Origin of the sequence: Cellulosimicrobium sp. KWT-B (assembly GCF_002127155.1) — a bacterium.
In the GTDB taxonomy this organism is placed as follows: Bacteria; Actinomycetota; Actinomycetes; order Actinomycetales; family Cellulomonadaceae; genus Cellulosimicrobium; species Cellulosimicrobium funkei.
On the sequence record NZ_NEDO01000007.1, the window covers coordinates 113,430 to 170,482 of the forward strand.

Below are 57,053 nucleotides of genomic sequence, written 5' to 3' on the forward strand. Positions count from 1 at the left end.
GACGCCACGGAGGCGGCGACGAGACGGTTCCTCTTCACTGGGTGCTTCCTCTCGGTGATTCTTGGTGGTGGCGGCGATGCCCCCACCGGAGGTGTGGCAGGAGTCCTGCGTAATCGAGCGTGTGCAGGGGTGCTGCTGTGTTATTGCGTTCCTGGGGGTGCTGCACTGGGGGTCCCAGGAGGTCGTGAGGGGCGGGTCGTGGCCCGCGCCCCGGTCGGGCAGGGCGGGTCAGGCGGAGCGTCGTCGGCTCACGAGACCCCCAGCTGTCCGGAGAGGACGAGGACGGCGGCCCCAGCGAGGACGACGTCTTCGTCGAGCGTGGCCATCCGCACCTGCAGCCCGCTGCCGATGACCGGCATGGTGCGGGAGCGGATGGTCTCGAACGCCGACTCGCGCAAGGGGCCGTCGAGCAGGTCCGCAGGACCGCTCACGAGCACCTCCGCGAGGTTGAGCGCACTGACGACAGGGGCCAGGGCGATGCCCAGCGTCCTGCCCACCGACGCCAGCACGGCGTCGGAAGCCTCGGTGTCGAGCCCGTCCACCGCGCGGCGCAGCGCCGGCACGGACAGGACGGTCTCCAGGCAGCCGCGGCGCCCGCAGGCGCACGGCTCGCCGTCCTCGACCACGGTCACGTGGCCGAGCTCGCCGGCGGCGTCGGCGTGCCCGTGCACGCGTGCGCCGTCGACCATGATGCCGGCGCCCACGCCCTCGCCCACCGTGAGGACGAGCAGGCCGTCCCCGGCCGCTCCCCCGAACGTGAACTCGCCGAGCGCGGCGATGTTGGCGTCGTTGGCGACGTGGACCGCGAGCCCGAGCCGCTCCGTGAGCTGGGCCGCGAGCGGGACGTCGTACCAGCGGCGGTTCGGCGCCTCGATGACGCGACCCTCGGCGTCGACGACGCCGGGCGACCCGATCCCCACGCCGATGACCGGCTGGGTCGCGGACGCGATGAGGCCGCGGCAGAAGCGCATGAGGAGGTCGACGAGCTCGGTGCCGGTGCGTCCGTCCACCGCGAGGCTCTGCCGGACGACGAAGTCGCCCGTGAGCGTGACGACGGCGCCGCGCAGGACCTCGTCGTCGGTGAGGTCGACGGAGACGATCTGGTACGCGCTCGTGCGCATGCCGACGAGGATCGCGGGCTTGCCCACGCGCTGCCCCGGGCGGACGCCGAGCTCCTCGACCAGGCCTTCGGCGATGAGCACGGAGACGAGGTCGGAGATGGTCACGCGGGTGAGGGAGGTGGCGCGCGCGAGGTCGGCGCGCGACGTGGGCCCCTCGTGGAACAGGTGCTGCAGCACGAGCGACCGGTTGTGGGCCCGAGCGTGCTCGGGGAGCACCTTGGAGGTCGGCCTGAGCCCTGAGCTCAGTCGCCTCCTCGGTGCGCCGGTGCCGGTGACTGCCGTTGTCATGTTTGTTAGTAGACTGCCTTTACTAAGTGGCTGTCAACTCTCTCCCGGCTTCGTGACCGAAATGTAGCCGAGGAGGCCGCGACCCGGGACCTTGGTCCCACGGCCCCCGCGCGTCACGACGTCGCGGCGATCCAGCCCCGCGCGCCGGCGTGCTCGACGGAGCGGGACGCGACCAGCACGGCGTCCTCCAGCGCCGCGCGCCACGACGACCCGCGCGCCACTGCCGCGGCGAACGCGCCATGGACCACGTCGCCCGCGCCCAGGGTGTCGACCACGCGGCCCGGCAGCGGGACCACGACCTCGTACCTCTCCCCCGCGTCGAGCACCTCGACGGGCCGCGGACCGCGGGTCCGCGCGACGAACCGGGGGCCCAGCGCGGCGACGGCGTCGAGCACGTCGTCCGTCGCGACGCCGGGCGGCCGGAAGTCCGCCGACACGACGACGGCGTCGCACAGCCCGATCATCGCGGGCGCGTCGGGCTTCCAGGAGCCCCCGTCCAGCACGACGGCGCACCCGCGCTCCCGCGCGCGGCGCGCGACCCGGAGCGCGAGCCCCGGGTGGTGGCCGTCGAGCAGCAGCACGTCCCCGGGGCCGAGCTCGTCCAGCAGGTCCGTCGTGCGACCCGGCGCGACGAGCCGCGCGTCGGCGAGGTCGCCGAAGCCGGAGGCGTTGGTGCTCACGACCGCGCGCTCCCCGGTCGCGCGCGTGACCAGCACCGTCGAGACCGCGGGCTGGGCCGGCCCGGCAACCCCGACCGCGCCGTCCACCGCGTCGACGAGCGCGACGCCGGCGGACTCGAGCTCGGACCGCACGACCGCGGCGAGGGGCCCGTGGCCCACGGCGGTGACGAGGGTCGTCGGGACGCCGCGCGCGACGGCGGTGGCCGCGGCGTTCGCGGCCGGGCCGCCGAACGTCGCGGCGAGGGACCGCGCGACGACCTTCTCGTCGGGTCCGGGCAGGGCGTCGACGACCTGGACGACGTCGAGGGTCACGAGTCCGCAGCACACGAGCACGCGCCCATCCTCCCGCGGGGACCGGCGCGTCCGCACGGCGCCGGGCGACGGTCGGATCACGGACAGTTCACAAGACGGTCACGATGTGGGTGCGGCTGTCCGGTTCGCGCGGTTGGCCCCCTACCCTCGCAGCATGCGGACCACTCGCCCTCTCGCCGTCGTCGCCGCGCTGGTGCTCGGCGGCGCGCTCCTGGCCGGCTGCTCCGCGACGCCGGGCGCCGGCGACGCCGCCCTCGACTCCGGCGCGGGGTCCGAGGCGGCGGTGGTCGACGGCACCGACGCCTCGTCCGGCGCCCCGGCCGGGATCACGACCGGCGACGAGGACGCCGTGGTCGAGGCAGACCGCGAGATCGTCACGACCGGCTCGGTGACCGTCGTCGCGAAGGACCCGTCGGCGGCCGCCGAGCAGGTCGCCGAGCTCGCGGAGAGCGCGGGCGGGCGGGTCGAGAGCCGGCGGCAGTCCGAGCCCGAGGGCGACGCGCGGCCCACGGCCGAGCTGACCGTGCGCGTGCCGGCGGCCCAGACGACCGCGACCGTGGACGCGCTCGGTCAGGTCGGCGAGGTGCGCGACCTCGCGATCGAGGCGGTCGACGTGACCGGCGCCGCGCGCGACCTCGACGCCCGCGTCGCGGCGCTCACCACGTCGGTCGAGCGTCTGCGGACGCTCATGGGCGACGCCGCGACGACCGCGGACCTGCTCGCCGCCGAGCAGGAGCTCACGACGCGCCAGGCAGAGCTCGAGTCGCTCCAGTCGCAGCGCGCCGCGCTCACGGACCAGGTCTCGATGTCGACTCTGCACGTCACGGTCGTGCAGGTGGTACCGGCCGAGCAGCTCGCTCCCGGCGGCTTCCTCGGCGGGCTGCAGAACGGCTGGAACGCTCTGCTGACCACGCTCAACGGCCTGGTCGTCGTCCTCGGCGCGCTGCTCCCGTGGCTGGTCGTCGCCGGTCTCGTGCTGCTCGTCGTGCGCTGGGTGCTGCGCCGGGTGCGCCGTCGTGCGCAGGACGGCGGCGCTCCCCCCGCCGACGACGGCGGCACGGGGCCGGACGACGACCCGCGGGCGCCGTCGTCGGGACGGGCTCCGCTCGTCGGGGCGTCCGCCCGTGACTGAGGCCGTCACCCCCGAGGGCACCGGTCGCGTCGCGCGCATGTGGGCCGACGACGAGGGCACGGCCCGGCTCGCCGGTCACCTCGTGACGCGCGTGTGCACGCACTGGGACACCGTCGGGCCGCAGACGTTCCCCCGGCACGTCAACCCGGAGCCGCGCGTGCAGTGGCGAGCCCACCTCGACGGCACGGACGGCGACGAGGACCTGTACAGCGACGATCCCGGCGCGCCCCCGCTCCCCCGTGACGACGACGCCCGGCTCGAGGTGCGGGGGCGGCGGCTGCGGCTCGAGTGGCTCGAGGGCGACGAGGCGGTGACGGCCTGGGAGCGCCACGGCTGGTGACGCGAACGAGCGCCGGTACGACGACGGCCCGCACCCCGAGAGGGGTGCGGGCCGTCGCCGCAGGGGTGGAGGTGCGGGGAATCGAACCCCGGTCCGGTGACGCCGATCGAGGACTTCTCCGGGCGCAGTCTGCTGTCGTTTTTCTCGGCCCCCGCACTCACGCAGACAAGATGCGGACGGGCTCAGTCACCTGAAAGTCCCCGCAGCCCCGGTGACGAGGACTGCGAGCAGTGGCTCTCTAGATGACGCCAGGATCCGAGTCGAGAGCTAGCTCGGGCTGACGGACTTCGGGGCTCGCTCAGGCGGCGAGGGCGAAGTCGGTGCGCTTGTTATCGGCACCTGTGTTTTGCAGACATCGTTTACGAGATAAGCCTGCATCCTCGGCCCGCTTCTCCTCGAAGCACGACCACCGTCGAAACCGATCACCCCCTGTGCAGTTGTCAAGCACTGCGCGGCGCCCGGGCGGACCCGGACCTCGTGCAGCAGGTCCAGCCTACGCGATCAACGCCGTGCCCCGCACGGATATTTCCGCGCGGCCGGGTACCGGCGGTCGTGCGCCGCCGGTACCCGCGTCGCGGCTACTTCTTCCGGCTCAGCGAGTCGACGAGCAGCCCGCCGGCGATCCCGAGGAGGAACACGTCCTTCGCGAGCCCGGTCCCCTGCTCGGTGGGTCGCACCCCGTCCTCGCGCGTCATGCCCGGCGTCTTGAGGTACATGCCGACGAGACCGGCCGAGAAGACGCCGAGCCCGACGGCGACGAGACCGGTCGGGACGAAGGGCGCCACGAGAGCCGCGCCGAGCGCGATCTCGGCGGTCGACAGGGTCTTGGTGAACTGCTTCGGCTCGACGTCCCCGAGGAACGAGTACGTGCCGGCGGCCATCCCGTGCAGTCCCTGCGCGGTCTCCTCGTCGGCACCGCGCTTGCTCAGGCCGGAGTTGAGGATGTACGCCCCCGCCGCGAGGCGCGGGATGTACTGGCGGAGCTTGACCATGGGGCCTCCTGGTTCGCGGTCGTCGTCTCGCCCTCGACCGTACGTCGAGGGCGACGGCGTCACCAGCGGGTGGGGCCGACGTCAGGCACGGGACCGCGTGCGGGACGCCCCGCGCGGCGTCAGCGCAGCTCGCGCTGCCGCATGGCGCGCTGCGCCTCGCGGTTGTCCTGCTTCTCGCGGAGCGCCTGGCGCTTGTCGTACTCCTTCTTGCCGCGCGCGAGCGCGATCTCGACCTTGGCGCGGCCGTCGAGGAAGTACAGCGCGAGGGGCACGATCGTGTGCCCCTTCTCGCGCGTCTTGGACTCCAGGCGCAGGATCTCCTCCTTGTGCAGGAGCAGCTTGCGCTTGCGGCGCGGGGCGTGGTTGTTCCACGTGCCCTCGGTGTACTCGGGGATGTGGACGTTCTCGAGCCAGGCCTCGCCGCGGTCGACCGCGACGTAGCCGTCGACGAGCGACGCCCTGCCCATCCGCAGCGCCTTGACCTCGGTCCCGGACAGGACGATCCCCGCCTCGTACACGTCCTCGATCACGTAGTCGTGGCGTGCCTTGCGGTTGCTGGCGACGACCTTGCGGCCGCTGTCCTTCGCCATCCGTGTCCTACCGTCCTTCTCTGCTGTCGGTGCTGTCGCCCGGGTGCTCGTCCGGGGCACCGTCCGCGCGCCGGCCCCGAGCCGTGCGGGCGCCCCAGCGTACGGGTGCCCGACGGCGCCCGGTACCGATTATCCCCCGGGTGCGGTCGCGCGGGTGCCGGGGCGGGTCGGGCGCGACGCCCGGAGCGCGACCCGGCCCGGTCAGCGCAGCACGGACATCGGGTCGATCGTCGACCCGTTGACGTACACCTCGAAGTGCAGGTGGCACGCCCCCGAGAGGCCGGTGTTGCCCGAGTAGCCGATGACGTCGCCCTTGTTGACGGTCCGGCCGGACGACACCGCGAAGCGCGTGAGGTGGTTGTAGCTCGTCATGAGGTTCTTGCCGCCCACCGTGCCGTGGTTGACGAGCACCTGGTTGCCGAAGCCGTTGCGCCACTGGGCGTGGACGACCGTCCCGGGCCCGGCCGCCATGATCGGCGTGCCGCAGTAGGCGCGCAGGTCCGTCCCCGCGTGCAGGCGGTAGTAGCCGAGGATGGGGTGCAGGCGCATCCCGTAGCTCGAGGTCACGTAGGGCACCGCCGTCGGGTACGACAGGAAGCTCGAGATGCTGCCGCGGTCGCCGCCGGAGGACGAACCGCCACCTCCGCCGCCGCCCCCGCCGGAGGACGACCCGCCACCGCCACCGCCACCGCCGCCGGACTGCTGGCTCTGCTGCTGGCGTCGCGCCTCCTCCTCGGCGGCCTTGCGGTCACGCTCGGCCTGCTCCGCGATGATGCCCTTGATCTCGCTCTGCAGGGACTGCTGCGCGGCCTCGTTCTCGGCGACCTTGGCCTCGGCCGCGGACTTGCGCTCCTCGATCGTCGCCTTCTTGGCCTGCTGGTCGACGATGAGCTGCTCGACCTCGGCCTTGCGGTCGGCCGCGGCCGTGCGCGCCGCCTCGGCGGCGACGAGGTTCTCGTCCGCCTGCTGCTTGAGGTCGGTGACCGTCTCGCGCACCGCCTGGAGGCGCGCCTCGCGGTTGCGCGACACCGACTCGGCCTCGAGCAGCTCCTGGAGCGAGCGGGACTGGCTGCGCGCCGCCGTCGAGGAGACCGCGTACTCCGCGATGAACTCCTCGGTGCTCTGCGCACCCGTGACGATGCCGAGGCTCGAGACGTCGCCCTGGCCGCGGTACGCCTGGCGCGCCATCTCGGCGATGCTCGACTTGGCGTCTGCCACCTCGGTCGCACCGCGCTCGATCTCGGCGCTGATCGCGGCCTCCTGGCCCAGCGCGTCCTCGAGCCGCTGCGCGAGCAGCTCCGCCTCGCGCTGCGTCCGCTCGACCTCGGCCTGGGCCGCGTCGAGCTCGGCCTGCGCGACGGGCAGCCGCGCCTCGATAGCCTGGAGGTCGACGACGGCCTGCGCGAGCGCCGCGTCCGTGTCCTCGAGCTCGGACTGCAGCTGCTCGCGGTTGCCGAGGATCTCGGACTGGCGACGCTCCGCCGCGGCACGGCGGTCGTCGATGTCGTCGGCGGACGCCGAGGCGACACCGCCCACGAGGAGCAGGGTCGTGGCGATCAGAGCCGCTGTCGCGCGGCGGAGGTCCCGGGTCATCTCACACCCTCGTGTGGCGGTTGAGCGTGACGACCGAGGACACGGCCGCCAGCAGGAAAGCGATCCCGACGAGCACGGGTGCGATGCGCAGCACGTCCGCCTCGTCGACGTAGGCCACCCACGTCACGGACTGGGACAGCCAGTCCGTGACGAGGTACTTCACGCCGACCCAGAGCCCGCCGACCGCCAGGACCGCGCCGAGCACGGCGGCGATCGCGCCCTCGAGGAGGAACGGGAGCTGGATGAACAGGTTCGACGCCCCGACCAGCCGCATGATGCCCGTCTCGCGCCGTCGGCTCAGCGCGGAGAGGCGGATCGTCGTCGTGATGAGCAGCACGGCCGCGAGCAGCATGACCGCCGCGAGACCGGCCGCGAGCAGGGACGCTCGGTTGAGCGCGAGGAACAGCGAGTCGAAGATGCGGCGCTGGTCCTCGACCACCTCGACGCCCGGCCGCCCCGTCACGACGTCGTTGACGACCTCGTAGTTCTCCGGGTTGGTGAGCTTGAGGCGGAAGGACGCCTGCATGTCGTCGACCGTGAGCTGCGTGCCCAGGTACCCGTCGGGGTAGCGCTCGGTGAACGCCGCGAACGCGTCGTCCTTGGACTCGAAGTAGACCGTCTGGATCTCGTCGCCGAGCTCGGTGTCGAACAGGTCCTCGATCGCCGCGATCTGGTCGGGCGTGGCCTCGCCGGCCGCGCACGTGGGCGACGGCGACCCGGCCGGGCAGAGGAAGACGGACACCTCGACCTTGTCGTACCAGTCGTCCTTGAGCTTGCCGATCTGCGCCTGGAGCAGCAGCGACGACCCGACGAACGTGAGCGAGACGAAGGTGACGAGCACGACGGAGACGGCCATGGACACGTTGCGCCGCAGGCCCTGGCCGAGCTCCGCGAGGATGAACTGGAGTCGCACGCCGCTCACTCCCCCGCCGTCGCGTCGACGTGGCGACGCGTCGAGCGTCGCCGGGGCAGCGGTGGCCGGCCCGACGCGTCGACCGCGGGCGTCGCGCCGGTGGCCGGCGTCCGGTCCGGCGCCTCGGCCGGGTCCTGCGCCGAGGACGGCGCCGGGTCGGGCGCCGCGGACGGGCGTGCGGTCCGGCGCACGACGGCGGTCGGCACCGACTCGGGCGCCGGTCCGGTCGCCGGGTCGGGGATGACCTGGCCGCGCGCGCCGTACGAGCCGTGCGCCTGGTCGCGCACGAGCGTGCCGGTGTCGAGCTCGACGACGCGGCGGCGCATCTGGTTGACGATCTCCTCGTCGTGCGTCGCCATGACGACGGTCGTGCCGGTGCGGTTGATGCGGTCGAGCAGGCGCATGATCCCGAGGGACGTCGTGGGGTCGAGGTTCCCGGTCGGCTCGTCGGCGAGCAGGATCGGCGGGCGGTTGACCATGGCGCGCGCGATGGCGACGCGCTGCTGCTCACCGCCGGAGAGCTCGTGCGGGCGACGCTTCTCCTTGCCCGCGAGGCCCACCATCTCGAGCGTCTCGGGCACCGTGATCGCGATGGTGTGACGCGGCTTGCCGATCACCTGGAGCGCGAACGCGACGTTCTCGAACACGGTCTTGTTGGGCAGCAGGCGGAAGTCCTGGAAGACCACCCCGATCTGGCGGCGCAGCTTCGGGACGTTCCAGCTCGACATCGACCCGAGGTCGCGGCCCGCGACGAAGACCTTGCCCTTCGTCGGGCGCTCCTCGCGCAGTACGAGGTGCAGGCACGTCGACTTGCCGGAGCCGGACGCACCGACGAGGAAGACGAACTCGCCGCGCCGGACCTCCAACGACACGTCGTCGACGGCCGGCCTCGCGCCGCGCGCGTAGACCTTGGTGACGTTCTCGAAGCGGATCACAGCGGCACGTTCCTCGGGTCGGGGGTCGATCCGTGGACGAACGGGGTTCGTCGCACGATCCCGAGGGTAGGCATGCGTCTGCGGCCCGGCGGGGCGGACACGCCGCGCCCGGGTGCATCGATCCGTTGCTCGGATCAATCGGCCCGGGGCGGCCGCGGAGGGTCAGGCCTCCTTCTGCACCCCGCGGCGCCAGCGGATCCCGGCCTCGATGAAGTCGTCGATGTCGCCGTCGAACACCGCCGAGGGGTTGCCCACCTCGTGCTCGGTGCGCAGGTCCTTGACCATCTGGTACGGCTGCAGCACGTAGGAGCGCATCTGGTCGCCCCAGCTCGCCTTGATGTCGCCCGCGAGCTCCTTCTTCTTCGCGTTCTCCTCCTCCTGGCGCACGAGCAGCAGGCGGGACTGGAGCACGCGGAGAGCCGCGGCGCGGTTCTGGATCTGCGACTTCTCGTTCTGCATCGAGACGACGATGCCCGTCGGGATGTGCGTCATGCGCACCGCGGAGTCCGTCGTGTTGACCGACTGCCCGCCCGGGCCCGAGGACCGGAACACGTCGACCTTGATCTCCGACTCCGGGATCTCGATCGAGTCCGTCTGCTCGATGAGCGGGATCACCTCGACCGCCGCGAACGACGTCTGGCGGCGGCCCTGGTTGTCGAACGGCGAGATGCGCACGAGGCGGTGGGTGCCCGCCTCGACCGACAGGTGGCCGAACGCGTACGGCGCCTTCACCTCGAAGGTCGCGGACTTGAGCCCCGCCTCCTCGGCGTACGACGTGTCGAGGACCGTCGTCGGGTAGCCGTGGCGCTCCGCCCAGCGCAGGTACATGCGCAGCAGCATCTCCGCGAAGTCTGCCGCGTCCACGCCACCGGCGCCCGCGCGGATCGTCACGACGGCCTCGCGCGCGTCGTACTCGCCCGCGAGCAGGGTGCGGACCTCGAGCTGGTCGAGGTCCTTGCGGATGGCGGCGACCTCGTTCTCGGCCTCGACGAGGGTGTCCTCGTCCTCCATCTCCTGGCCCATCTCGACCAGGGTCTCGACGTCGGCGATGCGCTGCCCGAGCTTCTTCACCCGGTCCAGCTCCGACTGCGCGGCGGAGAGCGCCGACGTCACCTTCTGCGCCGCGTCGGGGTCGTCCCACAGGTCGGGCGCCGACGCCTTCTCCGAGAGGTTCGCGATCGTCGCGCGCAGCTCCTCCGGGTCGCTCACGCTCTCGATGGACTCGAGCGTGCTCCGCAGCGCCTTGATCTCGGACGGGAAGTCGATGGTGGCCACGAGGTTCAAGGTTACGCGACCCCGCGCGCGGTCGGCGCCGTCGCGCGAGGCCACGGCGAGGGATTGGCGCGGGCTCTCCTCGCGGGGTCCCGCGCGGGCCGCCGCGGGGGGGGTTCGGCGCGGGGGGGTTCGGCGCGGGGGGTTCGGCGCGCCGCCGGGCGAGGGCCGCCCGACGGCGCGTCGCCGTCAGTCCTTCGCGCCGCTCTGCGCGGCGGAGCCGCCCGTGGTCGACGGCGCCGGCTCGGCGGTCGTCGCCTGCTGGCGGCCCTCGTCGCGCGCCTTCGCGAGCATCGCCTCGAGGCGCTGGCGACGGCGTCGGCGGTCGTCCCGGACGCCCACGATCACGACCACGACGATCGCGAGGAGCAGGAGCTGCGGCCACGGGACCGCCCACGTGGTGACGGTGACCGTGACGGGGTCGACCGGCGCGTCGACCTGGTCGTCGCCGACGACCGTCGGCGTCACGGTGATCGTCGTGCTGACCGGTCCGAGCGGCCAGACGTCGGCGAACGCGACCTTGCTCCGCAGGGACCCGCCCGGCAGGACCTCCCCGAGCGGCTCCGCCGTCGCCTCGTCCGTCACGGCGCCGAAGAGGGCGGAGGTCGCGACCTGGCCCTCGGCGCCGAGGCGCACGTTGCCGTCGTTGGCGACGTCGTAGGAGACGCTGAGGTCGCCCGCGGCGAACGGGTTCCACGACGGCGCGTAGGAGGCCTTGACGTCCTCGACGGCGAGCGCGGGCTGGATCTCGCCGGTGACGCGCGTCGTGACGCGGAACCCGACACGGCTCTCGACGCCGACGCTCGTACCGCCCTCGCCGCCGCCCGTGCTCGTGACCGACGCGGCGATGCCCGCCGGGTGGTCGCCCGGGGTCGCGTTCTCGGGGACCGTGATCGTGTACGGGACGACCACCGTCTCCTTCGGTCCCACCTCGACGCTCTCCTGGACCGTGAACCACGTCCCCGCGTCGGTGGACTCCTGGTCCGACGAGAGCATGTTGAAGCGCCCGTTGGCGGTGAGGTAGCCGTCCGCCGCCTTGAGCGCGAACGTGGCCGGCACGTCGCTGAAGTTCGAGACGGCGATGTGCTCCTCGACCGTCGTGCCCGGGTCGGCGACGAGGTCGACGCCGCGACGCCCGTCGGGACCGTTCGCGTCCGCGGGCTTGGCGCCCCACGTGATGCGGTCCTCGGTGTCGAGGGGCAGCGCCGTCGGCAGAGCGCTCACGACGTCGGCCTGCGCGCTCGTGGCGGCGGTCGTCGCGGACGCGGCGACCGCGAGCGGGGTCGCGGGCAGGAGGCCGAGGGCGAGGGCGGTCGCGGCGAGGACGAGACGACGCCCGCGACGGCGGGACGGGGACCCGGTGCGGGCGGGGTGCGTTGGTGCGGGGATCACGCAGGGGCTTCTCTCCGTACGACGACGGGTCGCCCGCCCGGCACGACCGTGGTCGTGCGGGACGGTGCGACCCGTCGTGTGACTACTCGGTCGGTGCCCGGTCGGAACCGGTCACCGGGACGTCGGGACGGCTCAGTCCTCGAACAGGGACAGCGTGATGGTCGAGTTGTACGCGCCCGGCGCGACGTCCTCACCCGTGCGCAGCGTGAGGTTCGCGCCGGCGGTCCAGGAACCCTCGGGGTTGACCTCGGCCGAGTCGAACGTCGAGACCAGGAGCTCCTGGTCGACGAGACCCGGGCCGTCCTCGAGGGAGGGCTCGACCGGCTCGCCCTCGGAGACCAGGCCGGTGTCGCCACCGTCGACGAGGGTCGGGGCCCAGCCGAGGTTGTCGGCACCGATCTCGCCCGCGTCGCCCGTGAAGGCCGACGCGCTGCCCAGCACGTACCAGTAGGCGCCCTCGGGCACCTCGGTCCGCGTGTCGGTGACGGTGACCTCCGGCAGCGCACCGTTGAACTCGCGCGTGCCCTCGACCGACGACTCGTCGGCCTCGGTCAGCGTGGTCGAGTTCGCGGCGACGGTGAGGGCGAGGTTGCCCGGCTCCACGTTGGACTCGATCTCCACGGAGACGTCGACGTTCGTGTCGTCGCCCACCTGGTCGGCGGAGGCAGCGGACGCGAGGGCGACCGTGCCGATGAGCATCGCGCCGAGGGCACCCCCGGCGACGAGCTTCTTCGTTGCTCGTGCGTTCATGTTGTAGCTCTCCATCGTTGGAGTTGTTGTCGGACCGGATCACCATAGCGGCGAACCTGGGGTTTTGACAGGGCCGAACCAGAAGTGGCCATCCAAAGTTAAGAAAGTGAACAAAGGCGCGCGAGCGCGCTCACGCGACGTTGCGGTATTCCTTTCCCTGGACGTTCTTCGTCGAACAGCAACAGGTGCTCACCACGCTCTGGCACGTGACTCTGCACGCACGATGATGCCATCACTCCACGCCCCGGTCACCCAGCTGATCATCGCGGGTCGCGCCCGCGCGGCGAGGCCGACCGACGCCGTACGCCCGTCGCCGGTCGACGCGTCGGTCACCACGACCTCGCTCAGACCGGCGAGCGCCGCCGGGTTCCGGGCGAGATAGTCGTCGACGTCCGCGCGGATCCCGGCGTCGGTCAGCGTGAGGACGGCACCCTCGACCGGCGGCGCGGCGCCGCCGGAGTAGAACGTCTCAGGGGTCGTCGAGTCGGCCGCCGTGAGGGCGAGCGCATCCGCGAGCGCGTAGAGCCGCTTGCGTTCGAGGTGCACCTCCGTGGCGCTCACCACGACCGTCACGAGGAGCAGCGCGAACGCGACGAACGCGCTCGTGAGCAGCAGGATGCGGCCGTCCTCCTCCCGCTCGTCCGAGCCCCGGAGCCGCGCGACGAGCGCCGCCGACCCGCGCACGACCGCGCCGGACCGCCGCCCGGGACCGCGTCCGGGTGCGCCCCCGGGTGTCGGGGTGCCCGCGCCCAGGGGCGACGGGGTGCCCATGGGTGTCGGGGCGCCCAGGGGCGACGCGGCGCTCGCGGGCGACGGGGCGCTCACGGCCGCCGCGCCGCGTACGCGTCGACGGACGCGACGTGCCGCGCCTCCACGGGGACCGCGAGGGGGACGACCCCCCGCACGAGCTCGGGCACGAGCGGGAGCGGCACGTCGAGCCGGACGTGCGCCGTCACCTCGCCGCCCGGCTCCAGGCAGACCTGTGACGAGCAGGCGATCGTCAGACCGCCCGCGCTCGGGGCGAACCCCTGGTCGCCGAGCGCCAGGGCCACGGCCGCCGAGGCGAGCCGGGCGCCGTCGTCGCTCGACGGTGCCGTGACGAACGCGCGCGCCGCCTCCCGAGAGGCGCCCTCCACGGCGAACGTCGCGGCCTGCACCCGACCCACCGTGAGCACGAGGTAGAGGACCGGCAGGAGGAGGACGAGCGCGACTCCGAGGAACTCGACGACCGCGCTCCCCCGTTCCGAGCGCTCCCCCGTCAGCCTCGCGCGGAGCCGAGCGAGCAGGCGCGTCACGGGGCCTCCTCCAGCGCGTGACCGCGGACGGTGAGTGCTCCGGCCGGGCCGAGCAGCCCGACGACCGGGAGCGGCGCGGTCACCGTGACCTCGACGACGGGCAGACCGTCCACGACGGTCTGGCGCGCGACGACGTCCTGGGCGTACCGCGCCGAGAGCGCTGACACGACGAGGTCGCGCGTGCGGGCCACGCCGTCGTGGGGGCCGCGGTCGGCACGACCTGCGACGCGGGCGCCCTCCGCCGCGCAGTCCACCAGCGTCGCGCGCACGTGGACGGCGAGCGCGACCTGGACGACCCCGAGGAACAGCACGAGCACGAGGACGGAGACGAGGGTGAACTCGACGACGGCGGAGCCCCGCTCCGGGTCCTCGACGCCGACTCCCGGGCCACCGCGACGCACCACCTCAGGGGGCACCGACGCTCGAGATGGCGTTGCTGAAGGCCTCCGTCAGCGCCGGCCCGGCGACGGCCCACAGGGCGATCACCAGCCCCGCCGTCATCAAGGTGATGAGCACCCATCCCGGTACGTCACCGCGTTCCGGGTCCTGACCGGTCAGCCGCCCGAGCGCGCCGCGCGCTGCGGCGCGCACGGCCTGGTTCCCTCGACTCCACCCCTGCATGCTTCTCCTTCGTCGTCGTTTCGATCGGTCGCACCGGACGGTCGTGCCGGACGGTCGTGGGCTGCTGCTCAGAAGCCGAGCCGCAGGGTCGCGAGCGACGGGAAGACGGCGTAGACCACCGTCACGGGAAGGATGAGGAAGACGACGGGGACCATCATCACGACCTCTTTCCTCCCGCCCGCCTCCATGAGCGCGCGGCGTCCCGACTCGCGCACGTCCTGCGCCTGCGCCCGCAGCACGTCGGCGAGCGGGGTCCCCCGTTCGACGGCCACCGCGACCCCCTCCGCGAATCGGGTGAGGCTCGGCAGCCCGGTGCGGTCGGCGAGCTGCTCGAGCGCCCGGGCGAGCGGGGTCCCGGCACGCACGGTCGCGAGGGTCGTGCGCAGCTCGCCCGAGAGCTCGCCGTGCGCGGTGGTCGCGACGCGGTCGAGCGCGACGACCGGCCCCTCGCCCGCGTTCACCGCGAGCGCGAGGAGCTCGGCGACCGTGGGGAACTCGGCGAGCATGCGCTCCTCCCGACGGCGCACGGCGCGGGTCAGCGCGTGGTCGCACGCGAGCACCCCGCCGGCGCCGCACAGCAGCACGAGGATCACCAGGGCGGCGACCGACGACCCCCGCGTCGCCGCGAGCAGCACGGCGAGCGCCGTCCCGCCGCCGAGCCCGACGACGCCCCACACGAGCTGCCGGGCGCGGAACTGCTCGACGCTGCGTCCGCGGCCGGCACGGTCGAGGCGGCGCCGGACGTCGGACGCCGTCGAGCCGAACCGTTCCAGCGCACGGCCCGCGTCGGCGAGCAGCGGCGCGAGGAGTCGTTCGAGGGTCGGGAAGGGAGATCGCACGGGGTGGTCGCGCAGCAGGACGGACGTGCGGTCGTGGGTGCGCAGGTAGGGCGCGAGCCGCTCGTCGAGGCGGATCGACCGCCCCCGGAGCCCGGCGACCACAAGGAGGACACCGAGCCCGCCGAGCGCGCCGAGCGCGGCACCGGCCCAGGACACGTCGACGGCGCTCATCGCAGCACCCGCTCTTCCTCGGGCAGCCGCCCGATCCGCAGCATCAGCTGGTACGCCGCCGCGGAGCACGCCGCGCCGGCGGCGAGGACGACCGCACCCGCCGTGGAGTTGTACGCGGCCGCCGTCTCCGGGCGCGTCGCGAGGAAGCCGAGCACGACCCACGGGCCGGCGACCGCGAGTCGCGCCCCGTTCACGGTCCACGACTGGCGGGCCTCGAGCTCACCGCGCGTGCGGGCGTCCTCGCGCAGGAAGGTCGACAGGGTGCGCAGGAGGCGTCCCAGGTCGGTGCCGCCGACGTCCCGCGTGATCCGGAGCGCCTCGACGATGCGGTCGGCGACCGGGTCCGCGAGCCGGTCCTTGAGCAGGTCGAGGCACTCCCCGAACCGGCCGGACGCGCGGTAGTCCCGCGCGAACTGGGTGAACGGCTCGCGCAGCTCGACCGGACCGCGCTCGCCGAGCTGGCCGACGGCCTCGGGCAGCGACAGCCCCGCGCGCACGCCCGAGGACAGGTGGTCCAGCACCTCGGGCCAGACCTCGCGCAGCCGTGCACGCCGCCGCCGGGCGCGGGACCGCACGAGGAGGGAGGGCGCTCCCGCGGCGATGACGGCGAAGCAGGCCGCGATGGTCCACGAGCGCGCGAGGACCGTCCCGACCACGAGGACGACGAGCCCGACGCCGACGCTCGCGACCACCAGGGCACCGGGTGTCACCGCCGGTGCACCGGCCTGGACGAGCAGGTCCTGCGTGCGCGCCGCCCACCCGTCGGCACGACGCACGCGCGGGGGCCCGGGCGCCCAGAACGACCACCAGACGCAGAACAACCCCGCGCCGAGGAGGAGGCCCACCGCCACGCCCACGGTCAGCCCACCCTCGTCGGCGCGGCGCCGTCGAGCACGTCGGCACTGGCCGGGCCCGTCCGCAGGACCGCTGCCAGGTCGATGCCCGCGCGCGCGAAGCGCTCCGCGCGCGGCGGGAAGCCTCCCGCCCGCACCAGCCGGTCGCCCGAACGCACGAAGATCTCCGCGGCCTCCACGACGCCCTGCTCGACGCGGCCCGTCACACCGAGGATCTCGCGCACGCCGCGACGCCCGTCGGCGTCGACGCCCAGGTGCACGACGAGGTCGATCGCGGACGCGACCGTCGGCACCACGAAGCGGTCCGAGACGTTCTCGCCCGCGAGCAGGGGCAGCGTGCACATCTTGGTGATCGCCTCCCGGGCGGAGTTCGCGTGGATCGTGCACATGCCCGGAACTCCGGCGTTCAACGCGACGAGCAGGTCGAGGCTCTCCGCCTCGCGGACCTCGCCGATGACGATGCGGTCCGGGCGCATGCGCAGCGCCTCCTTCACCAGGCGCCGCAAGGGGATCTCCCCCGTGCCCTCGAGGCTCGGCTGCCGGCACTGGAGCGACACGACGTCGCGCACGGCGAAGCGCAGCTCGAACACCTCCTCGCACGTGACGACACGCTGCGCGGGCGGGACCGACCCGGCGAGGGCGTTGAGCATCGTCGTCTTGCCCGCCTGCGTGGCTCCCGCGACGAGGATGTTCAGCCCGGCCCGCACGGACGCGTCGAGGAACGCGGCGGCCTGGGGCGGGAGCGCGCCGAGCCGGACCATGTCGTCCAGGTGCGACGCCCGGACGACGTGCTTGCGGATGTTCACCGCCCACTCGCTGCGCGTGACGTCGGGGATGACGACGTGCAGCCGCTCCCCGCCCGGGAGGCACGCGTCGACGAACGGGCTCGACAGGTCGAGCCGACGCCCGGACGACCGCAGCATCTGCTCCACGAGGTCGCGCACCTGCTGCGCCGTGAGGATCGTCGTCGTCAGCTCCGACGAGCCGCCGCGCGCCACGAACACCTGGGAGGGCGCGTTGATCCAGATCTCCTCGATCTCCGGGTCGTCGAGGTAGGGCTGGAGCGGCCCCAGCCCGGCGACGGCGTCGACGACCGCGCGACCGGCGGCGGCGGGGTCGGCGAGCGGCGCGACGGCCCCGAGCGCGCTGCGCGTCTCGTAGTCCGCGACGACGTCGCGCACCAGCTGGTCGACGGCCGCGCGGTCGCGCGCGGGGTCCACCCCGCGCCGTCGGACGAGCTCGCGCACCTCGCCCTCGAGCACGCCGACGGCGTGCGTGTCCGTAGACATGTCGAGCATTCCCCCTGCTCCGTCGGCGGGCTGCCCCGCCGGTCGTCAACGATCTGCGCCAGAGAGTAGGGCATGGACGCGCCCCCGTGAACCGCCCCTGTGGACAAGGCCGCGGGCGCCCCGGAATCCCGCGCTGTCCATTCACCACCTCCATCCCGGCGTCCCACATCGTGGTCGTCGCGACGGCTAGGGTCGGGCCATGACGGACCTCCCGCCCGGCCGCTGGCAGGCCGCCGCGCGCGCCACGGGCCTCCTGGGCGCCGACGGCGCGGTCGCGGCGACGATCTTCGCCGAGATGACGGCGCTCGCGCAGCGCACCGGGGCGATCAACCTCGGGCAGGGCTTCCCGGACGTCGACGGCCCGGCCGCGGTGAAGCACGCCGCGGTGCGCGCGATCGAGGACGGCCACAACCAGTACCCGCCGGGCCCGGGCATCCTCGAGCTGCGCAACGCCGTCGCGAGCCACCAGTTCCGCCACTACGGCCTGGACCCGGACCCGGAGACCGAGGTGCTCGTGACGACGGGCGCCACCGAGGCCCTCGCGGCGACGATCCTCGCGCTCGCCGGGCCGGGCGACGACGTCGTGACGCTGGAGCCGTTCTACGACTCCCACGCCGCGTGCATCGCGCTCGCGGGCGCGCGGCACGTCACGGTCCCCCTGCTCCCCGGCCCCGACCGCTTCCGGCTCGACGTGGACGCGCTGGGCACCGCCGTCACCGACCGGACGCGCCTGATCGTCGTGAACTCGCCGCACAACCCGACGGGGACGGTCCTCGACCTCGACGAGCTCGACGCGATCGCCGCCGTCGCGCGCCTGCACGACGTCGTGGTCGTCACGGACGAGGTGTACGAGCACCTGACGTTCGACGACGCCCGGCACGTGCCGATCGCGACGCTGCCGGGGATGCGGCAGCGGACGATCACCATCTCCTCGGCCGGCAAGACGTTCTCGTTCACGGGGTGGAAGGTGGGGTGGCTGCACGGCCCCGAGCCGCTCGTGACGGCGGTCCGCACGGTGAAGCAGTTCCTCACCTACACGTCGGGCGCGCCGTTCCAGCCCGCGATCGCCGACGCGCTCGCGGACGACGAGACCCCGCGCGCGCTCGCCGACTCGCTCGCCGCACGCCGTGACCTGCTGTGCGAGGGCCTGGTCCGCGCCGGGTTCGACGTCGTCGTGCCGCAGGGCACGTACTTCGTCATCGCCGACGGCGCCGCGCTCGGATTCGAGGACGGCACCGCGCTGTGCCGCGAGCTGCCCGCCCTCGCGGGCGTCGTGGCCGTCCCCGTGAGCGCGTTCTGCACCCAGGGGTCGACGACGGCGCGCGCGCTCGCGTCCCGCGTCCGGTTCACGTTCGTCAAGCGCGAGGACGTCCTGCACGAGGCCGTGCGGCGCCTGGCCGCGCTCGGCGCGTCGCGGCCCTGAGCGAGGTCAGGCGCACACGCCGTCGCGTGGCTCCTCCGTCTCACCGGCTCCCGGGTCGGTCCCGGCACCGGGGTCCGTCGCGCCCGTGCCGGGGTCGACGGCACCGGTCCCGGGGTCGGTGGTGCCCGGGTCCGTCCCCGCTCCGGGGTCGGTCGCGCCGTCCGCGGGGGCCGTGGCGTCGTCGCGCGGGTCCGTGACGGGCTCGTGGCCGGGCGGGGGCGCGTCGTCGATCAGCCGCTGCCAGATCGCGTCGGCCTCCGCCGTCCACTCGACGCGGTTGCGGTCGCTCGCCGCGTCCACGACGGGGACCTGGGTGAAGACGACCTCGGAGGGCTTGATGGCACGCAGGCTGAACGCGAGCCCGGCGAGCGCCGTCGGGTCCGCGATCGTCGGGTCCGCGCTGATGGAGCCGAGCACGGCCTCGATGACCCCGTAGAGCTGGGGCGAGTTGGTGATGATGTTCTGCGAGAGCAGCTCGCGCACCGCCGAGTCGATGAACGCCTGCTGCCGGGCGATGCGGGTGAGGTCGGAGCCCACCTCGAGGCCCATGCCCGTCCCATGGCGCGCACGGAGGAAGCCGATCGCCTCGTGACCGTTGAGCGTGTACTGACCGGCGGGGAGGTTCAGCGTGCCGTACTTCGGGTTCTCGACGATGGGCTCCGGGAAGCACATGGTCACGCCGTCGATCGCGTCGACCACGCCGATGACCCCGGTCATCTTCACCACGACGTGGTTGGTGATGGGCACCCCCGTGAGGCTGTAGACCGACGAGATCGTGCAGCCGGCGGCCGCCTCCATGTCGTCGACGCCGCCCGACCCGATCTGGAACGCCTCGTTGAACATGGTGTTGCGCCGGGGCGAGGACATCGACCCGTCGGGGAGCTTGCACGCGGGCAGGTCGACGAGCGAGTCGCGCGGGATCGACACGACCTCCATGCGCGTGCGGTCGCCGGACACGTGCACGATGAACGTGGTGTCGGACCGCATGCCCTCCTCCTCGCCCGCGAGCGCGGCGTTCTCGGCGTCGCGGTAGTCCGTGCCCATGACGAGGATGTTGAGCGCCTTGCCCGCGAACGGGTCGGAGGGGTCCTTCGGCGGTTCCTCGGTCGGCATGCCGACCACGTACTCGGACACGTCGCTCACGGTGATCTTCGACTTGAGGTCGAGGTACACGGCTCCGGCGCCGACGGCCAGGAAGACGAACGCGCCGGTGAGGACGAGCCCGATCGCCCGGGCGACGCGGTGCGAGCGGAGCGCGCGGGCGTGGTGCGGGCCCCCGGCGGGCTTGTCCGTCGCCCCCTTGCGGGAGCGTGTCTCCTGCGTCGCGCGGGACCTCGCGCGTGCGGGCGGCGAGGCGGGGGCGGTCTTTGGCACGGTCCGAGAGTAGAGGGTCGTGCGCGAATGCGTGCGCCGGACCAGCGGGAGGACGTGTGAAAGGGCGGCGAAGACCGGGTCAGACGGGCGTGTGCCAGCCCCCGCGGCGGAACGCGGGCGTGGCGAGCGCGAGCACGAGGATCGAGGCGACGACCGCCCCGAGCATGACGGTGGACATCGCGACGGCGTCGCCGCCGAGGACGCCGACGAGCGGGCTCACGAGCCCGGCGACGCCGGCCTGGAACGCGCCGATGACCGCGGCGGCGGTGCCGGCGATCTCGCCGTGCCGCGTGAGCGCGAGCGCGGAGGCGTTCGCGGGGATGAGGCCCTGCATGGACAGGACGAGGAACAGCGCGGCGACGATCCCGACGATGCCGCCCGCCCCCGTCAGGGCGACCACGAGGAGGCCGACGGCGAACACGCCCTGCACCACGAGCGCCGTCCGGAGCAGCCGCACGGGCGCGACGCGGCGGACGAGCGCGGCGTTCGCCTGCGCCGACAGCACGAGCCCGATGCCGTTCACGGCGAACAGGAGCGCGAACTGCCCGTGGCTGAGCCCGTACCCCTCCTGCAGGACGAAGGGTGAGCCGACGACGTAGCTCATGAGCACGGCCTGCCCGAGACCGGGGAGCACGGCGAGCGCGACGAAGTGCCGGTCGCGCAGGAGACCCGCGTACCCGCGCAGGACGGTGCGCGCCCCGGCGGGGCGACGGCGCTCGAGCGGCAGGGACTCGGGCATGAAGAACAGGACGATCGCGCCGAGCACGACGCCGCCGAGCGCGAGGACCCAGAAGACCGCCCGCCAGGTGGCGTGCGCGCCGATGAACGACCCGATGGAGGGCGCGAGGAGCGGCGCGAGCCCGATGACGAGCATGAGCCGCGACAGGACGCGCGCGGCCTCGGACCCGGTGAACCGGTCGCGGATGGCGGCGATCGCGACGACGGACGCGGACGCGTTGAAGAACCCCTGGAGCACGCGCAGGCCGACGAGGATGCCGATGTTGGGCGCGAACGCGCACAGGATCGACGTGACGACGTGCAGCGAGAGCCCGACGAGCACGGGCAGACGACGGCCGTAGCGGTCGGAGAGCGGCCCGATGACGAGCTGCCCGACGGCGCCGCCGAGGAGCATGCCGGACAGCGTGAGCTGCGCGAGGGAGTCGGGCGCACCGAGCTCGGCGCCCACCTCGGGCAGGAGCGGGAGGTACATGTCCACCGTGAGCGCGGGCAGCGTGGCGAGCGCGCCGAGGAGCAGGACCCAGCGGGCGGACGATCTCGGTCGGGGCACGGCGGGGTCGACCGAGGAGGGTGGCATGACTCCTATCGTAACGATTCGATCACGTGCGGACCGGGCTCCCGGGCGTGACCCTGCTCTCCCTTGGTACGGGCCCGGCCGTCGCGCGCGCAGCCCGGCGGCCCTCCCCGGGCGCCCGCCCGCCGGCCCGGCGCGAGCGTGGGTGGCGTGCGGCACCCTGGAGGCATGTGCGGACGCTATGCCTCCTTCCGGGACGCCCAGGACCTCGCGGACGAGTTCGCGATCGCCGACGTGGCCGACGACGCGCGCCTCCTCCCGCCGTCGTGGAACCTCGCGCCGACGGACCCGGTGCGGATCGTCGTCGAGCGCGCCGCGAAGGACACGGGCGAGGTGCGCCGCTCTCTGCGGCTCGCGCGCTGGGGCCTCGTGCCGTCGTGGTCGACGGACCCGAAGGGCGGCGCGCGGATGATCAACGCGCGGGCGGAGTCGATCCTCGACAAGCCGGCGTTCGCCAAGCCGTTCGGCGTGCGCCGGTGCCTCGTGCCCGCCGACGGCTACTACGAGTGGCGCGTCCTGCCCGACGGCGCGTCCCCCGCCGGGTCCGCGGGCGCGCCGGCGCGCCGGAGCAAGGTCCCCAAGCAGCCGTACTGGATCGCGCCCGGCGACGGGCGCAGCGCCGCGTTCGCGGGGCTCTACGAGTTCTGGCGCGACCGCACCAAGGCGGACGACGACCCGGACCGCTGGCTCGTCTCGACGACCATCATCACGACCGACGCGGCGCCCTACCTCGCCGAGATCCACGACCGCATGCCGCTCGCCCTGCCGTCCGAAGCCTGGGACGCGTGGCTCGACCCGGCGGTCGACGCGCGGGGCGCCGCCGACCTCCTCGGGCTCGGCGGCCCGCACGACGACGTCCCCATGGTCGCGCGCGAGATCTCGACCCTCGTCAACTCGGTGACGAACGACGGCCCGGGGCTCCTCGAGGCGGTCTGACCGGGCCCTGTCCTGCCGCGCGGACGTCGGCGGCCGCGCGCCCGACGCAGCCGGTCAGCCGCGGTAGGCCCACTGGAGGCGCACGGGCTCGATCGTGCCGAGGCCCTGCACCTCCGTCTCGGGCTGCGCCGTGAGCGCGAACCGCTGGTCGCCGGCGAGCAGGCCCGCGGTCTCGCGGTCGACGAGCACCGTCGTCGGGTCGGCGATGTCGACGAGGCGCGCCGCGAGGTTGACGCTCGGGCCGAACACGTCGCCGAACCGGGACAGCACGCGGCCCCACACGAGGCTCACGCGCACGGGCGGCACGTCGACGTCCTCCTCGCGGCCGCCCGCCGCGGCCAGGCCGAGCGCGACGCGCGCGCCGGTCGCGACGTCGTCGGCCACGTAGAGCACCGCGTCGCCGATCGTCTTGACGACGCGCCCGCCCGCGGCGGTGATGACGTCGCGCGCGCTCGTCTCGAAGAGCTGCACGAACTCGGCGAGCTCGCTCGAGCCGAGGCCGCGCGTGCGCTGCGTGAAGGACACGATGTCCGCGAACCCGACCGCGCGCGGCAGCGGGAGCTCGTGCTCGTCGACCGCGGTCGCGCGGGCGTCGGAGAACTCGACCGCGAACCTCCCGGCGACGGCCGCGAGCTGGCGCCGCCACGCGTGCAGGAGCTGCTCCTCGAGGACGGGCGCGAGCTCGGGCAGCCGGTCGAGCACGAGCAGGCGCGCGCTCGTGTCGTCGAGGTCGAACCGCCGCGTGAGGTGCTCGACGAGCGCCTCGACCTGCCACAGCACGAGGCGCTCGGTCGTGTGCCCCGTCGAGCGGATGAGCGTCGTGAGCGCGCGCTGGTCGAGCTGCTCCTGCTCGGCGAACGCGAACACGTCCGCGAGCGCCTGCGCGTCGCGCTCGGTGAAGGCGTGCTCCTCGCCCTCGGTGAGCGGGAGGCCGAGCGCCTGCCAGTAGGCGCGGACGCGGTCCTCGTCGACGCCGGCCCGCTCGGCGAGCCGTTCGACGGTCAGGGTGCGGGGTCCGCCGAGGAGCGCCTCGTCGAGCACCGCCTCGGTCGCCTCGGCCTCGGTGGTCGGCGCGCCGTCCTCCGCGGTCGTCGCGGACGGTGCGGGGGCGAGCTCGTTCTCCGGGTCCACTGGCACCCGGCGATCCTATTCCTCGGCCGGGCTCGTCGACGTCGGCGGGCGCACGCGAGATCGGCACGCACGACCGCCGATCGGGCCGCGGACCGTCGATCTCGAGGGGCCGTCCGGGGGCGGGTCAGGTGTGGGGCCGGTCAGGCGTGGGGGCGCAGGTGGTGCACGTCGCCGCTGTGGTGGACGGTCGCCGTGCCGTCGTCGAGGCGCACCTCGAGGCCGCCGTCGGGGGCGAGCCCGGTCGCGAGCCCGACGACGTCCCCGCCCGCGACGCGCTCGACGCGCACGCGCGTGCCGAGCGTGGCGCTGACCTCGGCGCAGTCGGCGTCGAGCCCCGCGGCGTGCGCGTCGCCCCCGGCGTCCTGCCAGCGCGCGAGGACCTCGCCGAAGGCCTCGTGCAGCGCGACGAGCACGACCTCCCGGTCGGTGGTCGCGGCCCCGGCGAGGGCGAGCGAGGTGGCGGTCGGGACGGGCAGCTCGTCGCGCCGCTGCGCGACGTTGAGGCCGACGCCGACGACGACCCCGCCGTCGGGCAGCACCTCGGCGAGGATGCCGGCGACCTTGCGCAGCGGTGCGGGCTCGCCCGCGCCGGGGTCGGGGACGAGGACGTCGTTGGGCCACTTGACGACGGCCTCGACGCCGGCGGTGGCGCGCAGCGCGCGGGCGGTCGCGAGGCCGGCGAGCAGCGGGAGCCAGCTGAGGGCCTCGCGCGGCACGTCGGGCCGCAGCAGGAGGGAGCCGAGCAGGGCGGTGCGGGGCGGCGTCGTCCACGAGCGGCCGAGCCGGCCGCGGCCCCCGGGCTGGTGCTCGGCGACGAGGAGCGCGGGGGCGGGCCACGCCGCCGGGTCGTGCGCGACGGCGGCCGCGAGCTCCGCGTTGGTGGACGCGGACTCGGGCACGACCTCGAGCCGGGCGAGCGGACCGGCGGGCGCCACGAGCAGCTCGCGCAGGAAGTCGGCCCGCAGCGGGGGTCGCTCGTCGCCGGACGGGGTCTCGGGGTCGTGCGCGGTCGCCATGCCCGCCATCCTCGCGCACGGCGCGGGCGCCGCACGAGGCGGGGACCGGCCGACCAGCGAGCGGCCGAGTTGTGGGGACCCACCAACCCGGGCCCCCGCGGTGCTGGCGGCGGCCGCATCGAGTGGGTGCGATCCTCCAACTAGGCTCGGGTGCGTGACGGACTCTGCGACGACCTCGCCCGCGACGACCGAGAGCGCCGACGCGCCCCGCCTCACCGGGACCGCGGCGAAGCTCGCCGACCTCGACCGCCGTCGCGCGGAGGCGGTCGGGCTGCCCGAGGAGGCGGCGCGGACCAAGCAGCACGCGCGCGGCAAGAAGACGGCCCGGGAGCGCATCGACGCGCTCCTCGACGAGGGGAGCTTCGTCGAGCTCGACGCGTTCGCGAAGCACCGCTCCCACAACTTCGGCCTGGAGAAGAAGCGGCTGGCGGGCGACGGCGTCGTCGTCGGGCACGGCACGATCGACGGCCGCCAGGTGTGCGTGTACTCGCAGGACTTCACGGTGTTCGGCGGCAGCCTCGGCGAGGTCCACGGGCAGAAGATCACCAAGGTGCAGGACCTCGCGCTGCGCACCGGGGTGCCGCTCATCGGCATCTCCGACGGCGGCGGGGCGCGCATCCAGGAGGGCGTCGCGGCGCTCACGCAGTTCGCGGAGATCTTCCGCCGCAACGTCGCGTCGTCGGGCGTGATCCCGCAGATCTCGCTCATCCTCGGCCCGAGCGCGGGCGGCGCGGTGTACTCCCCCGCCCTCACGGACTTCATCGTCATGGCCGACAAGACGTCGAACATGTTCATCACCGGGCCGGACGTGATCCGCGCCGTGACGGGCGAGGACGTCGGCTTCGAGGAGCTCGGCGGCGGCCTGACGCACAACGAGAAGTCGGGCGTCGCGCACTACCTGGGCAGCGACGAGGACGACGCGATCGACTACGTGCGCCACCTCGTGTCGTACCTGCCGCAGAACAACCTGTCGGACGCGCCGTCGTTCCTGCCCGACGACGTCGAGCTCGCGGTCACGGAGGAGGACGAGGAGCTGGACGCGCTCGTCCCGGACTCGGACTCGCAGCCGTACGACATGCGCACGGTGATCGAGCACGTGCTCGACGAGGGCGCGTTCCTCGAGGTGCAGCCCCTGTTCGCGAAGAACGTGCTGGTCGGCTTCGGGCACGTGGAGGGCCAGTCGGTCGGCGTCGTCGCGAACCAGCCGCTCGCGATGGCGGGCACGCTCGACATCGACGCGGCCGAGAAGGCGGCGCGGTTCGTGCGCACGTGCGACGCGTTCAACATCCCCGTGCTCACGCTCGTGGACGTCCCGGGCTTCCTGCCGGGCGTCGACCAGGAGCACCAGGGCATCATCCGCCGCGGCGCGAAGCTCATCTACGCCTACGCGGAGGCCACGGTCCCGCTCGTCACGGTCATCACGCGCAAGGCGTACGGCGGCGCCTACATCGTCATGGGGTCCAAGCAGCTCGGCGCGGACGTCAACCTCGCGTGGCCGACGGCGCAGGTCGCGGTCATGGGCGCGGGCGGCGCGGTGAACATCCTGCAGCGCGCGGCGCTCAAGCGGACGGCCGACGCGGGCGACGACGTCGAGGCGGAGCGCGCGCGCCTCGTCGCCGAGTACGAGGACGCGATCGTCAACCCGTGGGACGCCGCGGAGCGTGGCTACGTGGACGCGGTGATCCGCCCGTCCGAGACGCGCGTGCAGGTGGTGCGCGCGCTGCGGGCCCTGCGGACCAAGCGCGCGAGCCTGCCGCCCAAGAAGCACGGCAACATCCCCCTGTGAGCGCCGCGGACCGCACGCACCCGACGACCCGCCGCACGAGCGGCCCGAGAGAAGGACGGTCATGAGCCACGAGGACGCCACGCACGGCCCCGCGCCGCTCGGCGCGGTCGACCCGGCACCGATGCACGCCGCCGTCGACGCGCTCGCCGCGGCGCTGCACGAGTACGTCGGCACCGCCGTGGGGGTGCGCGCCGAGTTCGGAGCGTCGGAGGCGGACGAGGACCCGCGCGTCCTCGCGCTCGAGGCGCGCGTCGGCGCGCTCAACGCCCAGCTCTTCGACGTGCTGCACGAGGCGCTCGGCATCCACCCCGACCTCACGTCGTCCGTGTGGGAGCCGACGGAGGGCGAGGAGGCCGACGACGCGGACGCCTCCCCCGCGGACCTGGAGGACGACACGTTCACCCTGGAGTACGTCGTCGTCTCGCGCCCCGGCGGGCCGGACCTGGACGACGTCGTCGGGCTGCTGGACTCGTGGGGCCACGAGGCGCAGGCGCGCCTCACCGAGGCGGGCTACGACGTCCCGGAGTGGGGCGTGGGCCGCGGCACGGACGAGCACGAGGACGACGCGTGAGCGAGCAGCAGCCGGTGGGCACCACCCCGAGCGTGCGCGTCGTGCGCGGCGCCCCGGACGAGCTCGAGGTCGCCGCGCTCGTGGCCGGGCTCGCCGCGGCGGCCGCGGCCGGCGACGTGCCCGACGACGTCGCGCCCGTGGACGAGTGGACCAACCGCGCGCGCGTGCTGCGCGGGACGGGCGACGGCGCGACGGCGAAGAGCTTCGGCGGCCGCTCGGGACGGCACAACGCCGACTCCTGGCGCTGGAGCCTGCGCTCGTGACGACGCCCGGCCCCTCCCCGCGCGTGCGGCGGCTGCCCGAGCGGGCGGTGCTCGTCGAGCAGGCTCCGACGGCCGACGCCGTCGAGGCCGACCCGACGGCGCTGCCGCCGGTCGCGCCCGTCGCCGCGTGGCGACGCTGGGCCTGGGCGGTCGCCTTCGTGCCGACGGTCGCGCTCCTCGTCTACCAGCGCGCGGGCGCGGCGCGCGGCTGGCCCGTGCCGGAGGCGCTCGTGGTCGTCGCGACCCTCGGCCTGCTGCTGACGGCCGTGCTCGCGCTCGTCCGCTACCAGGACGACCGCGCCGCGGCGCGCCTCGCGCGCGGTCGCGACGCGCTGCTCGCCGCCCCCGTCCGGGCCACGGGCACGCTCACCGTGCCCGCGCCGGCCACCGACGACCCGCAGCCCGGTGCGCACGACGTGCGCGGGACGCTCGTCGTCACGACGGCATCGGGCGTGGCGACGGCACGGCCGGTGCGCGTCGTCGTGCCCGCGGGCACGACGGCCCCGCGCCCGGGCGACCCGGTCGCCGTCTGGCACGCGGCCGACGACGAGGACGCGACCGGCGTGCTGCTCGTCCGCTACCAGCGCGACTGGGCCGACGACCTGCTCGCCGCGCTGCGCGGGGGCGGCCCGGCCGCGGACGACGGGGCAGACGTGGACGGGCCGGACGAGCCCGAAATTCGCACGGAGCGCTCGCCCCGCGCCGAGTAGTCTCGTCCGGGTGAGCGACACCACCACCACCCCCGCCGGCGCCTCCGCCGGGACCCCCGACCGCACCCCCACGCCGATCGACGCCGTCGCCGAGGCGTACGTCACGCGGGTCGCCGAGCTCGACCCGCTGGCCGCCACCTCGATGGGCCTGTCCGGCTACGACCACCTCGTCACCGACCTGTCCCCCGCCGGGCACGAGGCGCGCGCCGAGGCCGACCGCGCGGTGCTGCGCGAGCTCGACGGCCTCGAGCCGGTCGACGACGTCGACCGCGTCACCCTCGCGGCGATGCGCGAGCGCATCGGCCTGCAGCTCGAGCTGCACGAGGCCGGCGAGCCGCTCGCGAGCCTCAACAACATCGCGTCGCCCGTGCAGGAGCTGCGCGACGTCTTCGACATCATGCCGACGGGCACCGTCGAGGCGTGGGAGAACATCGCGGCCCGCCTCAGCGGCCTTCCCGGTGCGATCGACGGCTACATGGCGTCGCTCGCGGAGGCGGCCTCGCGCGGCAACGTCGCCGCGATCCGCCAGGTGCGGATCGGCGTGGCGCAGTCGCGCGAGCTCGCCGACCCGCAGGGCTCCTTCTTCACGACCTTCGTCTCGGGTCCCGAGGCCGACGCCGTCCTCGACGACTCCTCGGCGTGCTCGCTCGTGCGCAAGGAGCTCGAGCACGGCGCCGCCGCCGCGCGCGAGGCGTACGGCCGGCTCGCGGACTTCCTCGAGACGACCCTCGCCCCGCAGGCCCGCGCCGAGGACGCCGTCGGCCGCGAGCGCTACGCCCTCTTCTCGCGCACGTTCCTCGGTGCCGAGGTCGACCTCGACGAGACGTACGCGTGGGGTCTGGAGGAGCTCGCGCGCGTCGTCGCGGAGCAGGAGGAGATCGCGCGCCGCATCGCCGGTCCCGGCGCGAGCGTCGAGGACGCGGTCGCGGCGCTGGACGCCGACCCGAGCCGCAGGCTGCTCGGCAAGGACGCGCTCAAGGCCTGGATGCAGGAGACGTCGGACGCCGCGGTCACCGCGCTGAACGGCGTCCACTTCGACATCCCCGCGCCGGTGCTCGACCTCGAGTGCATGATCGCGCCGACGCAGACCGGCGGGATCTACTACACCCCGCCGAGCGACGACTTCTCCCGCCCGGGCCGCATGTGGTGGTCCGTCCCCGCGGACGTCACCGAGTTCAACACGTGGCGCGAGAAGACGACCGTCTACCACGAGGGCGTCCCCGGTCACCACCTGCAGTGCGGCCAGGCCGTGTACGCGCGCGCGACGCTCAACACGTGGCGCCGCCTCGCGTGCTGGGTCTCGGGCCACGGCGAGGGCTGGGCCCTGTACGCGGAGCGCCTCATGGCGGACCTCGGGTTCCTCGACGACGACGGCGACCGCCTCGGCATGCTCGACGCGCAGCGCATGCGTGCCGCGCGCGTCGTGCTCGACATCGGCGTGCACCTCGGGCTCCCCGCGCCGCAGGAGTGGGGCGGCGGCACGTGGGACGCCGACAAGGCGCTCGCGTTCCTGCGCGCCAACGTCAACATGCCCGACTCGTTCGTGCGGTTCGAGCTCGACCGCTACCTCGGCTGGCCGGGGCAGGCGCCGTCGTACAAGGTCGGGCAGCGCCTGTGGGAGGCCACGCGCGACGACGCACGCGCCGCGGCGCAGTCGCGCGGCGAGCAGTTCGACGCGAAGGCGTTCCACGAGCGTGCGCTCAACCTCGGCTCGGTGGGCCTCGACGTGCTGCGCGACGCGCTCTCGTCGTGACCCCCGCGCACGACCGGCCCGGGACGGCGGCGCGCCGTCCCGGGCCGGCCGGCGTCCGGGCGTCCTGACCCGTGGGCGCCGTCCTCACCGGCTTCGCCGTCATCGCCGTCGTCGTGGCCGCCGGCTACGTCACCGCGCGCCTGGGCATCGGGGGTCCCGACGCGCGGACCGCGCTCAACCGCGTCGGGTTCTTCGTCGCGAGCCCGGCCCTGCTGTTCACCGTCCTCGCCCGGGCCGAGGTCGCCGCGCTGTTCCAGGCGCCCCTCGCGGTGGCCGCGACGTCCGCCGTCGTCACGGCCGGCGTGTTCGTGGTCGTCGACCGGCTCTGGCTGCGGCTGCCCGCCCCCGAGGCGACGGTCGGCGCCGTCGGCTCCGGCTACGTGAACGCGAACAACATCGGCCTGCCCGTCGCGGTCTACGTGCTGGGCGACGCGACGGCCGTCGTGCCGGTGATCCTGCTCCAGCTCCTCGTGCTCGCGCCCGTCACGCTGCTCGTGCTCGACGTGATGACGAGCGGACGGGCGTCGTGGCGGCTCGTCCTCGCCCAGCCCGTGCGCAACCCGATCATCCTCGGGTCGCTCGCGGGCGCCGTCGTCTCCGTGAGCGGCTGGACGCCGCCGGTCGCGGTCATGGCCCCGCTCGACATCCTCGGCGGGGCCGCGATCCCCATGATCCTGCTCGCGTTCGGCATGTCGCTGCACGGCACGCGCCCGCTGCGGCGCGGCGAGCCGCGCGCGGCCGTGGGCGTCGCGAGCGCCGCCAAGCTCGTCGTCATGCCGGTGGTCGCGTTCCTCGTCGCCCGGCTCGTGCTCGGGCTCGACGACGCGGCCGTCGCCTCGGCGGTGACGCTCGCCGCGCTGCCCACCGCGCAGAACGTCTACAACTACGCGGCGCGGTTCGGGCGCGGCGAGATCCTCGCGCGCGACACGATCCTCGTCACGACGGTCGGCTCGCCCGTCGTGCTCCTCGTCGCCGCGCTGCTCCTCGCGTAGCCGGGGCGGCGAGCCGCGCCGGGTAGTCTGCGCGGGTGCTCCGACTGCTCCTCGCCTCCCGCTCCCCCGCCCGCCTCGCGACGCTCCGCGCGGCCGGCGTCGACCCGCTCGTGCGCGTCTCCGGGGTCGACGAGGACGCCGTGCTGCGCGACGCCGCCGCGGAGCGCGGCGGGCTCGCGCCCGTCGACGCCGTGCTCGTGCTCGCGCGCGCCAAGGCGGAGGAGGTCGTGCGCACGCTCGACCCGGCCGCCGCAGGGACGCCGGAGGACGACGCCGCGCTGCTCGTCGGGTGCGACTCGATGCTCGAGCTCGACGGCGACGTGCTCGGCAAGCCCGCCGACGCGGACGACGCGCGCGCCCGCTGGCGCGCCATGCGGGGCCGTGCCGGCGTCCTGCACACCGGGCACTGGCTCGTGGACCTGCGCCCGGCCGACGCCGGGGGGACGGCCGCCGCCGTCGGCGCGACGAGCTCGACCGTCGTGCACTTCGCCGACCTCACCGACGACGAGATCGACGCGTACGTCGCCACCGGCGAGCCGCTCCACGTGGCCGGCGCCTTCACGGTCGACGGCCTCGGCGGGCCGTACGTCGAGCGGATCGAGGGCGACCACCACGGCGTCGTCGGGATCAGCCTGCCGCTCGTGCGGTCGCTCCTGCGCGAGGTCGGCGTGGCCTGGCACGCGCTGCGCGCCTGACGTGCTGCGCGGCGCCCGTTGTCGAGGCCGGACAACGCCGCGCACCTCACGGAGCCCAGGGACAGGCCGCTATGGAGGTTTCCGACAACCGCCCTCGGCGCGGCTTGGCTTGTTCTCCAATCTTGTCCGGTACCGCGCGCAGGAGCGTGAACCGCGCCGTGCGCACGCGTTACCGTGAGCCGTGCCCGCGAACCCCACCCGCCCCCTGAGCAAGGTCCTCGTCGCCAACCGTGGCGAGATCGCCGTCCGGATCGTGCGCGCGTGCGCCGACGCCGGCATCGCGTCCGTCGCGGTCTACGCCGACCCCGACCGCCAGGCCCTGCACGTGCACCTCGCCGACGAGGCGTTCGCGCTCGGCGGCACGCGCGCGGCCGAGACCTACCTCGACATCGCGAAGCTCCTCGACGTCGCGCGCCGCTCCGGCGCCGACGCCGTGCACCCCGGGTACGGCTTCCTCGCCGAGAACGCCGAGTTCGCGCAGGCCGTGCTCGACGCCGGGCTCGTCTGGATCGGCCCGCCGCCCGCCGCGATCGACGCGCTCGGCGACAAGGTCAGCGCCCGCCACATCGCGCACCGTGCGGGCGCCCCCCTCGTGCCCGGCACGCCCGACCCGGTCGCCGACGCGAGCGAGGTCCACGCGTTCGCGGCCGAGCACGGGCTGCCCATCGCGATCAAGGCGGCGTTCGGCGGCGGCGGCCGCGGCCTCAAGGTCGCACGCACCACCGACGAGATCGACGAGCTCTACGAGTCCGCCGTCCGCGAGGCGACCGCGGCGTTCGGGCGCGGCGAGTGCTTCGTCGAGCGGTACCTCGACACCCCCCGGCACGTCGAGACCCAGTGCCTGGCCGACGAGCACGGCACGGTCGTCGTCGTGTCCACGCGCGACTGCTCGCTCCAGCGTCGCCACCAGAAGCTCGTCGAGGAGGCTCCCGCGCCGTTCCTCAGCGCCGCGCAGGAGGCCGAGCTGTACAAGGCGTCCGAGGCGATCCTCCGGGAGGCCGGGTACGTGGGCGCCGGGACGTGCGAGTTCCTCGTCGGCGCCGACGGCACCATCTCCTTCCTCGAGGTCAACACCCGCCTGCAGGTCGAGCACCCCGTCTCCGAGGAGGTCACCGGCATCGACCTCGTGCGCGAGCAGCTGCGCATCGCCGCCGGGGAGCCGCTCGGGTACACCTCCACGCAGGTGCGCGGCCACTCGATCGAGTTCCGCATCAACGGCGAGGACCCGGCGGCCAACTTCCTCCCCGCCCCGGGGCGCATCACGCGCCTGCGGTTCCCGTCCGGGCCGGGCGTGCGCGTCGACTCCGGCGTCGTCGAGGGCGACACGATCTCCGGCGCGTTCGACTCGATGATCGCCAAGCTCGTCGTCACCGGCGCCACGCGTGAGCAGGCCGTCCAGCGCGCCCGCCGCGCCCTGCGCGAGCTCGAGGTCGAGGGCATCCCGACCGTCGTCCCGTTCCACCGGGCCGTGCTCGACGCCGAGGCGTTCGTCCCCACCGACGACGAGCCGTTCCGCGTGCACACCCGGTGGATCGAGACCGAGTTCGCCGACCGGCTCGCCACGCTCGCGCCGGCCCCGGCGGCGCCCGCGGACGAGGACGACGAGCCGCTCGCGACCGAGCGCGTCGTCGTCGAGGTCGGCGGCAAGCGGCTCGAGGTCGTGCTGCCCGCCGGGCTCGGCATGGCCGCCGGGCGCGCCCGCACCGCCAACGCCGCCCGACGCCCCGCGCGCCGCAGCGCCGCGAAGTCCAACGGCGGCGGCTCGGGCACGACGCTCGCCTCGCCCATGCAGGGCACCATCGTCAAGGTCGCCGTGGCCGACGGCACCCAGGTCGCCGAGGGCGACCTCGTCGTCGTGCTCGAGGCGATGAAGATGGAGCAGCCCCTCCTCGCCCACCGCGCCGGCACCGTCCGTTCGCTCTCGGCGACCGCGGGCGCGAGCGTCAGCTCGGGCACCGCCATCTGCGAGATCGTCGACTGACCTGCGCGTCCCGCTCCGGCGGCTGACGGGACAGACGCGGCCCTCCCGAGATCGGTACCTCCGACCGAGCTCGGCACCCGGGGTCGTGATCGGCAGCAGAGACTGCCGATCACGGCCGCGAGTGCCGAGCTCGCCGTCTGCCTGCCGTCAGCCGGGCTGGGCGGCGGCGCGCATCGCCCGCCGTCCCGAGGGCAGCGCGACGGCGACGGTCACGACGACGAACATGAGGACCCCGGAGACCACGAGCAGCGACTCGACGGAGAAGCGGTCCGCGAGCGGGCCGAACACGACCATGCCGAGCGGCATCGAGACCGCCATGACGATGCCGACGAACCCGAAGACCCGGCCCTGGCGCTCCGGCTCGACGGTCTCCTGGAGCACGGTCATCGACGTCGTGGAGAAGGGCGGCACGGAGAGCCCGAGCAGGAACATGAAGACGAAGAACACCCACATGTTCGTCGAGACGCCCATCGCGACCGACAGCAGGCCGAAGACGAACGTCGAGCCGACGATCATCGCGATCCGGTTCTTGAGGCCGCCCCACGTCGCGAGCAGCACGCCCCCGAGGAGCATCCCGACGGAGAACGCGACCTCGTTGACGGTGAGCTTCCAGACCTCCTCGCCGAAGGTGCGCGCGACCATGAGCGGCGTGAGGTACGACGGCGCGACGATGAGCAGGAACACGACGGCGTAGAGGCCCAGCACCCACCGGACGAACGGGTGCGACCCGAGGTAGCGGAACCCTTCGACGAGGTCGTCGAAGTACCCCGCACGCTCGCCCGGGGCGGCGCGCGCGAGGGTCGGGACGGGCACGAGCAGGAGGAGCCCGATCCCGACCACGGCGGTGACGACGTCGACGAAGAACACGGCGACCAGGGACAGGCTCGCGTACAGGGCGGCGGCGACCGCGGGCGCGAGGAGCATCATCGCGGACTGGATCGACTGGTTGATGCCGTTGACCCGCAGGAGCCTGCTCGTGGGCACGATCTGCGGGAGCAGCGCCGCGACGGCCGGGGTCTGGACGCCGGCGCCCGTCGAGCGGACCGCGAGCGCGGCGTAGATGAGCCAGAGGTCGTCGGCCCCGCCGAGCATGAGGAGCGCGAGCGCCAGCGTCGTCACGGCGATCGTGGCGTCGGCGGCGATGACGAGCACCTTGCGGTTCACCCGGTCCGCCCACACGCCGCCGAAGATGGAGACGACGGCCTGCGGCAGGAACCCGAACAGCGTGCTCAGCGCGAGCACCGAGCCGGACTTGGTCTCGATCGTCAGGTGCCACATGACGGCGTACTGGACGAGCATCGAGCCGAACAGGGACACCGTCTGCCCCGACAGGAACACCGCTGTGTCCCGGCGCCACCGGGGCCGGGCGAGCGTGTCGTCCTCGGCGGGACGGTCGACGGCGTCCGCGGGTGCGGCGTCGGTGTTCTCGTACGGCGTATGGCTCACCCGGACATCGTGCCGGGCGCCACCCACACGGTCCACGGAATTCGCCGACGGCGCACCGCCGCGCGCGGCGGGGCACGGCACCGGGCTGGCAGCATGGGGCTCGTGACGATCCCGACCGCCCCCCGCGACCCCGACGAGCCGCCGACCCGGCTCCCCCGCCACCTCCAGCCCGGCGACGGCTGGGTCGAGTGCGCGTGCGGACGCCGGCACTGGGGGCTGTTCGGGGCGGCCGGGCTGCTCCTCGCCCGGCGCGACGGCGCCGGGCGGCCGACCGACGTCGTGCTCCAGCACCGGGCCCCGTGGTCCGACCAGGGCGGGACGTGGGGCGTGCCGGGGGGCGCCGTCGGGCCGGACGAGACCGCCGCGCAGGGAGCCCTGCGCGAGGCGGAGGAGGAGGCGGGGATCGACCCCGCGGCCGTGCGCGTCGTGGGCGAGCGCGTGCTGGACCACGGCCCGTGGCGGTACACGACGGTCCTCGCGGAGGTCGTGGACGGCACGCCGGTCGAGCCGCGCGCGACCGACGCCGAGAGCATCGAGGTCCGGTGGGTCCCCGTCGACGACGTCGCGGGCCTCGACCTCCTCCCGGCCTTCGCGGACGCCTGGCCGGGGCTGCGCGCCCTGCTGGAGGGCCCGGCCGAGGGCTGAGGAGCCCGGGCGCCGACCCCGCCCGGGCCGGACGCCCGCCCTGTGCCACGCGCGCCCGGGGCGGTAGCGTCACACCTCGTGAACCCCGCGCCGGCCCCCGTCGTCCCGCGCGACCGCGCCGACCTCGCCCTCCTGCTCCTCGTCGTCACCGTCACGGCGACGGTGGTCGAGCTCGTGCGGTCGAGCGGCCCGCTGCTCGACCACGCGTTCTCCGCGGGGGTCGTCACCGTGGCCCTGACGGCCCTCGCGACGTACGCGGCGCCGGGGCTGCTCGTCGCCATGATCGCCGCGCGGCTCGAGCTCACCGGCCGCGTCGTGCTGCTCGCCGTCTCCGCGCTCGTCGTGGCGCGGCTCGTGCTCCAGGGGCTCGGCACGGCGATCGCCTCGGGCGCGGACCTCGGGCTCGTCCGGTACGGCGTGGGCCTGGCGACCGTCGCGCTCGGGATCGGCGTGCTCGTCCTCGTGGCGGGGTTCACGAGCGGCGTCCGCGCGGGCGCGGCCGACGGCCTCGCGCGGGGCCGCCTCGTGGCCCTGGGCGTCGTGCTCGGCGCGCTCCTCGCCGCGGCGCTGAGCGCGGTCTTGGGGACGTGGGACGCCTACTGGCGGGCCGACGTCGGCGCGTGGGTCGTGACGGTCGTCGTCACGGGGGCGGCGCTCGCCTGCGCGTGGGTGCTGCGCGGGCGCGACGCCCTGCCGGGGTCGCGCGGGCTGTGGGTGCTCGGCCCGTTCGTCGCGCTCGCCGTGCAGGTGCTGGTCAACCCGGCGTTCGCGGCGGCGCAGACGGGGGTCGCGCTCCCGTTCGCGGTCGCCGGGCTCGCCGTCGCCGCGCTGCTCACGGCCTGGGCCGTCCCGCGCCCCGCGCGGTCCGGTCCCGGTGCGGTGTGGCTCCCGCCCGCGGTGCTCGTGGTGGGCGTCACCGTCGTCCTGCTCGCGGTCCCCCGCCTCGACGGGCCGGGCGCGTGGGGCTGGGTGCTGCTCGCCCTGCTCGTGCTGCTGGTCCCGGTCGCGGGGCGCTCGCTCGCCCTCGCACTGACCCGCCCGGCCCTCCCGCTCACGTGGCTCCGGCTCGCCGGCGCCGCGAGCGCCGCGGGTCTCGGCGTCGCGGTCCCGCTGCTGGGCTACCAGCTCGAGTACGACGTGCCGCTGCCGTTCCCCCACACCCTGCTGCCCGTCGCGGCCGCCCTCGCCGTGGCCGTCCCCGCCGTGGCCGCGGGAAGGCGTGCGCACCGCGCCGCGCCGACCCCGGACGACGAGCGGCCCGCCCCTCGGGAGCGCGGGCCGCTCGCGCTCGCCCTCGGGGGCGCGGTCGCGCTGCTCGCGCTCGTCGGCGTCTCCCAGGTCCACGTGCCGACGACGACGTCCGCCGTCGCCGACTACCCGGTGGGCGACCTCCGGCTGCTGGACTGGAACCTGCACTACGGCGTGAGCGCCGACCCGTCGGTCCGGCTCGACGAGATGGCGGCGACGATCACGGAGTCCGGGGCCGACGTCGTGACCCTCCAGGAGGTGTCCCGTGGCTGGGTGCTCGGCGGCGGCGCCGACATGGCGACGTACCTCGCGCGCGCCACGGGCATGCGGGTCGTCTTCGCGCCCGCGGCCGACCGCCAGTTCGGCAACGCGATCCTCTGGGACCCGCTGCGGGGCGACCTCTCCGACGTGGTGCGCCACGCCCTCCCCTACGGCGCCGGCCCCCAGGAGCGCTCGGCCGTGTCCGCCACGGTCGACGCCGCGGGCGTCCCGGTGCGCGTCACGTCGGTGCACGTGCAGCACCGCGAGGAGAACACCCCGACCCGCCTCGACCAGCTCGACGCTCTCCTCGCCGTCGAGCCGGTCGAGGACGCGTACGTCCTGGCGGGCGACCTCAACGCGGAGCCCGGCTGGGACGAGATCGCCCTCCTCGAGGACGCCGGTCTCGAGAGCGGGCAGGACGTCGCGGGCGACCCCGCGGCGCTCACGTCCCCCGCCGTGGCCCCGGCGCACCGCATCGACTGGGTCCTCGGCTCCCCCGCGGTGACGTTCCGGTCGGTCGAGGTCCTCGACGTCACGACGTCCGACCACCGCCCGCTGCTTGCCGAGCTCCGCGCGCAGGACTGAGACCCGTCCCGGCCACCTCGGCCCGGGATCCCGGCGCCCGCGGCCCGACCCGGGCGCGGGGCCGCGGGGTTAGGGTCGACGGGTGCGCATCGAGCTGACCGTGACCGAGGCCGTCGAGATCGCCCGCGCGACGGGCGGCCTGCCGCCGTACGTGCGGTCGGTCGCGAGCGAGGGCGACGACGTGCGGGTCGTCGTCGACCTCCGCGAGGTGCCCGACCCGCCGTCGGCCCTCCGGCTCGCGGCCCGGCTCGTCCCGGTCGTCCGCGCGACGCTGCGCGTGGAGTCCGTCGTCGCGGGCACCGCGGTGCTCGCGGTCGAGGCGAGCGCGGCCGGCCTGCCCGCCCACAAGCTCCTCGGCTTCGTCGAGGCGCCGCTGCAGGGCGCGCTGCGCTCGCACGGCCTGCCGCCCGAGGCCGTGCGCGTGCTGCCCGAGGCGCGCGTCGCGGTCGACGTGCAGGCGCTCCTGGGCGGCGTGCTCGAGCACACGTTCCCCGGCTTCCAGCTCACCGAGCTCGCGTGGGCGGACGGGAGCCTGCGTCTCGACGGACGGCTCTGACGTGCCGGGTGCTCGTCCCCCGGCTCCCGTCCTCGTCCTGCTCGGTCCCGCGGCGACCGGCAAGTCGACGCTCGGCGCGCTCGTCGCGCAGCGGCTCGGGGTGCCCTTCGTCGACCTCGACGCCGTGGCCGACCGCTACTACCCCGAGGTCGGCTGGAGCGTCGAGCGCCTCGTCGAGCGCGTCGGCGTGGTGGGCCGCGTGGCGGCCGAGCGCGAGTGGGAGCCGGCCCGCGCGCACGCGACGGAGCGCGCGGTCGCGGAGCACCCGGGCTCGGTGCTGGCGCTCGGCGCGGGGCACGCGTCGTACACCGACCCCGCGCAGCTCGCCCGCGTCCGCGCCGCGCTCGCGCCCGTCCCGCACGTCGTCCTCGTGCTGCCGAGCACCGACCGCGAGCACGCGCTCGGCGTGCTGCGTGCCCGTTCCCTCGCCGCCAAGGGCACCGACTGGCGACCCGCGGGGCACGACTTCCTCGCCGAGTGGTTCGACGACCCGGGGACGCGGAGCCTCGCGCACCGCACGTTCGTCACGGGCACCGAGGACCCGGCCGCGAGCGCCCGCCGGCTGGTCGCCGCGCTCGGCTGAGGCGCCGTGCCCGCCGAGACCGCCTGCGAGTGCTCAGTCCTCCCGGTGGTGCAGCATGCGCGCCACCTCGGCGATCGAGCCGCTGAGCGACGGGTAGACGGTGAAGGCCGACGCGACGTCGTCGACCGTGAGGCGGTGCGAGACCGCGAGCGTGATGGGGAACACGAGCTCGCTCGCGCGCGGCGCGACGACCACGCCGCCCAGCACGACCCCCGCCTCCGGGTGGGCGAACAGCTTGACGAAGCCGTCGCGCATGCCGAGCATCTTGGCGCGCGGGTTGCGCGCGAGCGGCAGGACGGTCGTGACGTACTTGCTGCTCTGCGCCTTGAGCTGCTCCTCGCTGTACCCGACGGTCGCGATCTCGGGCGCGGTGAAGATGTTCGCCGCGACGGTGCGCAGCTTGATCGGCACGACGGCGTCGCCGAGCGCGTGCGACATGGCGACGCGGCCCTGCATCGCCGCGACGGACGCGAGGGGCAGCACGCCGGTGCAGTCGCCCGCCGCGTAGATCCCGCGCACCGACGTGCGCGACACCTTGTCGACCTCGACGTGCCCGCTGGGCGTGAGCCGGACCCCGGCCTCCTCGAGGCCGATGCCGCTCGTCGAGGGGATCGCGCCGACGGCGATGAGCACGTGCGAGCCCTCGACGACGCGGCCGTCGGAGAGCGTGACGCGCACGCCGTCCTCGGTGCGCTCCGCGGACTCGGCGCGCGAGCGGGACATGACCGTCATGCCGCGCGAGCGGAACACCCCCTCGAGCAGCTCGGCGGCGTCGGCGTCCTCGCCGGGGAGCACGCGGTCGCGGCTCGACACGAGCACGACGTCCGAGCCCAGCGCGTTGTACGCGCCTGCGAACTCGGCGCCGGTGACGCCCGACCCCACGACGACGAGCCGCTCCGGAAGCTCGGAGAGGTTGTAGAGCTGCGTCCACGTGAGGATGCGCTCGCCGTCGGGCTGCGCGGTCGGGAGCACGCGCGGCGTCGCGCCGAGCGCGAGCAGGATGACGTCGGCGTCGAGCACGAGCGGGCCGTCGGTGCCGTCGGGCGCGTCGACCACGACGCGCTCGGGGCCGTCGAGCCGGCCCTCGCCGATGACGACGCGCACGCCCTCGCGCTCGAGCCGGGCGTGGATGTCGGCGGACTGCGCCGCCGCGAGCGCCATGACGCGCGTGTTGACGGCCTCGAGGTCGACGATGTGCCGCCGCATCGCGGGGTGCTGCGCCTTGGCCGTGTCGACGGGCAGGCGGATGCCGAGCTCGGCGGCGCGCTCGGCGATCGTCATCCAGTCGGCGGTGGCGATGAGCGTCTTCGAGGGGACGACGTCCGTCAGGACGGCCGCGCCGCCGAGCCCGTGGCGCTCGACGACGGTGACGTCGGCGCCGAGGCGACGGGCGACGAGGGCGGCCTCGTAGCCGCCGGGCCCACCCCCCACGACGACGATGCGGGTGCTGTCCGGGGCGGTCGAGGAGTCCATGCTCACGTGCGTCACGCCGGACATTCTGTCAGGCCGTCGCGTCCCTCGGTGTCAGCATGCGAGACGTCGCGGCAGGTCCGGCGTGCCGCGCGGGGCGGCGGTGCTCGTCAGGTCGCGGGCCCGGGGACGGACTAGCCTTGCGACCATGACGACGACGCCTCCGAGCACACCCCCGCTCGACGATCCCGCGACCGACCCCTTCCTCGTGGCCCGGGCCGCGGCCGACCACATCGCGCAGGCCACCGGGGTCGAGGGCCACGACATGGCCCTCGTGCTCGGGTCGGGCTGGGGCGGCGCCGCGGAGCTGCTCGGCGAGGTCGTCGCGGAGGTCCCGACGCACGAGATCCCCGGCTTCTCCGCACCCGCGGTCGCGGGGCACCTCTCGGTGACGCGGTCCATCCGGGTCGAGCGCGCCGACGGCTCGGTGCGGCACGCCCTCGTGCTCGGCTCGCGCACGCACCTGTACGAGGGCAAGGGGGTGCGCGCCGTCGTGCACGGCGTGCGCACGGCCGCCGCGACGGGCGCGGAGACCCTCATCCTCACGAACGGCTGCGGCGGGCTCAACCAGGAGTGGGGCGCGGGCACTCCCGTCCTCCTCTCCGACCACATCAACCTCACGGCCCGCAGCCCGCTGGAGGGGCCGACGTTCGTCGACCTCACCGACGTGTACTCGCCGCGCCTGCGCGAGCTCGCGCACCGCGTCGACCCGACGCTGCCCGAGGGCGTGTACGCCCAGTTCCCCGGGCCGCACTACGAGACGCCCGCCGAGGTGCGGATGGCCGGGGTCCTCGGTGCCGACCTCGTCGGCATGTCCACGACGCTCGAGGCCATCGCGGCCCGGCACTGCGGCCTGGAGGTGCTCGGCGTCTCGCTCGTGACGAACCTCGCCGCCGGGATCAGCCCGACGCCGCTCTCCCACGCCGAGGTCATCGAGGCCGGCCAGGCCGCGGGACCCCGGATCAGCGCCCTCCTGGCCGACATCGCGAAGCTGGTGTGACATGACGGACCGCACTGCGGGGCACCGGGCCGACCCGGCCGACGACCCGACCTTCGACCCGGGGACCGACCACGCGGCGTTCCTCGCGCGCGTCACGGCGTGGATCGACGACGACGTCGACGCCGGCGACCAGGACGAGCTGCGCCGTCTGCTCGAGCTCGTCGACTCCCCCGACCCGCGCAAGCACGACGTGCGCGTGCGCGCGCTCGCCGACCTGCAGGACCGGTTCTCCGGCCCGCTCGAGTTCGGCACGGCCGGGCTGCGCGGGCGCATGGAGGCGGGGCCGCACCGCATGAACCGCGCGGTCGTGATCCGCGCGGCCGCGGGCCTGGGCGCCTACCTCCTCGACACCCTGGGCCCGGCGGGCGCGGGTGGCGCGGCGCGACCGCGCGTCGTCGTCGGGTTCGACGCGCGGCACCGCTCCCGCACGTTCGCGGTGGACAGCGCGGCCGTGCTCACCGCGGCGGGCCTCGACGTGCTCGTCCTGCCGTCGGCCCTGCCGACGCCCGTCCTCGCCTTCGCGGTGCGCCACCTCGGCGCCGACGCGGGCGTCATGGTGACCGCGAGCCACAACCCGCCCGCCGACAACGGGTACAAGGTCTACCTGGGCGGCCGCGTCGTCACCGACTCCGGCCAGGGCGCCCAGATCGTCCCGCCGTACGACGCGCACATCGCCGCCGCGATCGCGGCCGTCGGGCCGGCGCGGTCCGTCCCGCGCGCGTCGTCCGGGTGGACCGTGCTGGACCGCGAGGTCGTCGTCGCCTACGAGCGGTCGGTCCTCGCGCTGTCCGACGGCGCACGGCGCGACCTCAAGGTCGTCACCACGGCGCTGCACGGCGTGGGCGGCGAGACGGTCGCGCACGTCCTGCGCGACGCGGGCTTCACGACGGTCGTGCCGGTCGAGGAGCAGCTCGACCCGAACCCCGACTTCCCGTCCGTCGCGTTCCCCAACCCGGAGGAGCCGGGCGCGATGGACCTCGCGCTCGCCGTCGCGCAGGACGCGGCGGCCGACGTCGTGCTCGCCAACGACCCCGACGCCGACCGGTGCGCCGTCGCGGTGCTCGACCCGCGCGTCGGGACCTACCAGGGCGCGGAGACGGCCCGGTCGAACGGCTGGCGCATGCTGCACGGCGACGAGGTCGGCGCGCTCCTGGGGGACGACGTCGCGCGTCGCGTCGCCGCGTCGGGCGCCTCGGGGGGCGTGCTCGCCTGCTCGATCGTGTCGTCGCGGCTGCTGGGCAAGATCGCGGCCGCGCACGGGCTCGGCTTCGCGACGACGCTCACCGGGTTCAAGTGGATCTCGCGCGTCGACGGCCTCGTGTTCGGCTACGAGGAGGCGCTCGGCTACTGCGTCGACCCGGCCCACGTGCGGGACAAGGACGGCATCAGCGCGGCGCTGCTCGTCGCGCAGCTCGCGAACCGCCTCAAGGCCGAGGGGCGCTCGATCGTCGACGCGCTCGACGACCTCGCGCGCGCCCACGGCCTGCACGTGAGCGACCAGCTCTCCGCCCGGTTCGAGGACCTGGACCGCATCGGCGAGACGATGGCCCACCTGCGGGCCGCTCCCCCGCGCACCCTCGCGGGGGCCGGCGTCTCCGACGTCACCGACCTCTCCGCGGGCCTGGACGGGCTCCCGCCGACGGACGGCGTGCGGATCCTCACCGCGGACGGCACGCGCGTCATCGTGCGCCCGAGCGGCACCGAGCCGAAGGTCAAGTGCTACCTGGAGGTCGTGGTCCCGGTCGCCCCGGACGCCTCGCACGACGACCTCACCGCGGCCCGCGCCTTCGCCCGCGACCGCCTCGACCGCGTCAAGGCCGACATGACGCGCGCGCTCGGCCTCTGAGCCACCACGGGCCGGGGTCCCCGGTCGCCGGAACGTTCCGGTGACCGGGGACCCCGGCTCGTCAGCCCTCCGCGACGGCGGCGAGGAACGCGTCCAGCGGTACCCGCTCCTCGCCGTCGGGCGGGAGGACGCCGGCGATCACGGCGACGCGCTCCGCCCGGAAGAGCTCGACGTCCACGACGTCCCCGGGGATCTCGGTCCAGCCGTCGCCCGAGGCCGACCATGCGGCCACCCGCGCGCGGGTGGCCGGTCCCGCCTCCGCCAGGAACAGGTCGAGGAGACGTGCCACGGCGTCAGTAGCCCGTGTCCCCCGCGGAGGGGGCGTCCGCGCCGTCGAACCCCGCGAGGACGGCGGCCGTGCCGGACAACCCGAGGCGCGTGGCGCCGTGCTCGATCATCGCGAGGGCGTCGGCGAGCGTGCGGACGCCGCCGGACGCCTTGACGCCCAGGCGACCGCCGACGGTCTCGGCCATGATCGAGACGGCGTGCGTGGAGGCACCACCCGCGGGGTGGAACCCGGTCGAGGTCTTGACGAAGTCCGCGCCCGCCGCCTCGGACGCGCGGCACGCCTCGACGATCTCGTGGTCCGTGAGCGCGGCGGACTCGATGATGACCTTGAGGACCCTGTCGGCAGGGACGGCGGCACGGACGGCCGCGACGTCGTCGCGCACCGCGTCCCACGCGCCGGCCTTGGCCGCGCCGACGTCGATGACCATGTCGACCTCGTCGGCGCCGTCGCGGACGGACCGGGCCGCCTCGAACGCCTTGACGTCGCTGTGGTGCTTGCCCGACGGGAAGCCGCACACCGTCGCGACGAGCAGCCCGCGCTCGCGCGTGGTCGCCGGGTCCAGGGGCAGCATCGACGGGGAGACGCACACGGAGTAGACGCCCAGGCGGACGCCCTCCTCGACGAGCGCCGCGACGTCCGCGGGGGTGGCCTCGGGCTTGAGCAGCGTGTGGTCGACGAAGCGGGCCAGGCCCGCCGCGTCCAGGGGCTGCGTGCCGGTCGTGTCGCTCACAGCTGCGCTCCCTCGATCTGCTGGTAGCCGGGGAGGATCACGTCGTCGACGAGCGCACGACGCTCGTCGTGGTGCACGAACGCGCTCCACGCGGCGGTCATCGTGACGTCCGCGAGGTCGTCGATGGTCCAGCCGGCGTGCTCGACGAGGAGCGCCATCTCCTGGGTCATCGTCGTGCGCGACATGAGCCGGTTGTCGGTGTTGAGCGTGACCGCGAAGTCGAGCTCCTTGAGGCGCGTGATCGGGTGGTCCGCGATCGACGTCGCCGCCCCGGTCTGCACGTTCGACGACGGGCACAGCTCGAGCGGGACCTGGTGGTCGCGGACCCAGTGCGCGAGGAGGCCGAGCGCGGCCGTCCCGGGCTCGCCCTCGGCGCTGTGCGGGAACTCCGGGTCGAACGCGATGTCCTCGACGATGCGGACGCCGTGACCGATGCGGCTCGCCTGGCCGAGGTGCACGGCCTCGGCGATCGACTGCGGTCCCGCCGCCTCGCCCGCGTGGATCGTCACGGGGAAGTTCTGCTCGGCCAGGTAGCGCCAGATCTCGACGTGGCGCGAGGGCGGGAAGCCGTCCTCCGCGCCCGCGATGTCGAACCCGACGACGCCGTTCCCGCGGTTCGCGACCGCGAGCTCCGCGATCTCCGACCAGCGGTCGGCGTGCCGCATCGCGGTGACGAGCTGCCCGACGCGGATGGTCCGCCCCTCCGCGGCCGCCTCGGCGACGCCCTGCTCCATGCCGGACTGCACGGCGTCGACCGTCTCCTGGAGGGTGAGGCCGCGCTGGAGGTGCTGCTCGGGCGCCCAGCGCTGCTCGGCGTACACGACGCCGTCGCGGGCGAGGTCGAGCACGGCCTCGCGCGCCACGCGGGCGAGGGCGTCGCGCGTCTGCATGACGGCGATCGTGTGGTCGAACGTCTCGAGGTAGCGCACCAGCGACCCGGAGTCCGCGGACTCCGCGAACCAGGCGCCGAGCGCCTCGGCGTCGTCCGCGGGGAGCTGGTGCCCCACGTCGGCGGCGAGCTCGAGGATCGTGGCGGGGCGGAGCCCGCCGTCGAGGTGGTCGTGCAGCACGACCTTGGGCAGCGCGCGGATGACGTCGACCGTCAGCGGGGCGTTCTCGGTGGTCATGCGCTCACGGTACCGGCCGGTACGCCCCGCCTCGCGCCGAGCGCACCGGCCGGGTGCGGACGGTCAGGCGTAGTCGTCGTCGCTGCCGGGCACGGCGGACGCCTGCTCGACGACGTCGGCCTCGGCGGCCTCGCCCTCCAGGTCGGGGCGCGGGGTGCGCGGCTGGTACTCGTCGACCTCGTGCACGGGGTCCTCGACCCCGGGGTCGTCGTCCTCGACCTCTTCCACCAGGCTGACGGCGTCCTCGCCCTGCTCGTCCAGACCGGCGTCCCGCCATGCGTCGTTCCCGGGCACGGTGCTCATCGCGACTCCTCCTCGACGATCGGCGTGCTCACCACGGTCGTGGCGGCTGCGCCCATCCTGCCGCCGGGCGCGCGGCCTCGCCAGCGCGGCCGTCGGGCAGGAGCGCCCAGCACACGTGCGGCCAGCCCCCGAGCGCGCGGCGCACGGCGGGCACCCGGGCACCGTCGAGGAGCGCGCCCGCCGCGACGGTGCGGAGCGTGCCCGACGACGGCTCGTAGACCCGGCACCACCTCGCCCCGGCGTCGGCGTCGGTGAGGAGAACGACGTGGCGCGGGACGGCGGTCGCGAGCCCGAGCGCGAGGTCTCCCCCGGTGAAGAGCGGCACGGGCACGCCGCGCGCCGCGGCGGCGAGCGCGGCTCCCACGACGCGCTGCGCGCCCGGCCCCGCGACGACCCGGTCCACGAACCGCACGTCCGCGTGGCGTGCCGTCCGGGCGGCGCCCCAGGGCGGCGTCCCGAGCGCCGCGGGCCACGGCAGCGGCCCGAGCGCGCGCCGGTTCGTGCGGCGCTTGAGCGTCTGCTGGAGCGTCCGGAACCGCTCGACGCCGCCCCGCGCGCGAGCGTCCTCCGGGTCGTACCGTGCGGCGTCCCCCGGGCGCAGCCCGGTGGCGAGCCACAGGGCGAGCACCGGGTCGCCCGCCGCGGCGAGGAGGCCGAGCACGGCCGAGCCGCACGTCGTGCCGTCGGTCTGGCGCGCGGGCGCGCCCGCGATCTCCAGCGTCCGGACCGCGGGCCCTTCGCCAGGTCCGTCGAGCCTGCGCAGCGGGTCGACGACGGCACGCCGGTCCGCAGGCCGCAGCGCGACGAGGGTCGTCGCGAACGCACGCACGCGGTGCTCCGGGTGCCCCGCGCGGCGCGCGAGGTCGAGCACGTGGGAGGTCGCGGCGTCGGGCGCGTAGGCGCCGGGCGGCGGGGGCGGCGGCAAGGTGCGCGCCGGGAGGAGGCGCGCGACGTCGGTCGCCCGCAGCGCCCCCGGCCCGCGCCTCACGCGGCACCGCCGAGGACCCGGCCGAACGCCCAGGCCGCGCCCACGAGGGCGAGCACGACGACGAGGCCAGCGACGCGCACGAGGAACGACCACGAGCGGAGCCGCCCGTCGCGCGGGAGGCCCCCCGTCGGCGTCCGCAGCACGGCGAGGACGAGCGCGAGCACGGCGACCGCGACCGCCGCGCACACCGTGACCACGGAACCGGAGCGCAGCCCGGCCGCGGCGAGCACGAGCGCCCCCACCACGACGCCCAGCACCGTGCGCTGCCACGCGAGCGCCGTGCGCTCGGGCTGCAGGCCCTCGTCCCGCGGCGGCACGGCGCCGGGCTCCCCCGACGGCACGCTCACCCTCCGGTCGCCGCCCCGACGGCGTAGCCCGCGAGCAGCAGGGCCAGCACGACGACGCCGACGACGAGCACCGGCAGGCCGCTCGGCGCCGGGAGGCGCCACCGCAGCCGCAGGGCCCGCTCGTTGCGGCGCCACGACACGAGCGCGTAGCCCGCGAACCCGGCGCCGGCGAGGCACGCGACCCCCGCGACGACGTCGAGCAGGCCCGCCATGCCCGCGAACGTCGCGAACGACGTCAGCGCGACGCCGCCCGCGACCAGGCCCAGCCCGGTGCGCACCCACGCGAGCGCGGTGCGCTCGTTGGCGAGGCTGAACCGTGCGTCGGGCTCGGTCCCCACGCCGTACACCGACCGCGGCCGACGCGTGTCGGCCGGCTCGCGCGGGGCCTGCTCGTCGCCCGTCACGCTCAGTCGACGCGGTCCAGGACGACCGAGCCGCGCTCGACCACGGTGCCTGGCTCCGCGACGGACCACGCGCCGTCGAGGGCCTGCACCGCGCGCTCGAAGCGCTCCGGGGTGTCGGTGTGCAGGGTCATGAGGTGCTGACCCTTGCGGACGGTGTCGCCGGGCTTGGCGAAGAGCTCGACGCCCGCGCCCGCCTGCACCGGGTCCTCCTTGCGGGCCCGGCCCGCCCCGAGGCGCCACGCGGCGACCCCGACGGCGTACGCGTCGAGCCGTTCGAGCACCCCGTCGCGGTCGGCCACGACGTGCTCGCGCTCGCGCGCGACGGGCAGCGGGGCGCGCGAGTCGCCGCCCTGCTCCGCGATCATCTCGCGCCACTTGTCGAGCGCGCGCCCGCCCAGGAGGGCGTGGCGCACGTCGTCCTCGTCCTGCGGGCGGCCCGCCCCGGCGAGCATCTCGAGCGCGAGCGCGACCGTGAGGTCGACGACGTCCTGCGGGCCCTCGCCCTTCATCACCTCGACGGACTCGCGCACCTCGAGCGCGTTGCCCGCCGTGAGGCCGAGCGGGGTCGACATGTCGGTGAGCAGCGCGACCGTGCGCACGCCGGCGTCGGTCCCGAGGTCGACCATCGTGCGCGCGAGCTCGCGCGCCGAGCCGAGCTCCTTCATGAAGGCGCCCGAGCCGACCTTGACGTCGAGCACGAGCGCGCCCGTGCCCTCCGCGATCTTCTTGCTCATGATCGAGCTCGCGATGAGCGGGATCGACTCGACCGTCCCCGTGACGTCGCGCAGCGCGTACAGGAGGCGGTCGGCGGGCGCGAGGCCCGAGCCCGCCTGGCAGATCACGGCGCCGACGTGCTCGAGCGCGTTCATCATCTGCGCGTTGGTCAGCGCCGCGCGCCACCCCGGGATCGCCTCGAGCTTGTCGAGCGTGCCGCCCGTGTGGCCCAGGCCGCGGCCGGAGAGCTGCGGCACCGCGACGCCGTACACCGCGACGAGCGGCGCGAGGGGCAGCGTGATCTTGTCGCCCACTCCCCCGGTCGAGTGCTTGTCCGCCGTCGGGCGCGAGAGCCCCGAGAAGTCCATGCGCTCGCCCGACGCGATCATCGCCTGCGTCCAGCGGCCGATCTCGGCGCGGTCCATGCCGTTGAGGTAGATCGCCATCGCGAGGGCGGCCATCTGCTCCTCGGCCACGACGCCGCGCGTGTAGGCGTCGATCACCCAGTCGATCTGCTCGGGCGCGAGCCGCGCCCCGTCGCGCTTGGTCCGGATGACGTCGACCGCGTCGAACGCCTCCGGGGCCGGCCCCTCGGTGCCGCGGTCCTCGCCGTCGTCCTCGATGCCGTCCTGCGTGGCCACGTCGTCGCTGGTCACGAGCGCTCCTCCAGATCCTCGGGCCCGAAGGCGTCGGGCAGCACGTCCCTCATCGTCTTGATACCACGCACCGTCTCGACCAGCAGGTCGGGCCCTCCGTGCTCCCACAGGAGCTGGCGGCACCGGCCGCACGGCATGAGCGGCGCGCCGTGCCGGTCGACGCACGCGAACGCCACGAGGCGGCCGCCGCCCGAGCCGACGAGCGAGCTCACGAGCGAGCACTCCGCGCACAGCGTCACGCCGTACGCGGCGTTCTCCACGTTGCAGCCGACGACGACGCGGCCGTCGTCCACGAGCGCGGCCGCACCCACGGGGAAGCCCGAGTACGGCGCGTAGGCGCGGGTCATGATGTCGCGCGCCGCGGTGCGCAGCGCGTCCCAGTCGACGGCCGGCCCGGCGGCGGACCCGTCCGGGTCCGTCCCCCCGCCCGGCCGGGTACCGCCGTCGTGCACGTCCGTCATGCCGTCCTCACTTGACGTAGGGGATGCCCTCGGCGGCCGGCGGGCGCACGCGCCCGACGAGGCCGGCGACGGCGAAGATCGTCACGACGTACGGCGTCATGAGCATGATCTGGCTCGGGATCGGCGTCCCGACGATGCCGAGCACCGTCTGGAGGTTGTCCGAGAACCCGAACAGGAGCGCCGCGACGAGCGCGCCGACCGGGTTCCAGCGCCCGAGGATCATCGCGGCGAGCGCGATGAAGCCCTTGCCGCCCGTCATCTCCTTGCCGAAGGCGAGCCCCGCGGCGACGGTGAAGAACGCGCCGCCGAGGCCGGCGACCGCGCCGCCGAGGATCGTGTTTCGCACGCGCGTCGCGTTGACCTTGATGCCGACGGTGTCGGCGGCCTTCGGGTGCTCGCCGACCGCGCGCAGGCGCAGGCCCCAGCGGCTGCGGAACAGGAAGACCTGCAGCAGGATCACGACCACGTACATGAGGTACACGAGGAGGGTCTGGCGGAACAGCACCGGCCCGACGACCGGGATCTGCGACAGCACCGGGATCTCGATGACGGGCAGCGGGTTGCGCGAGTTCCACGTCGCCGGGTCCGCGCTGAGGACCGTCGAGTAGAGGTAGCTCGTCACGCCGACGACCAGCACGTTGAGCACGACGCCGACGATGATCTGGTTCACCCAGTACTTCACGGAGAAGATCACGAGCAGCACGCCCACGAGCGCGCCCGCGATCGGCGCGGCGATGAGGCCGGCGTACGCCGACGACGTGAGCGAGGCGACGACCGCGGCGAGGAACGCCCCCGCGAGGAGCTGGCCCTCGATCGCGATGTTGATGATGCCGACGCGCTCGCACAGCACGCCGGAGAGCGCGCCGAACACGAGCGGGACCGCGAGGAAGAGCGAGCCCTGGAGCAGGCCCGTCAGCGGGATCGCCGACTTCCCGGCCCCGGCCCAGGAGAGGAACGCGAAGACGACCGCGACGCCGTACACGATCGGCAGCCACACGCCGACCTTGCGCCGGTCGCGCGCGGCCCAGAACGACAGGCCCGCGAGCAGCAGGGCGAGGATCGACAGGAACAGCGCCGCCCCGGTGGAGCTCACCGTGATCGGCTCGATCTGGAAGAAGTCCTTCGCCGTCGAGAGGCGGAACGTCGTCTGCTGGCCACCCGCGGGGAGCAGCGCGAAGAAGACGAGGGCCAGCAGCCCGATGACCCCGTACGCGACCGGGGCCTTCCAGCTGATGGGCGGCAGCGGCTTGGCCGCGCGCTCCGGCGCGGCGGCCGGTGCCGGGGTGGTGGTCGCGGTGCTCATGCTCCGGCCTCCTGGGTGGTCGTCGTGGTCGGGACGGCCTTCGCGCGGCGGCGGGCTGCCTGCCGTTCGGCGCGCGTCGGGCCGCCCGGGGTCGGGAGGCGGAAGATCGCCCGCACGAGCGGCGGCGCGGCGATGAAGAGCACGATCAGCGACTGCACGACGAGGACGATGTCGATCGGCGTGCCCGTGCGGGCCTGCATGACGAACCCGCCCGCGCGCAGCGCGCCGAACAGCAGGCCGGCGAGCACCGTCCCGAGCGGACGGGACCGCCCGAGCAGCGCCACCGTGATCGCGTCGAACCCGAAGCTCGCCGCGACGCCGGCCGTGAGGACGTGCTCCGTGCCGAGCACCTGCGCGCTGCCCGCGAGGCCCGCGAGCGCGCCCGCGATGGCCATGACCCACACCGTCGTCCACGGGACCGACATGCCCGCGGTCCGGGCCGCGTGCGGGTTCTCGCCGACGGCGCGGAAGCGGAAGCCGAGCGTCGAGCGCTCCATGAGCCACCACACGCCGACCGCGACGAGCAGCGCGAGGACGAACCCCGCGTGGAGGCGGAAGCCCTCGCCCAGCAGCAGCGGGAACTGCGCGTTCCCCGGGATGCGCGGGCTGATCGGGTTGGAGCTGCCCGGCGCCTGGAACGGCTTCGTCGTGAGCAGGTACGCGACGAGGTAGATCGCGATGTTGTTGAGCATGATCGTGACGATCACCTCGTGGGCGCCCGTGCGGGCCTTGAGCACGCCCGCGATGCTCGCCCACAGGGCCCCGCCGAGCGCGGCGCCCAGCACGGCGAGCAGGAGGTGCAGCCCCGGCGGGAGCGCGAACGTCCAGCCGACGAACCCGGCGAAGATGCCGCCGAGGATGATCTGGCCCTGCGCACCGATGTTGAACAGGCCCGCGCGGAAGCCGATGCCGAGCCCGAGTCCCGCGAGGATGAGCGGCGTCGCGACCGTCATCGTCTCGGTGAGGGGGCGCAGCGCCCGCGAGACGTCGGGCGCGTCGACGTTGAGGACCGCGCCCTGGAAGAGCGCGGCGTACGCGCCGAACACGGCGTCCCAGACGGCCTGGAAGAAGTCCGATGGGCGCGCGAAGAAGTAGGACGCTGCCTCCTGGACCGCGGGGTCGGCGGCCGCGATGAGGACGCCGCCCAGGATCAGCGCGGCGACGATCGCGAGCAGCGAGACGAGCCAGCTGCTCTCGAGCATCTCGCGCAGGACGCCCTGCCCGGCCGGCGCCTCCGGCTTCTGGGGGTCGCTCGGCGGTGCGGCCGTCGGCGGGAGCGCCGACGCGTCGTCGGGCGTGGCCTGCTGGGTCACTGGATCTCCTCCTCGCGGGCGGCGGCCGCGTCCTGCGCGGCGCCCGACGGCGCGTCCTCGGCGACGGCGTCCGCCTCGCCGAGGGTCGTGTGGTGCTCGGCGGCCTGCACGACGGCCTCCTCGAGCGGGACCCCGGCCATCATGAGGCCGAGGACGTCGCGGTCGGTGTCGCCGGGCACGACGCCGACGACGCGGCCGCGGTACATGACGGCGATCCGGTCGGCGAGGGCGAGCACCTCGTCGAGCTCCGTCGACACGATGATCACGGGGGTGCCGTTGTCGCGCTCCTGCACGATGCGCCGGTGCACGAACTCGATCGAGCCGACGTCGAGACCGCGCGTCGGCTGCGACGCGATGAACAGGCGCAGCGGGCGCGACATCTCGCGCGCGAGGACGACCTTCTGCTGGTTGCCGCCGGAGAGCGTGCCCGCCGGGGTCTCGACCGACTGGGTGCGCACGTCGAACTCGCCGATGCGCTGCTCGGCGTTCGCGCGGATCGTTCCGCGCGCGAGCGCGCCGCCGCGCGAGTAGGGCGCGGACGTCACGAGGTCGAGCACGAGGTTCTCCTCGACGGAGAACGTCCCGATGATCCCGTCGGTGCTGCGGTCCTCGGGCACGTAGCCCACGCCCGCCTCGAGCACCTGGGACACGCTGCGCCCCACGAGCTCCTTGCCGTCGAGCAGGATCGAGCCCGCGACCGGCTTGCGCAGCCCGACGATCGTCTCCGTGAGCTCGGTCTGGCCGTTGCCCTGGACCCCCGCGACGACGAGGATCTCGCCGCGCGCGACCTCCAGGCTCACGCGGTCGACGACGGCCGTGCCGGCGTCGTCCATGACCGTGAGCTCGTCGACGTGGAACGTGGTGTCACCGTTCTCCGCGGGCGCCTTGTCGACCCCGAGGGAGACGGAGCGCCCGACCATGAGGGACGCGAGCTCGGTCTCGCTCGCGCTCGGGTCGGCGGTGCCGACGACCTTGCCGCGGCGGATGACCGTGATGCGGTCGGCGACGGCGCGCACCTCGCGCAGCTTGTGCGTGATGAAGACGATCGACGTCCCCGCCGCCTTGAGCTCGCGCATGATGGCGATGAGCTCGTCCGTCTCCTGCGGCGTGAGGACGGCGGTCGGCTCGTCGAGGATGAGCACGCGCGCGTCGCGCGACAGGGCCTTGATGATCTCGACGCGCTGCTGCACGCCGACGGGGATGTCCTCGACCATCGCGTCCGGGTTCACCTCGAACCCGAACCGGTCCGAGATCTCCTGGACGAGGCGGCGCGCGCGGCGCGCGTCGATGAGACCCGCGCCCTTCACGGGCTCGTGCCCCAGCGCGACGTTCTCGGCGACGGTGAACACCGGGACGAGCATGAAGTGCTGGTGCACCATGCCGATACCGGCGGCCATCGCGTCGCCCGGGCCCGCGAACTGCACGGGCACGTCGTCGACGAGGATCTGCCCGTCGTCCGGGTCGTACAGCCCGTACAGCACGTTCATGAGCGTGCTCTTGCCCGCCCCGTTCTCCCCGAGCAGGGCATGGATCTCGCCGGGCTCGATGACCAGGTCGATGTGGTCGTTGGCGACCAGGGACCCGAAGACCTTCGTGATCCCTCGCAGCTCCAGCTTCACCGGTCTGCCTCTCCTCGTGCTTCGCAGTCGTACCGCGGTGTCGACCTCGATCCCGTCGAGGTACTCCATCGAACCGCACCCGCGGGAGCGCGGCGCGTCGTCGCGGCCCCGACGACACCGTCGTCGTCATGACGGTGGCCCGGGCGCTGGGCCCGGGCCACCGGTGCCGGTCGCCCGTGGGCGGCCGGCGGGTTCAGCGTCGCGTCACGGCGCGTTCGGCGACTCGACGACGAGGTCGCCCGCGATGATCTGCTCCTGGTACTGGGCGAGCTGGTCCTGCAGCTCGGCCGGGACCGCGTCCTCGAAGTCGTGGAACGGCGCCAGGCCGACGCCCTCGTTCTCGAGCGTGCCGACGTACGGCTCGCTCGTGAAGTTGCCGTCCGCCGACTCGCTCACGGTGTCGAAGACCGCCGGGCCGATCTGCTTCATCACGGACGTGAGGATGATGCTCCCGTAGTCCGTCGTGAGGAAGCCGTCCGAGTCGACCCAGATGATCTTCGCGCCGCCGCTCTCGGCCGCCGCGGCGGCACCGAGGCCGACCGGGCCGGCGACGGGCATGATGATGTCCGCGCCCTGGTCGATGAAGCCCTGCGTGACGTTCTGGCCGTTCGCCTGGTTGTCGAAGTCGCCGGTGAACGTGCCGGTCTGCGCTTCCTTGTCCCAGCCGAGGACCTTGACGTCGGTGCCGTTGTCCTCGTTGTACTTCGCGACGCCGTCGACGTAGCCGTCCATGAAGATGGCGACCGAGGGGATCTGGATGCCGCCGAACGTGGCGACCGTGCCCGTCTCCGTCATGCCCGCCGCGAGGTAGCCGGCGAGGAACGCCGCCTCCGCGGTGTTGAAGAGGATCGGCTTCGCGTTGTCGATCTCGACCGGCTCCGGCGGGTCGTCCGACGTGGCGCCCGGGTTGCTGAACGCCGAGTCGATGAGGGCGAAGTGCACGTCCGTGTTCGCCTCGGCCGCCGACTGGATCGGGTCCTCGAGGAGGAAGCCGACGCCGATGATGAGGTTGCAGCCCTGCTGGACGAGGCTGTCGATGTTCGGGCCGTAGTCGGTGTCCGCCTGGGACTCGACCTCGTGCGTCGTGATGCCGAGCTCCGTCTTGGCCTTCTCGAGGCCCTCGTAGCCCGACTGGTTGAAGGACTGGTCGTCGAACCCGCCGGCGTCGGAGACCATGCACGCGGAGAAGTCGGAGTTGCCGCCCGCGGTGCTGTCGCCGCCGCCGCTCGTCTCGTCGTCCTCGGGCGCGGCGCCGCACGCGGCCAGCGCGAGCGCGGCGACCGCCGCGAGGGCGGTGACCTGAGTCGCTCTCTTCACCTGATAGCTCCTGTCGTTCTCGTAGCAGTGCCGCGCAGGGAAGGACCCCTGGGCCCTCCCGAGCACCGTTGCACGGGAGGACCGGTCCGTCGGCCTCTATAGGACCGAAGACTAATCAGCCCAAGGGGTCCAGCACGTTACTTGCCGGTAACGCGGGCGCTTCGTTATGCAAGCGTCACTTTGCGTCTGAGGCGTGACACACCCCTGTCCACGGGTCGGGACCGGTTCACCCGTCCTGGCCCGCGGCGACGCGCGCGAGGAGCCGCATGCCCAGGCCGATCGCGCGCTCGTCCACCTGGAGGTCGCCCTGATGGATGTCGTAGCTGCGCCCGCCCGGCGTCCGCGTGCCGAGGCGGGCCATCGCCCCGGGCACCTTCGTCAGGTACCAGGCGAAGTCCTCGCCCCCGAGCGACTGCTCGGTGAGCACGACGCTGTCCGGGCCCAGGACGTCGCGCGCGGCAGCCTCGAGCAGGCCGGTGCAGCGCTCGTCATTCTCGACGGGCGGGACGCCCCGCGTGTGGTGCACGGTCACCTCGACCTCGTACGGCGCGACGACCTGCTCCACCGCGTCGTGCAGCACCTGCCCCGCGAACTCCCACGCGCGCACGTCGAGGCAGCGCAGGGTGCCGCGGACCGTGCCGGTGCTCGGGATGGCGTTGTGCGCGGAACCCGCGTGGACGGCGCCCCACGTGAGGTTGACGCCCGAGCGCGGGTCCAGCCGACGACCGAGCACCGCGGGGACCTGCGTGATGACCTGGCCCAGCGCGTACACCACGTCGCCGGTCAGGTGCGGTCGCGACGTGTGGCCGCCCGGGGAGGCGATCGTCACGGAGACCTCGTCGGACGCCGACGTGATCGGGCCGATCCGCGTGCCGATGCGACCCACGTCGACCTTCGGGTCGCAGTGCACGGCGTAGATCTCGTCGACCCCGTCCATCGCCCCGGCCGCGAGGACGTCGAGCGACCCGCCCGGCTGGACCTCCTCGGCGGGCTGGAGCACGAGCCGCACGCCGCGGCGCAGCTCGCCCTGCGCGTGGAGGTCCGCGAGCACCAGCCCGGCACCGAGCACGACGGCCGTGTGCACGTCGTGGCCGCACGCGTGCGCGACGCCCGGCACGGTCGACGCCCACGGGAGGCCGCAGCGGTCCTGCAGCGGCAGCGCGTCGATGTCCGCGCGCAGGGCGACGCGGCCCTCCGGGACGGCCGCGCCGTCGGGCACGCCCGCGGCGGTCGTGCCCGGCTCCGGGCCGACGTCGCACACGAGCCCCGTGCCCGGCAGGAGCCGCGGCTCGAGGCCCGCCGCGCGCAGGCGGTCGGCGAGCAGCGCCGTGGTGCGCGTCTCCGCGCGCGAGACCTCGGGGTGGGCGTGGATGTCGCGGCGGATCGCCACGACCTCGTCCACGTGGCGCGCGACGGCGGCCCCGATGCGGGCGGCGAGGGTCACGTCGGCGCTCACAGGAGCTCGTCCATCCCGAGCTCGCGCACCGTGTCGACCATCGACTTCACCTGCTGCGCGCGCGCCCGCGTCGTGACGAGGAGCGCGTCGGGGGTGTCGACCACGACGACGTCGTCGAGACCGAGGACCGTCACGACCCGGTCGCTCGCGGGCACGACGACCGAGCCCGCGCTCTCGCGGCGCACGACGCGCCCCGTGTCGCCGAGCACCTTGGAGCCCGCCCCGTCGACGGACGGGAGGAGGGCGGCGAGGGAGTTGAAGTCGCCCACGTCGTCCCACCCGAACGTGCCGGGGACGACGGCGACGCCCCCGACCGCCGCGACCGGCTCGGCCACCGCGTGGTCGATCGCGATCCGCTCGAGCGCCGGCCACCGCTCCGCGAGCACGCGGTCGCGGTCGGGGCCGTCCCACGCGGCCGCGATCGCGCGCAGGCCGTCGTGCAGCTCGGGGCGCTGGTCCGCGAGGTGCCCGAGGAGCACGGACGAGCGCACGATGAACATGCCGGCGTTCCACCGGTACTCCCCGGACGCGAGGTAGCGCTGCGCGGTCGCGGCGTCCGGCTTCTCCGTGAAGCCGCGCACGTGCTGCGCGCTCGGCGCCCCCGCGACGCCGAGCGGGGCGCCGCTGTGCACGTACCCGAACGCCGTCGACGGCCGCGACGCCGCGATGCCGATCGTCACGACGTACCCGGCGCGCGCCGCCTCCACCGCCTCGCGCACCGAGGACTCGAAGGCGGCACGACCCGTGATCACCTGGTCCGCGGCGAACGAGCCGACGACGACGTCGCCGTGCCGCTCCTCGAGCACCGCCGCGGCGAGCCCGATGGCCGCCATCGAGTCCCGCGGCGACGGCTCCGCGAGCACGTTCTCGGCCGGCAGGCCCGGGAGCTGCGTGCGCGCCGCCGCGACGTGCCGGTCGCCCGTGACGAGCACGACGCCCTGCTCCCCCGCGAGCGGCACGAGCCGGTCGACCGTCGCCTGGAGCAGGGAGCGCCCAGAGCCGGTGAGGTCGAGCAGGAACTTCGGGGAGCCCGCCCGCGAGAGCGGCCACAGCCGGGTGCCGGC

The 57,053-nt window shown here is 74.6% G+C and carries 56 protein-coding genes, 1 other RNA gene and 1 pseudogene (2 of these 58 cut by a window edge); 18 read left to right on the plus strand and 40 right to left on the minus strand.

The window, feature by feature from the left end; genetic code table 11:
- The 3 genes from B9L22_RS18545 to B9L22_RS18555 all read right to left on the minus strand — a co-directional run.
- Positions 1 to 38 carry the start of an extracellular solute-binding protein gene (locus B9L22_RS18545; RefSeq protein WP_086151464.1) on the minus strand. The gene continues 1,273 nt to the left of window position 1, outside the view, so 38 of the gene's 1,311 nt are visible here — the first part of the coding sequence; it begins with the start codon at positions 36 to 38; its stop codon lies beyond the left edge, outside the window.
- A gap of 210 nt (positions 39 to 248) precedes the next feature.
- Positions 249 to 1,409 carry an ROK family transcriptional regulator gene (locus B9L22_RS18550; RefSeq protein WP_031315554.1) on the minus strand — a complete coding sequence of 387 codons (1,161 nt, stop codon included), beginning with the start codon at positions 1,407 to 1,409 and terminating at the stop codon, positions 249 to 251.
- 113 nt (positions 1,410 to 1,522) lie between these two features.
- On the minus strand, positions 1,523 to 2,422 hold the full coding sequence (locus tag B9L22_RS18555; protein WP_086151465.1) for a PfkB family carbohydrate kinase: 900 nt from the start codon (positions 2,420 to 2,422) through the stop codon (positions 1,523 to 1,525).
- 133 nt (positions 2,423 to 2,555) lie between these two features.
- Here B9L22_RS18555 and B9L22_RS18560 point away from each other — a divergent pair, with 133 nt between their 5' ends.
- Both B9L22_RS18560 and B9L22_RS18565 read left to right on the plus strand, forming a co-directional pair.
- The gene (locus B9L22_RS18560; protein WP_086151466.1) at positions 2,556 to 3,533 is read left to right on the plus strand and encodes a DUF4349 domain-containing protein; all 978 of its coding nucleotides are present in this window, start codon (positions 2,556 to 2,558) and stop codon (positions 3,531 to 3,533) included.
- The gene (locus B9L22_RS18565) at positions 3,526 to 3,873 is read left to right on the plus strand and encodes a hypothetical protein (RefSeq protein ID WP_086151467.1); all 348 of its coding nucleotides are present in this window, start codon (positions 3,526 to 3,528) and stop codon (positions 3,871 to 3,873) included. The genes B9L22_RS18560 and B9L22_RS18565 overlap by 8 nt, the downstream gene beginning before the upstream one ends.
- 63 nt (positions 3,874 to 3,936) lie before the next feature.
- Here B9L22_RS18565 and ssrA read toward each other — a convergent pair.
- From ssrA to B9L22_RS18645, 16 genes and pseudogenes are all read right to left on the minus strand, one after another.
- Positions 3,937 to 4,303: a transfer-messenger RNA gene (gene ssrA / locus B9L22_RS18570) on the minus strand.
- Between the two features lie 148 nt (positions 4,304 to 4,451).
- Positions 4,452 to 4,865 (minus strand): hypothetical protein, encoded by a 414-nt coding sequence (locus tag B9L22_RS18575; RefSeq protein WP_021482408.1) that lies wholly within the window; start codon positions 4,863 to 4,865, stop codon positions 4,452 to 4,454.
- A gap of 119 nt (positions 4,866 to 4,984) precedes the next feature.
- A complete protein-coding gene (smpB, locus tag B9L22_RS18580; RefSeq protein ID WP_021482407.1) occupies positions 4,985 to 5,455 on the minus strand; it encodes an SsrA-binding protein SmpB in 471 nt (156 codons plus the stop codon).
- Between the two features lie 201 nt (positions 5,456 to 5,656).
- Positions 5,657 to 7,048, minus strand: a complete 1,392-nt coding sequence (locus B9L22_RS18585; RefSeq protein ID WP_086151468.1) for a M23 family metallopeptidase — start codon at positions 7,046 to 7,048, stop codon at positions 5,657 to 5,659.
- 1 nt (position 7,049) lies between these two features.
- Positions 7,050 to 7,961 (minus strand): permease-like cell division protein FtsX, encoded by a 912-nt coding sequence (gene ftsX, locus B9L22_RS18590; protein WP_021483124.1) that lies wholly within the window; start codon positions 7,959 to 7,961, stop codon positions 7,050 to 7,052.
- A gap of 254 nt (positions 7,962 to 8,215) precedes the next feature.
- Positions 8,216 to 8,896 (minus strand): annotated as a pseudogene (gene ftsE / locus B9L22_RS18595) (cell division ATP-binding protein FtsE); the annotation flags it as partial.
- A gap of 162 nt (positions 8,897 to 9,058) precedes the next feature.
- On the minus strand, positions 9,059 to 10,171 hold the full coding sequence (prfB, locus tag B9L22_RS18600) for a peptide chain release factor 2 (RefSeq protein ID WP_031316541.1): 1,113 nt from the start codon (positions 10,169 to 10,171) through the stop codon (positions 9,059 to 9,061).
- A gap of 186 nt (positions 10,172 to 10,357) precedes the next feature.
- Entirely contained in the window at positions 10,358 to 11,560 is a 1,203-nt protein-coding gene (locus B9L22_RS18605) for a WxL protein peptidoglycan domain-containing protein (protein WP_198947343.1), read from the minus strand.
- A gap of 132 nt (positions 11,561 to 11,692) precedes the next feature.
- Positions 11,693 to 12,310: a hypothetical protein gene (locus B9L22_RS18610; RefSeq protein WP_021483459.1), complete on the minus strand. Its 618-nt coding sequence runs from the start codon at positions 12,308 to 12,310 to the stop codon at positions 11,693 to 11,695.
- A gap of 189 nt (positions 12,311 to 12,499) precedes the next feature.
- On the minus strand, positions 12,500 to 13,135 hold the full coding sequence (locus B9L22_RS18615) for a hypothetical protein (RefSeq protein WP_143317388.1): 636 nt from the start codon (positions 13,133 to 13,135) through the stop codon (positions 12,500 to 12,502).
- Positions 13,132 to 13,605 (minus strand): TadE/TadG family type IV pilus assembly protein, encoded by a 474-nt coding sequence (locus B9L22_RS18620; protein WP_233140231.1) that lies wholly within the window; start codon positions 13,603 to 13,605, stop codon positions 13,132 to 13,134. Before B9L22_RS18620 ends, B9L22_RS18615 begins: the two co-directional genes overlap by 4 nt.
- Positions 13,602 to 14,021, minus strand: a complete 420-nt coding sequence (locus B9L22_RS18625; RefSeq protein ID WP_233140232.1) for a TadE/TadG family type IV pilus assembly protein — start codon at positions 14,019 to 14,021, stop codon at positions 13,602 to 13,604. Before B9L22_RS18625 ends, B9L22_RS18620 begins: the two co-directional genes overlap by 4 nt.
- The gene (locus tag B9L22_RS18630) at positions 14,011 to 14,226 is read right to left on the minus strand and encodes a hypothetical protein (RefSeq protein ID WP_369824876.1); all 216 of its coding nucleotides are present in this window, start codon (positions 14,224 to 14,226) and stop codon (positions 14,011 to 14,013) included. The genes B9L22_RS18625 and B9L22_RS18630 overlap by 11 nt, the downstream gene beginning before the upstream one ends.
- Positions 14,227 to 14,294: 68 nt before the next feature.
- On the minus strand, positions 14,295 to 15,236 hold the full coding sequence (locus tag B9L22_RS18635; RefSeq protein ID WP_086151470.1) for a type II secretion system F family protein: 942 nt from the start codon (positions 15,234 to 15,236) through the stop codon (positions 14,295 to 14,297).
- Positions 15,233 to 16,093: a type II secretion system F family protein gene (locus B9L22_RS18640; protein WP_086151471.1), complete on the minus strand. Its 861-nt coding sequence runs from the start codon at positions 16,091 to 16,093 to the stop codon at positions 15,233 to 15,235. The genes B9L22_RS18635 and B9L22_RS18640 overlap by 4 nt, the downstream gene beginning before the upstream one ends.
- Positions 16,094 to 16,095: 2 nt before the next feature.
- Positions 16,096 to 17,379, minus strand: a complete 1,284-nt coding sequence (locus B9L22_RS18645) for a CpaF family protein (protein ID WP_086151526.1) — start codon at positions 17,377 to 17,379, stop codon at positions 16,096 to 16,098.
- 199 nt (positions 17,380 to 17,578) lie between these two features.
- On the opposite strand from B9L22_RS18645, the gene B9L22_RS18650 reads away from it, so the two are divergent.
- Positions 17,579 to 18,802, plus strand: a complete 1,224-nt coding sequence (locus tag B9L22_RS18650; protein ID WP_086151472.1) for a pyridoxal phosphate-dependent aminotransferase — start codon at positions 17,579 to 17,581, stop codon at positions 18,800 to 18,802.
- Positions 18,803 to 18,808: 6 nt separating this feature from the next.
- Here the strand turns inward: B9L22_RS18650 and B9L22_RS18655 are convergent, their stop codons facing one another.
- Both B9L22_RS18655 and B9L22_RS18660 read right to left on the minus strand, forming a co-directional pair.
- Positions 18,809 to 20,176, minus strand: coding sequence for an LCP family protein (locus B9L22_RS18655; RefSeq protein ID WP_233140233.1), 1,368 nt, complete (start codon positions 20,174 to 20,176; stop codon positions 18,809 to 18,811).
- A gap of 79 nt (positions 20,177 to 20,255) precedes the next feature.
- On the minus strand, positions 20,256 to 21,491 hold the full coding sequence (locus B9L22_RS18660) for a multidrug effflux MFS transporter (protein WP_086151473.1): 1,236 nt from the start codon (positions 21,489 to 21,491) through the stop codon (positions 20,256 to 20,258).
- A 165-nt stretch (positions 21,492 to 21,656) separates the two neighbouring features.
- Between B9L22_RS18660 and B9L22_RS18665 the strand changes: the two genes are divergently transcribed.
- Positions 21,657 to 22,424, plus strand: coding sequence for an SOS response-associated peptidase (locus tag B9L22_RS18665; protein WP_086151474.1), 768 nt, complete (start codon positions 21,657 to 21,659; stop codon positions 22,422 to 22,424).
- Positions 22,425 to 22,478: 54 nt separating this feature from the next.
- Here the strand turns inward: B9L22_RS18665 and B9L22_RS18670 are convergent, their stop codons facing one another.
- Together B9L22_RS18670 and B9L22_RS18675 are read right to left on the minus strand one after the other, a co-directional pair.
- Positions 22,479 to 23,561 carry an adenylate/guanylate cyclase domain-containing protein gene (locus tag B9L22_RS18670; RefSeq protein ID WP_369824877.1) on the minus strand — a complete coding sequence of 361 codons (1,083 nt, stop codon included), beginning with the start codon at positions 23,559 to 23,561 and terminating at the stop codon, positions 22,479 to 22,481.
- A 134-nt stretch (positions 23,562 to 23,695) separates the two neighbouring features.
- Positions 23,696 to 24,571 (minus strand): biotin--[acetyl-CoA-carboxylase] ligase, encoded by an 876-nt coding sequence (locus tag B9L22_RS18675; protein ID WP_086151475.1) that lies wholly within the window; start codon positions 24,569 to 24,571, stop codon positions 23,696 to 23,698.
- A gap of 154 nt (positions 24,572 to 24,725) precedes the next feature.
- On the opposite strand from B9L22_RS18675, the gene B9L22_RS18680 reads away from it, so the two are divergent.
- The 8 genes from B9L22_RS18680 (at position 24,726) to B9L22_RS18715 (ending at position 33,322) form a co-directional block, all read left to right on the plus strand.
- Positions 24,726 to 26,357, plus strand: a complete 1,632-nt coding sequence (locus B9L22_RS18680) for an acyl-CoA carboxylase subunit beta (protein ID WP_085388242.1) — start codon at positions 24,726 to 24,728, stop codon at positions 26,355 to 26,357.
- 61 nt (positions 26,358 to 26,418) lie between these two features.
- On the plus strand, positions 26,419 to 26,928 hold the full coding sequence (locus B9L22_RS18685; RefSeq protein WP_085388243.1) for a hypothetical protein: 510 nt from the start codon (positions 26,419 to 26,421) through the stop codon (positions 26,926 to 26,928).
- On the plus strand, positions 26,925 to 27,191 hold the full coding sequence (locus B9L22_RS18690; protein WP_233140234.1) for an acyl-CoA carboxylase epsilon subunit: 267 nt from the start codon (positions 26,925 to 26,927) through the stop codon (positions 27,189 to 27,191). Before B9L22_RS18685 ends, B9L22_RS18690 begins: the two co-directional genes overlap by 4 nt.
- Complete coding sequence (locus B9L22_RS18695) at positions 27,188 to 27,901, plus strand: hypothetical protein (RefSeq protein WP_086151476.1); 714 nt, start codon at positions 27,188 to 27,190, stop codon at positions 27,899 to 27,901. The genes B9L22_RS18690 and B9L22_RS18695 overlap by 4 nt, the downstream gene beginning before the upstream one ends.
- Positions 27,902 to 27,911: 10 nt before the next feature.
- Positions 27,912 to 29,654 carry a DUF885 domain-containing protein gene (locus B9L22_RS18700; RefSeq protein WP_086151477.1) on the plus strand — a complete coding sequence of 581 codons (1,743 nt, stop codon included), beginning with the start codon at positions 27,912 to 27,914 and terminating at the stop codon, positions 29,652 to 29,654.
- Between the two features lie 71 nt (positions 29,655 to 29,725).
- Positions 29,726 to 30,646: an AEC family transporter gene (locus tag B9L22_RS18705; RefSeq protein ID WP_086151478.1), complete on the plus strand. Its 921-nt coding sequence runs from the start codon at positions 29,726 to 29,728 to the stop codon at positions 30,644 to 30,646.
- A 35-nt stretch (positions 30,647 to 30,681) separates the two neighbouring features.
- Positions 30,682 to 31,341, plus strand: a complete 660-nt coding sequence (locus tag B9L22_RS18710; protein WP_086151479.1) for a nucleoside triphosphate pyrophosphatase — start codon at positions 30,682 to 30,684, stop codon at positions 31,339 to 31,341.
- A gap of 181 nt (positions 31,342 to 31,522) precedes the next feature.
- A complete protein-coding gene (locus tag B9L22_RS18715) occupies positions 31,523 to 33,322 on the plus strand; it encodes a biotin carboxylase N-terminal domain-containing protein (protein ID WP_233140235.1) in 1,800 nt (599 codons plus the stop codon).
- A gap of 147 nt (positions 33,323 to 33,469) precedes the next feature.
- On the opposite strand, the gene B9L22_RS18720 is transcribed toward B9L22_RS18715, so the two are convergent.
- Positions 33,470 to 34,768, minus strand: coding sequence for an MFS transporter (locus tag B9L22_RS18720; RefSeq protein WP_369824878.1), 1,299 nt, complete (start codon positions 34,766 to 34,768; stop codon positions 33,470 to 33,472).
- 108 nt (positions 34,769 to 34,876) lie between these two features.
- Here B9L22_RS18720 and B9L22_RS18725 point away from each other — a divergent pair, with 108 nt between their 5' ends.
- From B9L22_RS18725 to B9L22_RS18740, 4 genes are all read left to right on the plus strand, one after another.
- Positions 34,877 to 35,413 (plus strand): NUDIX domain-containing protein, encoded by a 537-nt coding sequence (locus tag B9L22_RS18725; RefSeq protein ID WP_369824882.1) that lies wholly within the window; start codon positions 34,877 to 34,879, stop codon positions 35,411 to 35,413.
- 78 nt (positions 35,414 to 35,491) lie between these two features.
- Entirely contained in the window at positions 35,492 to 37,507 is a 2,016-nt protein-coding gene (locus B9L22_RS18730) for an endonuclease/exonuclease/phosphatase family protein (RefSeq protein WP_086151481.1), read from the plus strand.
- 82 nt (positions 37,508 to 37,589) lie between these two features.
- The gene (locus B9L22_RS18735) at positions 37,590 to 38,063 is read left to right on the plus strand and encodes a hypothetical protein (RefSeq protein WP_061267660.1); all 474 of its coding nucleotides are present in this window, start codon (positions 37,590 to 37,592) and stop codon (positions 38,061 to 38,063) included.
- 1 nt (position 38,064) lies between these two features.
- The gene (locus B9L22_RS18740) at positions 38,065 to 38,646 is read left to right on the plus strand and encodes a shikimate kinase (RefSeq protein ID WP_086151482.1); all 582 of its coding nucleotides are present in this window, start codon (positions 38,065 to 38,067) and stop codon (positions 38,644 to 38,646) included.
- Between the two features lie 33 nt (positions 38,647 to 38,679).
- Here the strand turns inward: B9L22_RS18740 and B9L22_RS18745 are convergent, their stop codons facing one another.
- Positions 38,680 to 40,143, minus strand: a complete 1,464-nt coding sequence (locus B9L22_RS18745) for an NAD(P)H-quinone dehydrogenase (protein WP_061267658.1) — start codon at positions 40,141 to 40,143, stop codon at positions 38,680 to 38,682.
- A gap of 121 nt (positions 40,144 to 40,264) precedes the next feature.
- Between B9L22_RS18745 and B9L22_RS18750 the strand changes: the two genes are divergently transcribed.
- Both B9L22_RS18750 and B9L22_RS18755 read left to right on the plus strand, forming a co-directional pair.
- A complete protein-coding gene (locus B9L22_RS18750; RefSeq protein ID WP_043651298.1) occupies positions 40,265 to 41,116 on the plus strand; it encodes a purine-nucleoside phosphorylase in 852 nt (283 codons plus the stop codon).
- Between the two features lies 1 nt (position 41,117).
- Positions 41,118 to 42,962, plus strand: coding sequence for a phospho-sugar mutase (locus tag B9L22_RS18755; protein ID WP_086151483.1), 1,845 nt, complete (start codon positions 41,118 to 41,120; stop codon positions 42,960 to 42,962).
- A 61-nt stretch (positions 42,963 to 43,023) separates the two neighbouring features.
- Here the strand turns inward: B9L22_RS18755 and B9L22_RS18760 are convergent, their stop codons facing one another.
- From B9L22_RS18760 to B9L22_RS18830, 15 genes are all read right to left on the minus strand, one after another.
- Complete coding sequence (locus B9L22_RS18760) at positions 43,024 to 43,251, minus strand: hypothetical protein (RefSeq protein WP_086151484.1); 228 nt, start codon at positions 43,249 to 43,251, stop codon at positions 43,024 to 43,026.
- Between the two features lie 4 nt (positions 43,252 to 43,255).
- On the minus strand, positions 43,256 to 43,981 hold the full coding sequence (deoC, locus tag B9L22_RS18765) for a deoxyribose-phosphate aldolase (protein ID WP_086151485.1): 726 nt from the start codon (positions 43,979 to 43,981) through the stop codon (positions 43,256 to 43,258).
- Positions 43,978 to 45,108, minus strand: coding sequence for an adenosine deaminase (locus tag B9L22_RS18770; protein WP_086151486.1), 1,131 nt, complete (start codon positions 45,106 to 45,108; stop codon positions 43,978 to 43,980). Before B9L22_RS18770 ends, deoC begins: the two co-directional genes overlap by 4 nt.
- A gap of 63 nt (positions 45,109 to 45,171) precedes the next feature.
- Positions 45,172 to 45,411, minus strand: coding sequence for a hypothetical protein (locus B9L22_RS18775; RefSeq protein WP_009863298.1), 240 nt, complete (start codon positions 45,409 to 45,411; stop codon positions 45,172 to 45,174).
- 28 nt (positions 45,412 to 45,439) lie between these two features.
- Entirely contained in the window at positions 45,440 to 46,399 is a 960-nt protein-coding gene (locus B9L22_RS18780; protein WP_086151487.1) for a hypothetical protein, read from the minus strand.
- Positions 46,396 to 46,746, minus strand: coding sequence for a DUF202 domain-containing protein (locus B9L22_RS19840; RefSeq protein ID WP_158097228.1), 351 nt, complete (start codon positions 46,744 to 46,746; stop codon positions 46,396 to 46,398). Before B9L22_RS19840 ends, B9L22_RS18780 begins: the two co-directional genes overlap by 4 nt.
- Positions 46,743 to 47,150, minus strand: coding sequence for a YidH family protein (locus tag B9L22_RS18790; protein ID WP_233140236.1), 408 nt, complete (start codon positions 47,148 to 47,150; stop codon positions 46,743 to 46,745). The genes B9L22_RS19840 and B9L22_RS18790 overlap by 4 nt, the downstream gene beginning before the upstream one ends.
- A gap of 2 nt (positions 47,151 to 47,152) precedes the next feature.
- The gene (locus B9L22_RS18795; RefSeq protein ID WP_061267697.1) at positions 47,153 to 48,487 is read right to left on the minus strand and encodes a thymidine phosphorylase; all 1,335 of its coding nucleotides are present in this window, start codon (positions 48,485 to 48,487) and stop codon (positions 47,153 to 47,155) included.
- Positions 48,488 to 48,516: 29 nt separating this feature from the next.
- Entirely contained in the window at positions 48,517 to 48,981 is a 465-nt protein-coding gene (locus tag B9L22_RS18800; protein ID WP_021482587.1) for a cytidine deaminase, read from the minus strand.
- 7 nt (positions 48,982 to 48,988) lie between these two features.
- A complete protein-coding gene (locus B9L22_RS18805) occupies positions 48,989 to 50,284 on the minus strand; it encodes an ABC transporter permease (protein WP_034651148.1) in 1,296 nt (431 codons plus the stop codon).
- Positions 50,281 to 51,597 (minus strand): ABC transporter permease, encoded by a 1,317-nt coding sequence (locus B9L22_RS18810; RefSeq protein ID WP_076405246.1) that lies wholly within the window; start codon positions 51,595 to 51,597, stop codon positions 50,281 to 50,283. The genes B9L22_RS18805 and B9L22_RS18810 overlap by 4 nt, the downstream gene beginning before the upstream one ends.
- On the minus strand, positions 51,594 to 53,216 hold the full coding sequence (locus B9L22_RS18815; protein ID WP_051027470.1) for an ABC transporter ATP-binding protein: 1,623 nt from the start codon (positions 53,214 to 53,216) through the stop codon (positions 51,594 to 51,596). The genes B9L22_RS18810 and B9L22_RS18815 overlap by 4 nt, the downstream gene beginning before the upstream one ends.
- A gap of 204 nt (positions 53,217 to 53,420) precedes the next feature.
- Complete coding sequence (locus B9L22_RS18820; RefSeq protein ID WP_086151488.1) at positions 53,421 to 54,533, minus strand: BMP family protein; 1,113 nt, start codon at positions 54,531 to 54,533, stop codon at positions 53,421 to 53,423.
- A gap of 226 nt (positions 54,534 to 54,759) precedes the next feature.
- Positions 54,760 to 55,989, minus strand: coding sequence for an amidohydrolase (locus B9L22_RS18825; RefSeq protein ID WP_076405241.1), 1,230 nt, complete (start codon positions 55,987 to 55,989; stop codon positions 54,760 to 54,762).
- Positions 55,986 to 57,053 carry the 3' portion of a mannose-1-phosphate guanylyltransferase gene (locus tag B9L22_RS18830; RefSeq protein WP_031315561.1) on the minus strand. 81 nt of this gene lie beyond the right edge of the window, so only the last 1,068 of its 1,149 coding nucleotides appear in the window; the start codon falls outside the window, past its right edge; it ends in the stop codon at positions 55,986 to 55,988. Before B9L22_RS18830 ends, B9L22_RS18825 begins: the two co-directional genes overlap by 4 nt.

What these genes read in the sequence shown, in the direction of transcription:
- B9L22_RS18610 (WP_021483459.1), bottom strand. Translation starts at nt 12,310, where the DNA reads ATGAACGCACGAGCAACGAAGAAGCTCGTCGCCGGGGGTGCCCTCGGC.
- B9L22_RS18685 (WP_085388243.1), top strand. Translation starts at nt 26,419, where the DNA reads ATGAGCCACGAGGACGCCACGCACGGCCCCGCGCCGCTCGGCGCGGTC.
- smpB (WP_021482407.1), bottom strand. Translation starts at nt 5,455, where the DNA reads ATGGCGAAGGACAGCGGCCGCAAGGTCGTCGCCAGCAACCGCAAGGCA.
- B9L22_RS18805 (WP_034651148.1), bottom strand. Translation starts at nt 50,284, where the DNA reads ATGAGCACCGCGACCACCACCCCGGCACCGGCCGCCGCGCCGGAGCGC.
- B9L22_RS18585 (WP_086151468.1), bottom strand. Translation starts at nt 7,048, where the DNA reads ATGACCCGGGACCTCCGCCGCGCGACAGCGGCTCTGATCGCCACGACC.
- B9L22_RS18775 (WP_009863298.1), bottom strand. Translation starts at nt 45,411, where the DNA reads ATGAGCACCGTGCCCGGGAACGACGCATGGCGGGACGCCGGTCTGGAC.
- B9L22_RS18650 (WP_086151472.1), top strand. Translation starts at nt 17,579, where the DNA reads ATGACGGACCTCCCGCCCGGCCGCTGGCAGGCCGCCGCGCGCGCCACG.
- B9L22_RS18550 (WP_031315554.1), bottom strand. Translation starts at nt 1,409, where the DNA reads ATGACAACGGCAGTCACCGGCACCGGCGCACCGAGGAGGCGACTGAGC.
- B9L22_RS18560 (WP_086151466.1), top strand. Translation starts at nt 2,556, where the DNA reads ATGCGGACCACTCGCCCTCTCGCCGTCGTCGCCGCGCTGGTGCTCGGC.
- B9L22_RS18645 (WP_086151526.1), bottom strand. Translation starts at nt 17,379, where the DNA reads ATGTCTACGGACACGCACGCCGTCGGCGTGCTCGAGGGCGAGGTGCGC.
- B9L22_RS18660 (WP_086151473.1), bottom strand. Translation starts at nt 21,491, where the DNA reads ATGCCACCCTCCTCGGTCGACCCCGCCGTGCCCCGACCGAGATCGTCC.
- B9L22_RS18770 (WP_086151486.1), bottom strand. Translation starts at nt 45,108, where the DNA reads ATGACCACCGAGAACGCCCCGCTGACGGTCGACGTCATCCGCGCGCTG.
- B9L22_RS18630 (WP_369824876.1), bottom strand. Translation starts at nt 14,226, where the DNA reads ATGCAGGGGTGGAGTCGAGGGAACCAGGCCGTGCGCGCCGCAGCGCGC.
- B9L22_RS18675 (WP_086151475.1), bottom strand. Translation starts at nt 24,571, where the DNA reads ATGGCGACCGCGCACGACCCCGAGACCCCGTCCGGCGACGAGCGACCC.
- B9L22_RS18750 (WP_043651298.1), top strand. Translation starts at nt 40,265, where the DNA reads ATGACGACGACGCCTCCGAGCACACCCCCGCTCGACGATCCCGCGACC.
- B9L22_RS18745 (WP_061267658.1), bottom strand. Translation starts at nt 40,143, where the DNA reads ATGTCCGGCGTGACGCACGTGAGCATGGACTCCTCGACCGCCCCGGAC.
- B9L22_RS18635 (WP_086151470.1), bottom strand. Translation starts at nt 15,236, where the DNA reads ATGAGCGCCGTCGACGTGTCCTGGGCCGGTGCCGCGCTCGGCGCGCTC.
- B9L22_RS18575 (WP_021482408.1), bottom strand. Translation starts at nt 4,865, where the DNA reads ATGGTCAAGCTCCGCCAGTACATCCCGCGCCTCGCGGCGGGGGCGTAC.
- B9L22_RS18755 (WP_086151483.1), top strand. Translation starts at nt 41,118, where the DNA reads ATGACGGACCGCACTGCGGGGCACCGGGCCGACCCGGCCGACGACCCG.
- B9L22_RS18800 (WP_021482587.1), bottom strand. Translation starts at nt 48,981, where the DNA reads ATGACGGACGTGCACGACGGCGGTACCCGGCCGGGCGGGGGGACGGAC.
- B9L22_RS18665 (WP_086151474.1), top strand. Translation starts at nt 21,657, where the DNA reads ATGTGCGGACGCTATGCCTCCTTCCGGGACGCCCAGGACCTCGCGGAC.